The sequence below is a fragment of the Amycolatopsis sp. genome (genome assembly GCF_036008905.1).
Taxonomy (GTDB): Bacteria; Actinomycetota; Actinomycetes; order Mycobacteriales; family Pseudonocardiaceae; genus Amycolatopsis.
Genome location: NZ_DASYMU010000007.1, coordinates 57,672 through 104,282 on the forward strand (window position 1 = coordinate 57,672; position 46,611 = coordinate 104,282).

51 protein-coding genes are annotated in these 46,611 nt (G+C 69.2%); 39 read left to right on the plus strand and 12 right to left on the minus strand.

Going from position 1 to position 46,611, the window contains the following annotated elements; all coding sequences use genetic code 11:
- Positions 1 to 119: 119 nt before the first annotated feature.
- The 5 genes from VGP60_RS00955 to VGP60_RS00975 all read right to left on the minus strand — a co-directional run bounded on the left by VGP60_RS00955 (position 120) and on the right by VGP60_RS00975 (position 4,820).
- The gene (locus VGP60_RS00955) at positions 120 to 1,622 is read right to left on the minus strand and encodes an alpha/beta hydrolase (RefSeq protein ID WP_327545877.1); all 1,503 of its coding nucleotides are present in this window, start codon (positions 1,620 to 1,622) and stop codon (positions 120 to 122) included.
- Positions 1,619 to 2,434, minus strand: a complete 816-nt coding sequence (locus VGP60_RS00960) for a serine hydrolase domain-containing protein (protein ID WP_327545878.1) — start codon at positions 2,432 to 2,434, stop codon at positions 1,619 to 1,621. Before VGP60_RS00960 ends, VGP60_RS00955 begins: the two co-directional genes overlap by 4 nt.
- A 70-nt stretch (positions 2,435 to 2,504) precedes the next feature.
- Positions 2,505 to 2,771 carry an HPr family phosphocarrier protein gene (locus VGP60_RS00965; protein WP_327545879.1) on the minus strand — a complete coding sequence of 89 codons (267 nt, stop codon included), beginning with the start codon at positions 2,769 to 2,771 and terminating at the stop codon, positions 2,505 to 2,507.
- A 28-nt stretch (positions 2,772 to 2,799) separates the two neighbouring features.
- Positions 2,800 to 4,035 (minus strand): PTS transporter subunit EIIC, encoded by a 1,236-nt coding sequence (locus tag VGP60_RS00970; RefSeq protein ID WP_327545880.1) that lies wholly within the window; start codon positions 4,033 to 4,035, stop codon positions 2,800 to 2,802.
- Positions 4,032 to 4,820: a GntR family transcriptional regulator gene (locus VGP60_RS00975; protein ID WP_327545881.1), complete on the minus strand. Its 789-nt coding sequence runs from the start codon at positions 4,818 to 4,820 to the stop codon at positions 4,032 to 4,034. The genes VGP60_RS00970 and VGP60_RS00975 overlap by 4 nt, the downstream gene beginning before the upstream one ends.
- Positions 4,821 to 5,056: 236 nt before the next feature.
- Here VGP60_RS00975 and VGP60_RS00980 point away from each other — a divergent pair, with 236 nt between their 5' ends.
- A complete protein-coding gene (locus tag VGP60_RS00980) occupies positions 5,057 to 5,293 on the plus strand; it encodes a PTS glucose/sucrose transporter subunit IIB (RefSeq protein ID WP_327545882.1) in 237 nt (78 codons plus the stop codon).
- Positions 5,290 to 5,745, plus strand: coding sequence for a PTS glucose transporter subunit IIA (locus tag VGP60_RS00985; RefSeq protein ID WP_327545883.1), 456 nt, complete (start codon positions 5,290 to 5,292; stop codon positions 5,743 to 5,745). The genes VGP60_RS00980 and VGP60_RS00985 overlap by 4 nt, the downstream gene beginning before the upstream one ends.
- Before the next feature lie 80 nt (positions 5,746 to 5,825).
- Here the strand turns inward: VGP60_RS00985 and VGP60_RS00990 are convergent, their stop codons facing one another.
- Positions 5,826 to 6,260, minus strand: a complete 435-nt coding sequence (locus VGP60_RS00990; RefSeq protein ID WP_327545884.1) for a Rieske (2Fe-2S) protein — start codon at positions 6,258 to 6,260, stop codon at positions 5,826 to 5,828.
- A 116-nt stretch (positions 6,261 to 6,376) separates the two neighbouring features.
- Between VGP60_RS00990 and VGP60_RS00995 the strand changes: the two genes are divergently transcribed.
- The 10 genes from VGP60_RS00995 to VGP60_RS01040 all read left to right on the plus strand — a co-directional run bounded on the left by VGP60_RS00995 (position 6,377) and on the right by VGP60_RS01040 (position 14,497).
- Positions 6,377 to 6,754, plus strand: coding sequence for a hypothetical protein (locus tag VGP60_RS00995; RefSeq protein WP_327545885.1), 378 nt, complete (start codon positions 6,377 to 6,379; stop codon positions 6,752 to 6,754).
- Positions 6,755 to 6,765: 11 nt separating this feature from the next.
- On the plus strand, positions 6,766 to 7,308 hold the full coding sequence (locus tag VGP60_RS01000) for a sigma-70 family RNA polymerase sigma factor (protein ID WP_414640262.1): 543 nt from the start codon (positions 6,766 to 6,768) through the stop codon (positions 7,306 to 7,308).
- A complete protein-coding gene (locus VGP60_RS01005; protein WP_327545886.1) occupies positions 7,305 to 7,952 on the plus strand; it encodes a zf-HC2 domain-containing protein in 648 nt (215 codons plus the stop codon). Before VGP60_RS01000 ends, VGP60_RS01005 begins: the two co-directional genes overlap by 4 nt.
- Positions 7,953 to 8,071: 119 nt before the next feature.
- On the plus strand, positions 8,072 to 8,707 hold the full coding sequence (locus tag VGP60_RS01010) for an A24 family peptidase (protein ID WP_327545887.1): 636 nt from the start codon (positions 8,072 to 8,074) through the stop codon (positions 8,705 to 8,707).
- Positions 8,708 to 8,754: 47 nt separating this feature from the next.
- Positions 8,755 to 9,942 carry a chorismate synthase gene (gene aroC / locus VGP60_RS01015; RefSeq protein ID WP_327545888.1) on the plus strand — a complete coding sequence of 396 codons (1,188 nt, stop codon included), beginning with the start codon at positions 8,755 to 8,757 and terminating at the stop codon, positions 9,940 to 9,942.
- On the plus strand, positions 9,939 to 10,463 hold the full coding sequence (locus VGP60_RS01020) for a shikimate kinase (RefSeq protein WP_327545889.1): 525 nt from the start codon (positions 9,939 to 9,941) through the stop codon (positions 10,461 to 10,463). The genes aroC and VGP60_RS01020 overlap by 4 nt, the downstream gene beginning before the upstream one ends.
- On the plus strand, positions 10,460 to 11,569 hold the full coding sequence (gene aroB / locus VGP60_RS01025; RefSeq protein ID WP_327545890.1) for a 3-dehydroquinate synthase: 1,110 nt from the start codon (positions 10,460 to 10,462) through the stop codon (positions 11,567 to 11,569). The genes VGP60_RS01020 and aroB overlap by 4 nt, the downstream gene beginning before the upstream one ends.
- The gene (aroQ, locus tag VGP60_RS01030) at positions 11,566 to 11,997 is read left to right on the plus strand and encodes a type II 3-dehydroquinate dehydratase (RefSeq protein WP_327545891.1); all 432 of its coding nucleotides are present in this window, start codon (positions 11,566 to 11,568) and stop codon (positions 11,995 to 11,997) included. Before aroB ends, aroQ begins: the two co-directional genes overlap by 4 nt.
- Complete coding sequence (locus tag VGP60_RS01035; RefSeq protein WP_327545892.1) at positions 11,994 to 12,914, plus strand: GNAT family N-acetyltransferase; 921 nt, start codon at positions 11,994 to 11,996, stop codon at positions 12,912 to 12,914. The genes aroQ and VGP60_RS01035 overlap by 4 nt, the downstream gene beginning before the upstream one ends.
- A gap of 50 nt (positions 12,915 to 12,964) precedes the next feature.
- Entirely contained in the window at positions 12,965 to 14,497 is a 1,533-nt protein-coding gene (locus VGP60_RS01040) for a beta-xylosidase (protein WP_414640263.1), read from the plus strand.
- Here the strand turns inward: VGP60_RS01040 and VGP60_RS01045 are convergent.
- A complete protein-coding gene (locus VGP60_RS01045) occupies positions 14,467 to 14,934 on the minus strand; it encodes a B-4DMT family transporter (RefSeq protein ID WP_327545893.1) in 468 nt (155 codons plus the stop codon). The two genes, VGP60_RS01040 and VGP60_RS01045, sit on opposite strands and share 31 nt — an antisense overlap.
- 40 nt (positions 14,935 to 14,974) lie before the next feature.
- Between VGP60_RS01045 and VGP60_RS01050 the strand changes: the two genes are divergently transcribed.
- Genes VGP60_RS01050 through nusB form a run of 3 tightly spaced genes read left to right on the plus strand, consistent with a single transcriptional unit; the run spans position 14,975 to position 17,168 of the window.
- Positions 14,975 to 16,072 carry an aminopeptidase P family protein gene (locus VGP60_RS01050; RefSeq protein ID WP_327545894.1) on the plus strand — a complete coding sequence of 366 codons (1,098 nt, stop codon included), beginning with the start codon at positions 14,975 to 14,977 and terminating at the stop codon, positions 16,070 to 16,072.
- A gap of 45 nt (positions 16,073 to 16,117) precedes the next feature.
- Positions 16,118 to 16,681, plus strand: a complete 564-nt coding sequence (gene efp / locus VGP60_RS01055; protein WP_327545895.1) for an elongation factor P — start codon at positions 16,118 to 16,120, stop codon at positions 16,679 to 16,681.
- A gap of 7 nt (positions 16,682 to 16,688) precedes the next feature.
- Complete coding sequence (gene nusB, locus VGP60_RS01060; protein ID WP_327545896.1) at positions 16,689 to 17,168, plus strand: transcription antitermination factor NusB; 480 nt, start codon at positions 16,689 to 16,691, stop codon at positions 17,166 to 17,168.
- 79 nt (positions 17,169 to 17,247) lie between these two features.
- Here nusB and VGP60_RS01065 read toward each other — a convergent pair whose 3' ends face one another.
- Positions 17,248 to 17,736: a transcriptional regulator gene (locus VGP60_RS01065; RefSeq protein ID WP_003096372.1), complete on the minus strand. Its 489-nt coding sequence runs from the start codon at positions 17,734 to 17,736 to the stop codon at positions 17,248 to 17,250.
- A gap of 257 nt (positions 17,737 to 17,993) precedes the next feature.
- Here VGP60_RS01065 and pyrR point away from each other — a divergent pair, with 257 nt between their 5' ends.
- The 13 genes from pyrR to VGP60_RS01130 all read left to right on the plus strand — a co-directional run bounded on the left by pyrR (position 17,994) and on the right by VGP60_RS01130 (position 32,798).
- Positions 17,994 to 18,581 carry a bifunctional pyr operon transcriptional regulator/uracil phosphoribosyltransferase PyrR gene (pyrR, locus tag VGP60_RS01070; RefSeq protein WP_327545897.1) on the plus strand — a complete coding sequence of 196 codons (588 nt, stop codon included), beginning with the start codon at positions 17,994 to 17,996 and terminating at the stop codon, positions 18,579 to 18,581.
- Positions 18,578 to 19,510 (plus strand): aspartate carbamoyltransferase catalytic subunit, encoded by a 933-nt coding sequence (locus tag VGP60_RS01075; protein ID WP_327545898.1) that lies wholly within the window; start codon positions 18,578 to 18,580, stop codon positions 19,508 to 19,510. The genes pyrR and VGP60_RS01075 overlap by 4 nt, the downstream gene beginning before the upstream one ends.
- Positions 19,507 to 20,799, plus strand: coding sequence for a dihydroorotase (locus VGP60_RS01080; protein WP_327545899.1), 1,293 nt, complete (start codon positions 19,507 to 19,509; stop codon positions 20,797 to 20,799). The genes VGP60_RS01075 and VGP60_RS01080 overlap by 4 nt, the downstream gene beginning before the upstream one ends.
- Positions 20,799 to 21,329 (plus strand): transporter, encoded by a 531-nt coding sequence (locus VGP60_RS01085; protein ID WP_327545900.1) that lies wholly within the window; start codon positions 20,799 to 20,801, stop codon positions 21,327 to 21,329. The genes VGP60_RS01080 and VGP60_RS01085 overlap by 1 nt, the downstream gene beginning before the upstream one ends.
- Positions 21,326 to 22,468, plus strand: a complete 1,143-nt coding sequence (gene carA / locus VGP60_RS01090) for a glutamine-hydrolyzing carbamoyl-phosphate synthase small subunit (protein WP_327545901.1) — start codon at positions 21,326 to 21,328, stop codon at positions 22,466 to 22,468. Before VGP60_RS01085 ends, carA begins: the two co-directional genes overlap by 4 nt.
- Complete coding sequence (gene carB / locus VGP60_RS01095; RefSeq protein WP_327545902.1) at positions 22,468 to 25,797, plus strand: carbamoyl-phosphate synthase large subunit; 3,330 nt, start codon at positions 22,468 to 22,470, stop codon at positions 25,795 to 25,797. The genes carA and carB overlap by 1 nt, the downstream gene beginning before the upstream one ends.
- 37 nt (positions 25,798 to 25,834) lie before the next feature.
- Positions 25,835 to 26,683 carry an orotidine-5'-phosphate decarboxylase gene (gene pyrF, locus VGP60_RS01100; RefSeq protein ID WP_327545903.1) on the plus strand — a complete coding sequence of 283 codons (849 nt, stop codon included), beginning with the start codon at positions 25,835 to 25,837 and terminating at the stop codon, positions 26,681 to 26,683.
- 112 nt (positions 26,684 to 26,795) lie between these two features.
- Entirely contained in the window at positions 26,796 to 27,113 is a 318-nt protein-coding gene (gene mihF, locus VGP60_RS01105; protein WP_327545904.1) for an integration host factor, actinobacterial type, read from the plus strand.
- Positions 27,110 to 27,763, plus strand: a complete 654-nt coding sequence (gmk, locus tag VGP60_RS01110; protein ID WP_327545905.1) for a guanylate kinase — start codon at positions 27,110 to 27,112, stop codon at positions 27,761 to 27,763. The genes mihF and gmk overlap by 4 nt, the downstream gene beginning before the upstream one ends.
- Before the next feature lie 82 nt (positions 27,764 to 27,845).
- Positions 27,846 to 28,118, plus strand: a complete 273-nt coding sequence (gene rpoZ / locus VGP60_RS01115; protein ID WP_327545906.1) for a DNA-directed RNA polymerase subunit omega — start codon at positions 27,846 to 27,848, stop codon at positions 28,116 to 28,118.
- Positions 28,111 to 29,331 carry a bifunctional phosphopantothenoylcysteine decarboxylase/phosphopantothenate--cysteine ligase CoaBC gene (gene coaBC, locus VGP60_RS01120; RefSeq protein ID WP_327545907.1) on the plus strand — a complete coding sequence of 407 codons (1,221 nt, stop codon included), beginning with the start codon at positions 28,111 to 28,113 and terminating at the stop codon, positions 29,329 to 29,331. The genes rpoZ and coaBC overlap by 8 nt, the downstream gene beginning before the upstream one ends.
- 79 nt (positions 29,332 to 29,410) lie before the next feature.
- A complete protein-coding gene (metK, locus tag VGP60_RS01125; protein ID WP_327545908.1) occupies positions 29,411 to 30,613 on the plus strand; it encodes a methionine adenosyltransferase in 1,203 nt (400 codons plus the stop codon).
- Between the two features lie 76 nt (positions 30,614 to 30,689).
- Positions 30,690 to 32,798, plus strand: a complete 2,109-nt coding sequence (locus VGP60_RS01130) for a primosomal protein N' (protein ID WP_327545926.1) — start codon at positions 30,690 to 30,692, stop codon at positions 32,796 to 32,798.
- 138 nt (positions 32,799 to 32,936) lie between these two features.
- Here VGP60_RS01130 and VGP60_RS01135 read toward each other — a convergent pair whose 3' ends face one another.
- The gene (locus VGP60_RS01135) at positions 32,937 to 34,169 is read right to left on the minus strand and encodes a hypothetical protein (RefSeq protein WP_327545927.1); all 1,233 of its coding nucleotides are present in this window, start codon (positions 34,167 to 34,169) and stop codon (positions 32,937 to 32,939) included.
- A gap of 139 nt (positions 34,170 to 34,308) precedes the next feature.
- On the opposite strand from VGP60_RS01135, the gene ggt reads away from it, so the two are divergent.
- The 3 genes from ggt to VGP60_RS01150 all read left to right on the plus strand — a co-directional run bounded on the left by ggt (position 34,309) and on the right by VGP60_RS01150 (position 38,600).
- Positions 34,309 to 36,129, plus strand: a complete 1,821-nt coding sequence (gene ggt, locus VGP60_RS01140) for a gamma-glutamyltransferase (protein ID WP_327545909.1) — start codon at positions 34,309 to 34,311, stop codon at positions 36,127 to 36,129.
- Between the two features lie 111 nt (positions 36,130 to 36,240).
- On the plus strand, positions 36,241 to 37,176 hold the full coding sequence (gene fmt, locus VGP60_RS01145) for a methionyl-tRNA formyltransferase (RefSeq protein ID WP_327545910.1): 936 nt from the start codon (positions 36,241 to 36,243) through the stop codon (positions 37,174 to 37,176).
- Positions 37,173 to 38,600 carry an RsmB/NOP family class I SAM-dependent RNA methyltransferase gene (locus tag VGP60_RS01150; RefSeq protein WP_327545911.1) on the plus strand — a complete coding sequence of 476 codons (1,428 nt, stop codon included), beginning with the start codon at positions 37,173 to 37,175 and terminating at the stop codon, positions 38,598 to 38,600. Before fmt ends, VGP60_RS01150 begins: the two co-directional genes overlap by 4 nt.
- A gap of 13 nt (positions 38,601 to 38,613) precedes the next feature.
- On the opposite strand, the gene VGP60_RS01155 is transcribed toward VGP60_RS01150, so the two are convergent.
- The gene (locus tag VGP60_RS01155) at positions 38,614 to 38,790 is read right to left on the minus strand and encodes a DUF397 domain-containing protein (protein ID WP_327545912.1); all 177 of its coding nucleotides are present in this window, start codon (positions 38,788 to 38,790) and stop codon (positions 38,614 to 38,616) included.
- A gap of 4 nt (positions 38,791 to 38,794) precedes the next feature.
- Complete coding sequence (locus VGP60_RS01160; RefSeq protein ID WP_327545913.1) at positions 38,795 to 39,646, minus strand: helix-turn-helix transcriptional regulator; 852 nt, start codon at positions 39,644 to 39,646, stop codon at positions 38,795 to 38,797.
- Positions 39,647 to 39,733: 87 nt separating this feature from the next.
- Here VGP60_RS01160 and VGP60_RS01165 point away from each other — a divergent pair, with 87 nt between their 5' ends.
- The 8 genes from VGP60_RS01165 (at position 39,734) to VGP60_RS01200 (ending at position 45,725) form a co-directional block, all read left to right on the plus strand.
- On the plus strand, positions 39,734 to 40,240 hold the full coding sequence (locus VGP60_RS01165) for a flavoprotein (protein ID WP_414640264.1): 507 nt from the start codon (positions 39,734 to 39,736) through the stop codon (positions 40,238 to 40,240).
- 53 nt (positions 40,241 to 40,293) lie between these two features.
- The gene (locus VGP60_RS01170) at positions 40,294 to 41,010 is read left to right on the plus strand and encodes a serine protease (protein WP_327545915.1); all 717 of its coding nucleotides are present in this window, start codon (positions 40,294 to 40,296) and stop codon (positions 41,008 to 41,010) included.
- A 43-nt stretch (positions 41,011 to 41,053) separates the two neighbouring features.
- Positions 41,054 to 41,725: a ribulose-phosphate 3-epimerase gene (rpe, locus tag VGP60_RS01175; RefSeq protein WP_327545928.1), complete on the plus strand. Its 672-nt coding sequence runs from the start codon at positions 41,054 to 41,056 to the stop codon at positions 41,723 to 41,725.
- A gap of 5 nt (positions 41,726 to 41,730) precedes the next feature.
- Positions 41,731 to 42,750, plus strand: a complete 1,020-nt coding sequence (gene ribD, locus VGP60_RS01180; protein ID WP_327545916.1) for a bifunctional diaminohydroxyphosphoribosylaminopyrimidine deaminase/5-amino-6-(5-phosphoribosylamino)uracil reductase RibD — start codon at positions 41,731 to 41,733, stop codon at positions 42,748 to 42,750.
- A gap of 71 nt (positions 42,751 to 42,821) precedes the next feature.
- Positions 42,822 to 43,451 carry a riboflavin synthase gene (locus VGP60_RS01185; RefSeq protein WP_327545917.1) on the plus strand — a complete coding sequence of 210 codons (630 nt, stop codon included), beginning with the start codon at positions 42,822 to 42,824 and terminating at the stop codon, positions 43,449 to 43,451.
- Between the two features lie 71 nt (positions 43,452 to 43,522).
- Complete coding sequence (locus VGP60_RS01190; protein WP_327545929.1) at positions 43,523 to 44,779, plus strand: bifunctional 3,4-dihydroxy-2-butanone-4-phosphate synthase/GTP cyclohydrolase II; 1,257 nt, start codon at positions 43,523 to 43,525, stop codon at positions 44,777 to 44,779.
- Positions 44,776 to 45,282 carry a 6,7-dimethyl-8-ribityllumazine synthase gene (ribH, locus tag VGP60_RS01195; RefSeq protein ID WP_327545918.1) on the plus strand — a complete coding sequence of 169 codons (507 nt, stop codon included), beginning with the start codon at positions 44,776 to 44,778 and terminating at the stop codon, positions 45,280 to 45,282. Before VGP60_RS01190 ends, ribH begins: the two co-directional genes overlap by 4 nt.
- Positions 45,283 to 45,287: 5 nt before the next feature.
- Positions 45,288 to 45,725: a PH domain-containing protein gene (locus tag VGP60_RS01200; protein WP_327545930.1), complete on the plus strand. Its 438-nt coding sequence runs from the start codon at positions 45,288 to 45,290 to the stop codon at positions 45,723 to 45,725.
- A 33-nt stretch (positions 45,726 to 45,758) separates the two neighbouring features.
- Here the strand turns inward: VGP60_RS01200 and VGP60_RS01205 are convergent, their stop codons facing one another.
- Positions 45,759 to 46,535 carry an exodeoxyribonuclease III gene (locus tag VGP60_RS01205; RefSeq protein WP_327545919.1) on the minus strand — a complete coding sequence of 259 codons (777 nt, stop codon included), beginning with the start codon at positions 46,533 to 46,535 and terminating at the stop codon, positions 45,759 to 45,761.
- Positions 46,536 to 46,611: the final 76 nt, after the last annotated feature.

Genomic DNA, 46,611 nt, shown 5'->3' on the forward strand with positions numbered 1-46,611 from the left:
GCCTCCTTCGCAGCGTCTGACGCCGTGAAGGAGGCCTTCAGTACCTCGGGCGACAAGCTGAGCGGCACTTTCTCACCAAAGTGCGAAGCTTCGCTCCCGGGCGACGCCACATTTGACCTTCATGAAGTGAACGGGAAGGCGTCCGGCGCGCAGGTCGTGCCGGGAGCCGGTGTGGCGAGCGTGGTGAAGTAGCTCGTCATCGCCGCGGAGGCGCACGCGCTGTGCACGTTCAGCGAGGTGTGACCCCAGCCGTCGACGACGAGCAGCGAAGCGTTCCCGAGCTGTTTCGCGGCCGCTTCGGCGTTGTGCAGCGGGGTCGCCGGGTCGTACCTGCTGTTGACGATCAGGATCGGGTTCGCCCGTGGCCTGTTCCACGGCCCGAGGTAGCGATCCTCGTCGCGGGCGGGCCAGCCGAGGCACTGGGCCATGCTGAACACCGCGCCCAGCCCGAAGTACGGCACCCGCTGCGCTTCACTGACAGCGAGTTTGCCGTAGGCCGCCTGATCTTGGGGAATTTCGCTGTCGGCGCACTGCACGGCCAGGAAACCGGCGGAATGCGTCGCGAGGTACGGGTCGAGCACCGGAGTGCCCACCGCGCCCCGGGACGGCCCGGTGAGCGCGTTCAGCGTCTCGCCCAACCGTTTCCACCGGCCGACCTGGTAGAACGCGCTGTCGACGGTCTTGAGCAGCGAAGCCGTGGTGGTGCCACCGATCGGGCCGTGGCTCAGCCGCGCCATGATCTCGGCGAATTTCTGCCCTGGGTCACCTGCCGAGAACGCGCACCGCGGCCCGGCCTTGACGCACTCGTCGAAGAACGAGTCCAGCTCGGCCAGCTGCGCCCCGGCCGTGTCCGCGCGGACGTCCACCGGCGCGTTCTCCTGGCCGGGCGCGCCCGTGGCGTTGGCGACGAGGTCGAGCGTGCCGTCGAGCGTCATGGCGCGGACGTTGCCGGGAAACAGGTTCACGTAGGTGCTGCCGAGGTAGGTCCCGTAGGAGTATCCGAGGAAGTTGAGGCTCTGCTCGCCGACGGACTGCCGCAGCAGATCCATGTCCCGGGCCACGTTCGCCGTCGACACGTGCCCGAGCAACTCGCCGGTGCAGGCTTTCCCGGGAGCCGCGCTCGTCGCGTAGAAGGCCTCACGCTGGTCCGGCCGCAGCGGCGACCCGGACGGGGGCACCGGTCTCGCGGGGCAGGCGATCGGGGAGCTGGCGCCGATGCCCCGCGGATCGAAGCTCACCAGGTCGAACCGCGCGCGCAGCTCTTCGGGGTACTTGGGCCCGAAGTGGACCAGCTCGCCGACGCCGTCGGTGCCGGGGCCGCCGAAGTTGACGAACAACGAGCCTAGCCGCCCGGGATCGGTGGCCGGAAGCTTGATCACGGACAGGCTCAACGGCGACGCGGCCGGCTCGCGATAGCTCAGGGGCACCGCGGCCGTCGCGCACTGGAACGTTTGGTGGCAAGGGTTCCAGCGCAGTTCCGGGACGGCCGCGCCGTTCGTGCCCAGCGCGGCCGGAGCCGCCGGATCGACGGTTTGGGGGACCGGTGGCGCCTGAGCGGGCGTGCTGCAGGCGGCCAGCAGCACGACCCCGAGCAGCGCCGGCCACCGGCGCCGGAGGTTCACTTCGCGAATTCGGCGAGCACGGCGTCGGTGAACGGTGGCCAGACTTCGGCGGCCCACGGCCCGAAGGCGCGGTTCGTCAGCGCGACGCAGGCGAGCCCGGCGACCGGGTCGACCCACAGGAAAGTCCCGGACTGGCCGAAATGCCCGAAGGTTCGCGGGGAACTGTTCGCGCCCGTCCAATGTGGACTCTTGTGGTCGCGGAGTTCGAAGCCGAGGCCCCAGTCGTTCGGTTTCTGGTGGCCGAAGCCCGGAATGACGCCGTTGAGCCCGGGGAACACCACCGAAGTCGCTTCCCGCAGCGTTTCCGGCGCGAGGAGCTTCGGGTCCTGGAGTTCGGTCACGAACGCGATGAGATCGTCCACACTCGACGTCCCACCGGAGGCGGGGGAACCGTCGAGAGTGGTGCTGACCATGCCGAGCGGCTTGAAGAGCGCCTCGGACTGGTACTCGGCGAACGGAATGCCGGAATGCTCGGTGAGCGCGTCGGCCAGCTGCTCGAAACCGGTGTTGGAGTAGAGCCGCCGGGTGCCGGGCGGGGCCACCACCTTGTGCGCGTCGAACGCGAGCCCTGAGGTGTGCGAGAGCAGGTGCCGGATCGTCGAACCCTCGGGCCCGGCGGGCGTGTCCAGCTCGACGACGCCCTCTTCGATCGCGATGAGCGCGGCGTACGCCGTCAGCGGCTTGGTGACCGACGCGAGCGGGAACCCTCGGCGGGTGTCGCCGTGCTGCGCGAGCACGTCACCACCGGAGTTCACCACCGCGGTCACGGCGTTCTCTACGGGCCACTGGTCGATCAAGCGCACGCTGTCCATGGGGCCCAGCGTACGAACGCGGGTTGGGCGGACTCCGGAGAGCCCGCCCAACCCGCGTATCGGTGGTACTTCAGGCGTCGTGATCGGTCGCCACGAGTTCGGCGATCGCGTCGACGGCCGCCTGGGCGCCCTCGCCCTCAGCGGTGATGACCACCTCGTCGCCGAAAGCGGCGCCGAGGGTCATCAGGTTGAGCACACTGCCTGCGGCTACCGGGGCACCGCCGTTCTTGGCGATGCTCACCGCCACCGGCTGCGCGGCGGCCGCCTTGGCGACCAGCGCGGCGGGCCTGGCGTGCAGGCCGACCTTGCTCGCCACGGTGACACGTCGTTCGGGCATCGAGGGTCCTTTCCTTGCCTGATGGGGATTACTTGGCCGCGGTGCGTTCGAGGTCGGCTTCGAGCGAGTCGTCCTCACGGCCCGGCGTACGCAGGTTCCACTTGGCGATGACCCAGCGGAACACCACGTAGTAGATGACCGCGAAGACGAGACCGATCGGGATCAGCAGCCACGCCTTGGTCGCCGCGGGAGCGCTGGAGTTCAGCAGGAAGTCGATCGCACCGGCGGAGAACGAGAACCCGAGGTGGATGTCGAGCGCGTTGACCAGTGCCAGTGAGAGACCGGTCATGACCGCGTGGAACAGGTACAGCGGCCACGCCACGAACATGAACGCGAACTCGATCGGCTCGGTGACACCGGTCAGGAACGAGGTCAGCGCCGCGGCGATCATCACACCGCCGACGACCTTCTTCTGGCTCGGCTTCGCGGTCTGCCAGATGGCCAGCGCGGCCGCGGGCAGGGCGAACATGAAGATCGGGAAGAACCCGGTGGTGAACGAACCCGCGCCGGGGACCGGGGGCTTGGCGAAGAAGTTGGTGATGTCGCCACCGTCGAAGATGAACCACACCGGCACGTTGAGCAGCTGGTGCAGACCGATCGGGATGAGCAACCGGTTCAGGAAGCCGTAGATACCGCCACCGATGATCGGGGCCGCGGTGACCGCGTCGCCGATGTTGTTGATGACGTGGTCGACCTGCTTGAAGACGATGCCGAACAGGACACCGAGGATGAGCATCGCGAACGCGGTGATGATCGGCACGAACCGGCGGCCACCGAAGAAGGCGAGGTAGGGCGGCAGCTTGATGCGGTGGTACTTCTGCCAGAGGAGCGCCGCCACGATGCCGGAGATGACACCGGTCAGCACGCTGTACGGCCACTTGGTCGGCGCCAGCAGCCAACCTTCCTTGAAGCCTTCCATCTCGTTGATCGGGGCGATCGCCTGGATCACCTTGTTGAACACGATCCAGCCGACCACCGCGGCCACGGCCGTCGAACCGTCACTCTTGCGAGCGAATCCGACCGCGATACCGATCGCGAACAGCAGCGGCAGCCAGTCGAACAACCCGCCACCCGCCGCGCCGAGTACGGCAGCGACCTTGTCCCAGCCCAGTCCGTCCTTGCCGAGTAGGTCGTCTTGACCGAGCCGGGCCAGAAGACCTGCTGCGGGCAAAGCGGCGATGGGGAGCATGAGGCTGCGACCGAAGCGCTGAAGCGCTGCGAGCCCTCTGCTCTGGCCCTTCCCCGTCGCTGTGGTGGCGCTCATCGGGTACCTCCATATTGGGGATGATGGCCGAAATCCGGGGAATTCCGGTCCAATTGCATCGTGACCTGGTAGTGATCGCCCCGGTACCAGGAAGTCATGTCCTCCACCGGTTCTCCCTGCGAACTGGAGACCCGGCGGAAGACGAGGAGCGGGCTGCCCGTGCGCATGCCGAGCAGGCGCGCGGTTTCCCGGTCCGCCGATTCGGCCCACACCGTTTGCCAGGCGTGGTCCGGCCGGACGTTGTACGCGTCGGCGAGCTGTGCGTACAAGGACTGTGAAAGGTCGAGTTCGAGCAGCCCCGGCATCTTGCCGGCGTGATACCAGCCACGTTCGACGGCGAGCGGGACGCCGTCGGCGCGGCGCAGGCGCATCAGCCGGTGCGCGGGGGCGCCGTCCTCGATACCCAGCGCGTTGGCGTTGGGCTTCGGGGGGACTTCGGTGGAGGTGCGCAGGACCTCGGTCGTCGGGGTCAGGCCGCGCCGCCGCATGTCGTCGGTGAACGACATCAGGTAGAGCTGCAGTTCCATTCGCCGCGTGGCGGTGAAGGTGCCTTTGCCCCGCACTCTGGAGAGCAGGCCCTCCTCGACGAGCTTGCCGATCGCGGACCGGACCGTCAGCCGTGACACGTGATAGCGGTCGGCGAGCTCACGCTCCGACGGGATCGGGGACCCCGGCGGCAGTTCCTGCTCGACCGCGCGGCGAAGGATTTCCCGCAGCTGGGCGTGTTTCGGGGTAGGGCCTTCGACGACACGGTCGGATGCGGGGATGGGCATGGAGGCACTCATCACCATCACTTCCCTTCGTGCTCGTCCGAGTTCTGCCACTCGCGCCGAGGCGCGAACATTGGTACGTTCCGGTCTAGACCAATGTCTGATGGGGCAGAGTGCTCCCTCGCACGTTGGGGTGTCAACCACCGTTATGCGTTCGTGGCCCAGAATGGCGAGCGCGGACGCCAATCGGCGTAGTACAGAGCTTGGGACGCCCGGGGCACGGGGACATGTTAGGAACAAAGGAGGCCGCGATGGCGGACGACAGGCCGGAAAAAATTCTCGCGGCGCTCGGCGGAGCCGACAACGTGATCGAGATCGAAGGATGCATCACCCGGCTGCGGTGTGAACTCGAAGACGGTTCGATCATCGACGAGCCGGCGCTGAAGAAGGCCGGCGCGATGGGCGTGGTGAAGATGGGTTCGGTGGTGCAGGTGATCATGGGGCCCGAGGCCGACACGATCGCGAGCGACATCCAGGACCTGATGTGAGCCTCGAGATCCTCAGCCCGGTCGACGGCAAGACCGTCGCCATGAGTGACGTGCCGGACCCGGTCTTCGCGCAGGCGATGGTCGGACCCGGTGTGGCCGTTCAGCCTTCGGGCGGACGGCAGAACGCGGTCGCCCCGGTCGACGGCACGGTGGTGACCCTGCATCCGCACGCCTTCGTCATCGCGACGGAGTCCGGGCAGGCGGTGCTGGTGCACCTCGGCATCGACACCGTGCAGCAGAAGGGCGAGGGTTTCACCCTGCACGTGGTCAAGGGTGAGACTGTCCGGGCAGGACAGACGCTCATCGAGTGGGACCCTGACGCCGTCGTCGCCGCGGGCTACTCCGCGATCGTCCCGGTGGTGGCGCTGGACGCGGCCGCCGAGGCGCTTTCCGGCATTTCCACCGGAACGGACATTTCGGCGGGGGATCCCGTATTCAGCTGGCAGAGCTGAAAACGTGCGGCGCTGAAAACGAGAAGGGGCCGCCCGGGACGTTCACTGTCCCGGGCGGCCCCTATTTTCCTGGTGTTGGGTTAACCCGTGACGACCTTGCCGTCGGCGACCTTGACGGCCACGGACGGGAGCGGCGACGTCGCCGGTCCTTTCTTGACCGCGCCGGTGAGCGCGTCGAACTCGGAGCCGTGACACGGGCAGTTCAGGACGGCGCCGGCCGCCTTGACCGTGCAGCCCTGGTGGGTGCAGATCGCGCTGAACGCGGCCGCGGTCGTCTCGGTGGGCCGGGACACGACGATCTCCTGGCCATCGGCGGTCTTGGCGCTCATGGACTCACCGACCGGGATGTCCGCGAGCGTGGCGACGGTGGCGCCCGCGGCCGGGGCAGCGGCGGGGGCAGCGGCCGTCCCGGAGTCGCTGCCACAGGCGGCGAGGGCGACGGTGCCCACAGCCACTCCGGCTACGGCAGCTCCGGTGGTGAGGATGTTGCGGCGGGTGTGTAGTTCGGCAGTCATGTCACAAGACACGAGATGATTCCTCGATCGGTTCAATTCGGCGCGGAAATGAACCAGACAGGCCACTCTTCCGTGTTCCGGGTAAGAGGGTTCACCAGGAGAGCTGAGGAGCGGTTATGGGCGCATGGGTGGTACGGGTACTGGTGGCCTTGGGGTTGCTCGGATCGGCATGGGTGCACTACGACCTGTGGGCCAACGAGGGGTTCAAGGACATCGACGTCGTCGGGCCGTTGTTCCTGGTCAACGCGGTGGCCGGGGTGGTCGTCGCGATCGCGGTACTCGTCTGGCACCACTGGTTCCCGGCGCTGGCCGCGGTCGGGTTCGGGGCCGCCACACTGGGCGCTTACGTGCTTTCGGCGACTGTCGGGTTCTACGGCGTCCAGGAGCAGTTCACCACACAGGCTGAGATCTGGGGCGTGGTGACAGAGGCCGGCTGCATCGTCTTCGGGATCATCCTGATGGCCATGGCGGTGCGGTCACGCAGTCGCGCGTGAGGACGATGCGGATGAAGCTGGTGCCGAAGAAGGTCGGTTCCGGGAAAAAGGGGATCGACGACGACCTGATGCGCGCTCTGCACAACGACCACGCGAGCGCGCTCTGGTCGTTCGCGCTGCACCTCGTCGGCGGCGACCGTTCGCGGGCCGAGGACGTCGTGCAGGAGACGTTGCTGCGCGCGTGGCGTCACCCCAGGGTGCTGGACCAGTCGCAGGGGTCGGCGCGGGCGTGGCTGTTCACCGTCGCGCGCCGGATCGCGATCGACGGCTGGCGGACGGCGTCCTGGCGCACCGAGATCAGCACGGACATGCCACCGGAACGGCCGATCGGGGACGGCACGGACCGGGCAATCCAAGGCTGGGTCGTCGCCGAAGCACTGGGTGAACTCTCCGCCGCGCACCGCGAGGTGCTGCTGCTCTGTTTTTTCCACGGACACTCCGTGGCTGACGCCGCCGCGCGGCTCGGGATCGCCCCCGGGACGGTCAAGTCACGTACCCACTACGCGTTGCGCGCGTTGAAACTCGTACTCGAGGAGAAGGGGGTGACTCAGTGACCCCGCCCGAAACAGACCCGTTCGATACCTTCGATGCCGCTTACGTGCTCGGCGCCTTGTCGCCGGAAGACCGTCAGGCTTATGAGGAACACCTCCTCGGGTGCGACGCGTGCGCGCGCTCGGTCCGGGAGATCGAAGAGATGCCCGCCCTGCTTTCGCAGGTCGGCCCCGAGATGATGGGGGGCGAGCCGCCGCCGTCGAGCCTGCTGAGCACCACGCTGAGCCAGGTCGCGAAGACCCGGCGCCGCCGGACGGCCGCCATGGTCGGCACGGTGGCCGTCGCGGCCGCCGCCTGTATCGCATTGGCCGTGACGATTTCGCTGCCCGCGCCGGAGATGGGGTCACCGGGGTCGACGATGACGGCGCTGGGGAACTTCCCCGTGCAGGCCGACGTCGGGCTCGAGGACGAGGACTGGGGAACCCGTGTCTCGATGAACTGCAGCTACACCGGGGGCCGCAGCAGCGGCAGCTACGTCCTGGTCGCGGTCCGGTACGACGGCTCGATCATGGAACTCGCGACCTGGAGCGCCGTACCCAAGGACACCGCGCGGCTCGTCGTCGCGACCGAACTCAAACGCACCGACATCCAGGCCCTCGAGATCCGGACCCGGTCGGGCATGTCCCTGCTCCGTCTCGATTCCTGAGGTACTTGCAAGCCGGGAAGCCCCGCGAACGGTCATCTCGCACGTTATGACCTGGGGATTCGTGGATTTCCGAGAAACGGTGATTGCGGAGGGTGTGGCGCGCGGCGACGCTGGGTGACGTGGAAATCATCTGGGTGTTCGCGGTGACCGGGCTCGGCGTGGGTCTCGCCGGGCGGGCAGTGCTGCGTGCGGTGGGGGCGCCGGTGCCCGCCGGAGTGTGCGAAGGCCTGTCCGTGCTGCTGTGGGCCGCGGTCGGCTGGTGGTGGGCGGCCGGGGGCGTGCCGAGCTGGTGGCTGCCGGTGCCGCTGGTGGTCACGGCGTTCGCGGTCCCGTTGCTGCTGGCGGATCTCCGCTATCGGCGGCTGCCCGACGTCTTGACGCTGGGGGCTTATCCCGGGTTCGGCGCGGCGGTCGGTGCCGTCGTCGCGTACGGGGGAGCCGAGTTCGCGGTGCGTTCGGGAGTCGGCGCGCTGGTGTTCGGCGGTGTGCATCTGGCCGTGCACCGGCTGCGGCCGGGTTCGCTCGGCGCGGGCGACGTGAAGCTGTCGGGCAGCCTCGGCCTGGTGCTGGGGGCGGTCGGCTGGGCCGCGCTGGTGCTCTGCGCGTTTCTCGCGGCGGTCGTGACCCTGCTGTTCGGGCTCTTCGCGCGCCGCCGGGAACGAGGCTGGCGCACGGCCGTGCCGCACGGGCCAGGGCTGCTCGTGGCGACCTGGCTGATCGTCTTGACTCCGGTCGAAGCCGTGGCCCGGCCGTGACCGGGCCTGTTTGTGACCGCTCATCCCACCGTGGAAGGATCTGTCGGGTGTTGCGTTGGATAACCGCAGGTGAATCCCATGGCCCTGCCCTTGCCGCTGTGCTGGAAGGCATGGTGGCCGGAGTCTCGGTCACCACAGCCGATGTCAACGAGCAGCTGGCGCGCCGGCGTCTCGGCTTCGGCCGGAGCCCGCGTATGGGCTTCGAGACCGACCACATCGAGTTCCTGGGCGGAGTGCGCCACGGGCTCACCCAGGGCGGCCCGGTGGCGGTGCACATCGAGAACGCCGAGTGGCCCAAGTGGGAAAAGGTCATGGCGGCCGACCCGGTCGACCCGGCCGAGCTGGAGAACCTCGCCCGCAACGAGAAGCTGACCCGGCCCCGGCCCGGCCACGCCGACCTCCCCGGCATGCAGAAGTACGGCTTCGACGACGCCCGCCCGGTCCTGGAGCGCGCCTCCGCCCGCGAGACGGCGTCGCGCACGGCATTGGGCACGGTGGCGCGGGCGTACCTGCGGCAGCTGCTGGGGGTCGAGATCATCAGCCACGTGGTGTCCATCGGCGGTGCCGAAGCCCCCGAAGGCCCGTTGCCGCTGGCCTCGGACCTCGCCGCGATCGACGAGAGCCCGGTCCGCGCCTTCGGCGAAAAGGGCACCGAAGTGATGGTCGCCGAGGTCGACGCCGTGCGTAAGGCGGGGGACACCGTCGGCGGCGTGATCGAGGTCATCGCCTACGGCCTCCCGCCGGGCCTCGGTTCCCATGTGCACTGGGACAGGCGCCTGGATTCGCGGCTGGCCGGTGCGCTCATGGGCGTGCAGGCGATGAAGGGGGTCGAGGTCGGCGACGGCTTCACCACGGCCCACCGCTGGGGCACCCAGGCCCATGACGAGATCGACCGCGGTTCCGGTCCGGTCGGCGTGACAAGGCGGTCCAACCGTGCGGGCGGCCTCGAGGGCGGCATCACCAACGGCGAGCCGGTGCGCGTCCGTGTCGCGATGAAGCCGATTTCGACCGTGCCCAAGGCACTGGCCACAGTGGACACCGAGACCGGTGAGGCCGCGGTGGCCATCCACCAGCGTTCCGACGTCTGCGCCGTGCCGCGTGCCGGGGTCGTGCTGGAGTCCGTGGTCGCGCTGATCCTGGCCGACGCCGCGCTGGAGAAGTTCGGCGGGGATTCGCTCGTCGAGAGCAAGCGCAACGCCGACGCCTACCTGAAAGCCCTCGAGGAGCGCTGGTGACGCCGCGTGCGGTGATCGTCGGGCCCCCCGGGTCCGGCAAGAGCACTGTCGGCCAGTTGCTCGCGAAGGAACTCGGCGTCGAGTTCCGTGACGCCGACGAGGACATCGTCGCCCGGGCCGGGAAAGCGATCGCCGACATCTTCACCGAGGACGGCGAGCCCGCTTTCCGCGCGCAGGAAGAACAGGTCGTCGCCGAGGCGCTGGCCGAGCACGAAGGCGTCCTGTCGCTCGGCGGCGGCGCGGTACTCGCCCTTCCCACCCGCGAGCGCCTGAGCGGCGCCGCGGTGGTCTTCCTGAACGTGGGGATGGCCGAAGGGGTGCAGCGCACCGGGTTGTCGACGGCCCGGCCGCTGCTCACCGGCGTGAACCCCCGCGCCACCTACAAGTCCTTGCTGGACGCCCGGCTGCCGGTGTACCGCGAGGTGTCCACTGTGGAGGTCGACACCGACAAGCGGACCCCGGAAGAGGTGGTCGCCGAAATCGTGCGGCTGCTGGCCCAAGAGAACCCAGGAGAGTCATGACCGACCCGGTCCGCATCCAGGTGAAAACCGGCACCCCGTACGAGGTGGTGATCGGTCGCGGGCTGCTCGGTGAGCTCACCGAGGTGCTGGCCGGCGCGTCGAAGGTGGCGTTGATCCACCCGTCGACACTGACGACCACGGCCGAGGCGATCCGTGACGAACTGGTCGCGGCCGGGCTCGACGCGCACCGCGTGGAGATCCCGGACGCCGAGGACGGCAAGGCGCTGACCGTCGCCAGCTTCTGCTGGGAGGTACTCGGCCGGATCGGCCTCGACCGGCAGGGTGTGGTCGTCGGGCTCGGCGGCGGCGCGGTGACGGACCTCGCGGGCTTCGTCGCGGCCACCTGGATGCGGGGCGTGCGCCTGGTCAACGTGCCGACGACACTGCTCGGCATGGTCGACGCGGCCGTCGGCGGCAAGACCGGGATCAACACCGAGGCAGGCAAGAACCTGGTCGGCGTGTTCCACGAACCGGCCGCGGTACTGGTCGACCTGGCGACGCTGGAAACCCTGCCCCCCAACGAACTCGTCGCCGGGATGGCCGAGGTCGTCAAGACCGGGTTCATCGCCGACCCGCGCATCCTGGAGCTGATCGAGCAGGACCCGGCCGCCGCGCTCGACACCCAGGGCGAGGTGCTCGGCGAACTGGTCCGGCGGTCGATCCAGGTGAAGGCCGACGTCGTCGCCGCGGACCTGCGCGAGTCGGATCTGCGCGAGATCCTGAACTACGGGCACACCCTCGCGCACGCGATCGAGCGTCGCGAGCGGTACAAGTGGCGTCACGGCGCGGCTGTCAGCGTCGGCCTCGTGTTCGCCGCCGAGCTGGCCAGGCTCGCCGGGCGGCTGGACGACGCGACGGCCGCGAGGCATGTCGCGGTCCTCGAACTCCTGGGCCTGCCGACGAAGTACGACGCGGACGCGCTGCCGCAGCTGCTGGAGAGCATGCGCGGCGACAAGAAAACCCGCTCCGGCATCCTGCGATTCGTCGTGCTCGACGGGCTGGCCCGGCCGGGCAGGCTGGAAGGCCCGGACCCGGCACTGCTGGCCGCCGCGTACTCGGCCGTCGCCAAGGACGAGCCGACGAGCGGGGGAGGGATCTTCCTGTGAAGGCACTGGTGCTCAACGGCCCGAACCTCGGCCGGCTCGGCAAGCGTGAACCGGGCATCTACGGCGCCACCACCTACGACGACCTGGTGGCGTCGTGCGTCAAGACCGGTGCGGAACTGGGGCTTGAGGTCGAGGTGCGCCAGACCGATCACGAGGGTGAGCTCGTCGGCTGGCTGCACCAGGCCGCCGACGACGGAACCCCGGTCGTGCTGAACGCCGCCGCCTGGACGCATTATTCGGTCGCGGTCCGCGACGCCGCCTCCCAGCTGAAGGCGCCGCTGATCGAGGTGCACATCTCGAACGTCCACAAGCGCGAGGAGTTCCGGCACACGAGCCTGCTCTCCGACATCGCGACGGGCGTGATCGTCGGGCTCGGGGTGGACGGCTACCGTCTCGCGCTGCGCTGGCTGGCGGACAACGCGGAATGAGCGTCCCGGTACTGCGCACGGAAAGGCTGGTGCTGCGGGAAATCGCGCCCACCGACACCGACGCCGTCATCAGGATGTTCGCCGACCCGTGGATGAGCCGGTTCTTCGCCGCCGACCTGGCCGATCCCGTCCAAGCCAAGGCCCTCGTCGACAGGAAGCTCGCCGACGACAGCGCCGAGGGACTGGGGCAGTGGGTGATCGAGCTCGACGGCAAGCTCGTGGGCCTGGCGCATCTCCGCCCGTCGACGCAGCTGCCCGGCGGGCTCGCCGAGATCGGCTACTCCCTCGACCGGGCGCACGGTGGCCAGGGACTCGCGACCGAAGCCGTTACCGCGGTACTCGATCACGGACTGTCCACAATGGCCCTTCCCGCCATATGGGCGTTGATCCACGAGTCCAATGTGGCCAGTCTGAACCTGGCCCAGCGCTTGGGTTTCCTGGATGTGGGCAACGGAGTCCACTATGGAGCCGAACATCGCGTGCAGGTCGTGCTGCCGGGCGCGCACGGCAAGCCGCACCACATCGAACTGTGGGTCCCGGATCTCGCCCGCGCCGAGGAAAGCTTCGGCTGGCTCCTCGGCGCGCTCGGCTGGCACGAGTTCCAGCGCTGGTCGGCCGGCGTCAGCTGGAAGCTGGGGACGGGCTACCTGGTCGTCGAGCAGTCGCCCGCGGTACTGGGTGAGCCCCACGACCGGATGCGCCCGGGGCTGAACCATCTCGCGTTGCACGTCGACACCCGTGAGCACGTCGACGAATTGGCTGCCGAAGCGCTGAAGCACGGCTGGCGGCCGATGTTCGCCGATCGTTATCCCTTCGCCGGGGGCGAAAAGCACTACGCCGCGTATCTGGAAAACGCCGACGGGTTCGAGATCGAACTCGTGGCCGAGCCACAGGGCGACCTGCCAGTCGGTCACTAACGTGAACGCGTTAACCCGAGAGGGTTAATCGCTCGCTACACTCGGCGATCATGCGCACGTTGCCTCCGGGGTTCCGGCGAGCCGCTCGAGGCTTCCTGGCCACCCTTGTCTGCGTCGCGATGCTCGCTGGCTGTAGCGATGGAGGCTCCCAGCCGATGGCCGACGCGGCCGGCGGACGCGGCGGCGGGATCGGCGGAGCCAAGCCGAAAGCGCCTCCCCAAGCCATCAACGTCCCGTTGGCCACGGACGCCGGCCGGGGCAGCCCGGGCGTCGTCGCCGCGGGCGGGGCGGACGCCGTGTACAACTACGGCCCGACGGTGATGGCCGACGGCGGCCGGACCCGGATGTGGTGGTGCAGCCAATACGGCGGCTCGGGCCCGCCCGGCGACGACATCCTCTACGCCGAAGCGCCGACTGCGGACGGCCCGTTCACCGGTCCGGGCGGTGGGATCCCCGCGGCGGTCTTCTCCGGCAACCCCGGGAACTTCGACGGCGTCCACACCTGTGATCCCTCGGTGCTCCGGGTCGGCGAGACCTACTACCTGTACTACACCGGCGCGGCCGGGGACCACGCGCTCGGCAACTCGATCGGCGTCGCGACGAGCCCCGACGGCATCACCTGGACCCGGGCGAACGGCGGACGGCCCATCGTCGACCCCTCGCACGACGTCCACCGGGACAACGTCTACGGCGCCGGCCAGCCCACGGTCGTCTACCTCGACGGCTGGTTCTACCTCATGTTCACCGACACGACCGGCCGCGCCGCGGGTGTGAACGGCGCCGGCCAGTTCCTGCTCCGGTCGAAGGACCCGGTGTTCGCCGGTGGCGTCGAAGCGCTCAGCGACCAGGGCTTCACCGCCGTCCCGACCGCGTCGACCACTCGGACCAGATCGCTGGTCGACGCCTTCAGCGTGGACCTGACGTGGATCGAGGCGCTGCAGGCGTTCGCCATCGCCCACGAGACCACCGACGGCACCACTGTCACCTTCTGGAACCAGGAGTTCACCGCCAGCCCGTACCGGCCGGTGCTGATCCCCGGGCCGTGGCGCGAGGGCCCGGGCCTGGTGCGGCGCCCTGACGGCCACACCCCGCTCTCCGCGGCCGATCCGTGCGGCCGGGTGCCGCTCGACGTCGTCCGCGCGACCGCCATCGGCGGTGCCGCCGCGCCCACGGAACTCCGGCACTTCGGCGTCGACGTGCGGGCCGTCGTCGCGTGCCCCACCCCGGATCGCCTGCTCAGCGTGCTGGACGGCGCCGCGATGCCGTCCCCGGCCCGTACCGTCGACCTCGTCGCGGGCCGCCGTGTCCTGCGTGTCGACCGGCGTTCGGTGGCCGCGCAACTGGCCGGGCAGGTGCTCGACCAGCGGGTGCCCTCGCTGAACACGGTGCCGGTCACCACACGGCTGCAGACGGGCGCGAAGGCGGTCAGCGCGGCGGGACGCGGGGTCGGGTTCGTGCTGGCCGACGGCAAACTGTGGCCGCTGCGGCGCCCGGAGGTGGCGGCGGCGAACGATTCGCCGGTCACCGAGATCAGCCCCCAGCAGTGGGACGCCTACCCGATGGGCTTCCTGCTCGGTCGCTGAGCGGGTTCGGCCTCTTCGTCTTCGTCGTCGGTGAGCGCGGCCTTGCGAGGCGATTCGAGCCTGCCGCCGACGAGCAGCCCCAGCCCGGCCGGGATCAGCACCAGCAGCGCGGTGAAGGCGGCGCCGCCGGTCAGCGCCGGCCAGAGCTCGTTCATGCTCGTCTGGTCCACGAAGATCGCGCGCGCGATGACGTACAGGACGCCGGAGACCGGCCCGGCCACCAGCGCGGCGATGAACCAGGTGCGGCCGCTGTCCTCGCGCCGCAGCCAGCCGTCGAGCGCGCTCCACAGCGCGGCCGCGCCGACCAGCACCGCGATCGCGACGGCTTGGATCACCGTCGCGCCGGTCGGCTGGTAGACCTCGACCTTGGCGACGGTGGTGAAGGCGGCCGCGTGCAGCACGGCCATGATGAGTCCGCGGATCAGCCAGGTGCGCATGCCAGCACGTTATCCCGTCGGGGTCACTAGGGTGGTGGTCGTGCCTGAAACCCACTCTCGCCGCCGAGCCGCCCTACGGGCCCTCCTACAGGAGGCCGAGCTCGAAGCCCTGCTCGTCACCGATCTGCTCAACATCCGCTACCTGACCGGGTTCACCGGCTCGAACGCGGCGCTGCTGGTCCACACCGGCGGCGAGGAGCACACCGTGTTCTGCACGGACGGCCGGTACACCACCCAGTCGGCGGCCGAGGTCCCCGACCTCGAGCGCATCCTCGACCGGTCCAGCGCGCAGGCGCTCGCCGCCCGCGCGAGTGCCGATGCGGGCCGGTATCGCCTCTCCGGTTTCGAGAGCCAGCACGTCAGTGTCGACCAGTTCGACGCGCTGAAGACCCAGTTCGGCGGCGTCGAGCTGCGCCGCGCGCCCGGGCTGGTGGAGGACCTCCGGCTGACCAAGGACGAGCAGGAGATCGACGCGCTCCGGCAGGCCTGCGCGGCCGCGGACCGGGCGCTGGCGGACCTCATCGAGCACGGGGGCCTGCGTCCCGGCCGCACCGAGCTCGAGGTCGCCAGGGATCTCGAGAACAGGATGCTCGAACATGGCTCGACCGGGCGATCCTTCGACTCGATCGTGGCAGCGGGCGCCAACTCGGCCATCCCGCACCACCGGCCGACCTCGGCCGTCCTCGCCGCCGGCGACCTCGTGAAAATGGACTTCGGCGCCACCGCCGACGGCTACCACTCGGATATGACCCGCATGGTCGTGCTCGGCAAGCCCGCGGCCTGGCAGCAGGAGATCTACGACCTGGTCCAGCGCGCCCAGGCGGCGGGCTGCGAGGCCGTGCTGCCGGGGGTCGACGTCGCTGATGTGGACAAAGCCGCCCGCGAGGTGATCGTCGCCGCGGGGCACGGCCCGGAGTTCGCCCACGGCCTCGGGCACGGCGTCGGCCTCGAGGTGCACGAGGCACCGAGTCTCGCCGCGACCGGCGTCGGTACACTATCCGCCGGTATGGCGGTCACCGTCGAACCCGGCGTCTACCTCGCGGGTCGTGGTGGCGTGCGCATCGAGGACACGCTCGTCGTGCGGGACGGTTTTCCCGAGCTCCTCACCCTGAGCACCAAAGAACTCGTGGTCGTCTAGAACCCGGCCGCACCGACGAACTGAACTACAGGAGATCCAGCACTCGTGGCCACCACCAACGACCTCAAGAACGGCCTGGTCCTCAACCTCGACGGCCAGCTCTGGAACGTCATCGCCTTCCAGCACGTGAAGCCGGGCAAGGGCGGCGCGTTCGTCCGCACCACCCTCAAGCACGTGCTGAGCGGCAAGGTGGTCGACAAGACCTTCAACGCCGGCACCAAGGTCGACACCGCGACCGTGGACCGTCGCAACATGACGTACCTCTACAAGGACGTCGACGACTTCGTCTTCATGGACGCCGACACCTACGACCAGATCACCGTGCCGAAGGCGACAGTGGGCGACAACGCCAACTACCTGCTGGAAAACACCGAGGTCCAGGTCGCGATCCACGAGAGCACTCCGCTCTACATCGAGCTCCCGACCTCGGTGGAGCTGATCGTGCAGCACACCGACCCCGGCCTGCAGGGCGACCGCTCGACCGGTGGCACGAAGCCGGCGACGCTCGAGACCGGCGCGGAGATCCAGGTGCCGCTGTTCCTGACCACCGGTGAAAAAGTCAAGGTCGACACACGCGATGGCCGGTACCTCGGCCGCGTTTCGAACTGAGTACCTGGTGCCTTCTTCAGACAAGACCAGCAAGCCGCAGCCGTCGGGCAAACCCCAGCGGGGCGGGCCGATCAGCCGTAGCCAGGCGCGCAAGCGTGCCGTGGAGATCGTCTACGAAGCCGCGCAGCGGGGTGCCGACGCGGTGACGCTGCTCGCGGACCGCGTGGGCTCGGTCGAGGTCGACCCGATCGCGGACTACACGATCACGCTGGTCGAAGGGGTGACAGCCCGCCGCGAAAGCATCGACGAGCTGTTGTCCGAGCACGCGCAGGGCTGGACGATCGACCGTATGCCGCCGGTGGACCTCGCGGTGCTCCGCGTCGGCGTGTGGGAGCTGCTCTGGGCCACCGACGTGCCCGACCCGGTCGCGATCGACGAGGCCGTCGGCATCGCCAAGGAACTGTCCACCGACGACTCCCCGCGGTTCGTCAATGGCGTCCTCGGCCGCATCGGCTCCATCGCCGAACGACTCCGAGCGGTCCTGTAATCCCAGCTCAAGAGGTTAAAGCCGCTCTTTAAAGGGTCCTGTGCAGCCCCGCGTTCAAACCCGCGGGGCTGCTCCGCCTCTAGTCCTCTTTTGAAGGCCGCGCCTCCGGGGGCAGTACGCCCCAGTCGATGAGCTGCTCGGTGAGCTCCCCGGGGGTCATGTCGTAGATGATCGCGAGGGACCGGAGGTCCTCCGTGCGGATCGACAGCACCTTGCCGTTGTAGTCCCCGCGCTGGCTCTGGATCGTCGCGGCGTACCGCGCGAGCGGTCCGACCTTTTCGGCGGGCAGCTGCTGCAGCCGTTCGAGGTTGATCACGATCTTGGTGGCGGGCTCGGCTCCTGATGGGACCCGGCCTTCCGGGAGCAGCTCGACCACGGGTACGCCGTAGAAGTCGGCCAGTTCGGCCAGCTTCTGGACGGTTACGGCGCGATCGCCACGCTCGTAGGAGCCGACCACGACGGCCTTCCAACGGCCGCCGGACTTCTGTTCGACCCCGTGCAGGGACAGTCCCTGCTGCTGGCGGATCCCCCGAAGCTTGGCCCCGAGCGCCTTGGCGTAATCGCCCATGTGGTGGTTCTCCGTTTCCTCGCCCCGACCGGCTTCATGTGACGGTCAGGGGTCTCCTGAGTCGAATACTCAGAGTAATGGTTACGCGTTGTCGTCACCAGGTCAAGCAGATCATTGTGGGACGGCCGTGCGAATCGCCCCACACCACCCGTAAGGGCGAGCGGGTTGTCCTGCTACTCTCGGTGCGATTTCCTCGCTAAGCAGGGAATCGACGTCCTTTAAGGACCCGTCCAGAGAGGCGGGGAAGGAGGTCCACGTTGCCGCCACGTCCACGTGGCGCGACGGAGCCGGCCGGCGAGCGTGAACTGCTCTCCGCCGGGGATGTCGCGCGCACCATAGCTCGAATGGCCCATCAGGTCATCGAAAAGACCGCACTCGGTGCGGGCTCGGCTGCCCCACCCGTGTTACTGGGCATACCCACCAGGGGCACGCCGCTGGCCGTCCGGCTCGCCGGGCGCATCGCCGAGTTCTCCGGTGTGAGACCGCCCACCGGCGCCCTCGACGTCACCCTTTACCGCGACGACCTTCGCCGAAGGCCGACCCGCGCGCTGGAAGAGACCCAGCTGCCGCCCTCCGGGATAGACGATCGCATCGTCATCCTCGTCGACGACGTCCTCTTCTCGGGCCGCACGATCCGCGCCGCGCTCGACGCGCTGCGGGACCACGGCAGGCCGAAGGCGGTCCAGCTGGCCGTCCTGGTCGACCGCGGGCATCGCGAACTCCCCATCCGCGCGGACTACGTGGGCAAGAACGTGCCGACGTCGCGCGCCGAAGAGGTCGCCGTCCTGCTGTCCGAAGTGGACGGAACCGATGCGGTTCTCCTTCGAATGGAGCCACCTCAGTGAAACACCTGCTCGCCACCGACGGGCTGGACCCGGCGTTCGCGACAGCCGTGCTCGACACCGCCGACGAGCTCAAGCACACGTTGCTGGGCCGGGAGGTCCGCAAGCTGCCGACGCTGCGGGGCCGCACGGTGGTCACGCTGTTCTACGAAAACTCCACCCGCACCAGGGTCTCGTTCGAGATCGCCGGCAAGTGGATGAGTGCCGACGTGATCAACGTTTCGGCGTCGAGTTCCTCGGTGAACAAAGGGGAGTCGCTTCGGGACACCGCGCTCACCCTCGCCGCGGCCGGCGCCGACTGCGTGATCGTGCGCCATCCCGCTTCCGGTGCGGCCCAACGGCTTTCGGGCTGGCTGGCCGACGCCGGCACGGTCGTGATCAACGCCGGTGACGGGACCCACGAGCATCCGACGCAGGCACTGCTCGACGCGGCGACGCTGCGGGAGCGGCTCGGTTCGCTGGCGGGGCGCCGGATCGGGATCGTCGGTGACGTCCTGCACAGCCGGGTCGCGCGGTCGAACATCCATCTGCTGGCCGCCCTCGGTGCCGAGGTCGTGCTGGTCGCGCCGCCGACGCTGCTGCCCGCCGGGGTCGAAGCCCTGCCGGTGACCGTCTCGCACGAACTCGACGCCGAGTTGCCCGCGCTCGACGCGGTGATGATGCTGCGGGTGCAGGCCGAGCGGATGACCGGTGGGTTCTTCCCGTCGGCGCGCGAGTACTCGATCGGCTACGGCCTCAGCGAGGCCCGCTTGAAACTGCTGCCCGAGCACGCCGTGGTGCTCCACCCCGGACCGATGCTGCGCGGGATGGAGATCGCCTCGGCGGTCGCCGACTCGCCGGCTTCGGCCATCACCGAACAGGTTCGCAACGGGGTACACGTCCGGATGGCCGTGCTGTACCACCTGCTTGCCGGAGAAGGAGACGCCGCGTGAGTGACCAGGTCCTGATCAAGGGCGCCCGGTTGTACGGCGAAGGCGATCCGGTGGATGTGCTGGTCTCCGACGGCGTCATCGCCCGGATCGGCCCCGGTGAGACGCCCGAGGACGCCGTGGAGCTCGAAGCGCGGGGGCAGGTGCTTCTGCCTGGCTTCGTCGATCTGCACACGCATCTGCGCGAGCCGGGCCGTGAGGACACCGAGACCATCGCGAGCGGGTCCGCCGCGGCCGCGCTCGGCGGGTACACGGCCGTTTTCGCGATGGCCAACACCGATCCGGTCGCCGACAACTCGGTGGTAGTCGATCACGTGTGGCGACGCGGCCGCGAGGTCGGGCTCGTCGACGTGCACCCGGTCGGCGCGGTCACCGTCGGGCTCAAGGGCGAGAAGCTCGCCGAGCTGGGCACGATGGCCAAGTCCGCCGCGAACGTCCGGGTGTTCTCCGACGACGGCGTCTGCGTCGCGGACCCGCTGCTGATGCGGCGGGCGCTGGAGTACTCGACCGCGCTCGACGTCGTCATCGCGCAGCACGCCGAGGAGCCGCGGCTCACCGTCGGCGCGCAGGCCCACGAGGGCGAGCAGTCGGCACGGCTGGGTTACCCCGGCTGGCCGGCGTCGGCGGAGGAGTCCATTGTGGCCCGCGACTGCCTGCTCGCCCTGCACGCCAAGGCCCGCCTGCACATCTGCCACGTCTCCACCGCGGGCACCACCGACGTCCTGCGCTGGGCGAAGGACCGCGGGACGAAGGTCTCGGCCGAGGTCACCCCGCACCACCTGCTGCTGACCGACGAGCGGCTCACCACCTACGACCCCATCAACAAGGTCAACCCGCCGCTGCGCACCCGGGACGACACCGAACGCCTCCGCCAGGCGCTCGCGGACGGCGTCATCGACTGCGTCGCCACCGACCACGCGCCGCACGCCGTGCAGGACAAGGACTGCGAGTGGTCGGCGGCCCGGCCGGGCATGCTCGGCCTGCAGACCGCGCTGTCCATCGTGGTCGAGACCATGGTCCGCACCGGTCTGCTCGACTGGCGCGGTGTGGCGAGGGTCATGAGCGAACGGCCGGCCGAAATCGGTGGCCTGTCCGACCACGGCCGCCCGCTGCTCGAAGGGGAGCCGGCGAACTTGACGCTGGTGGACCCCGATGCGGAGTGGACCGTGCGGGGCCGCGAGCTCGCCAGCATCGCCGCGAATACCCCGTACGAGGGAATGCGGCTGCCCGGCGTGGTGAGCGCCACGCTTTTGCGCGGGCGCATCACGTCCCGGGAAGGGAAAATCGAATAATGGACCGGCTCTTACTCACCCTGGCTATCGTCGTCTTCTTCGCGCTCTGTGTCTGGGGCATGCGACGAGGCTGGCTCCGAAAGGCCCGCTCGCAGAGCGTCCTGGTCCCGCCCTTCCCCGAGGTCCCCGAAGCTCCGGGCGAGCCGGTGCTGCCGGAGACCACCGGCCTCTACGTGAGCACGACCATCGCGGGGGAGTGGCAGAACCGCATCGTCACCCGCGGCGCCGGGCTGCGTTCGGCGGCCACCCTGCGGCTCTACCGAGGCGGTATCGAGGTCGACCGCGCCGGCGCGCCGGGCTTCTGGATCCCCGCGGAGTCGCTGAGCGCGGTGCGCCGCGACAACCACATCGCGGGCAAGGTCCTCGGCGTCGAAGGACTGCTCGTGGTCACCTGGAAGGCCGGGGAAACCTTGCTGGACACCGGATTCCGGGGCGACGTCGACGTCTATCCACAGTGGATCGAGGCGCTCGAAGCCATGATCCCTAACGGTAAAAATCACACCAGCGAGATCAAGGGAGGTGCCCAGTGAGCACAGGCACGGTTGATTCAGGCAAACGGACACCGGCGGCGCTGGTACTCGAGGACGGCCGGGTCTTCCGCGGCGCCGCGTACGGCGCGCAGGGGACTTCGTTCGGCGAGGCGGTTTTCTGCACCGGCATGACCGGCTACCAGGAGACCCTGACCGACCCGTCGTACCACCGCCAGATCGTGGTCCAGACCGCCCCTCAGATCGGCAACACCGGCTGGAACGACGAGGACGACGAGTCCGAGCGCATCTGGGTCTCGGGCTACGTCGTCCGCGACCCGGCCCGCACGCCGTCGAACTGGCGCTCGGTCCGCACCCTCGACGACGAACTGGTCGAGCAGGGCATCGTCGGGATCTCCGAAGTGGACACCCGCATGCTGACCCGCCACCTGCGCGAGCAGGGTGCGATGCGCGCCGGGGTCTTCTCCGGTGACGCACTGCGTGCCGACGATTCGATGCTCGAGGAGGTCCGCGCGAGCCCGCAGATGAAGGGCGCCGACCTCGCCGGTCAGGTCACCACCGCCAAGCCGTACGTCGTCAAGGCCGAGGGTGAGACCCGGTTCCGGGTGGCCGCACTCGACCTCGGCATCAAGTCGAACACACCCCGGATGATGAGCAGGCGCGGCATCGAGGTGCACGTGCTTCCCTTGTCCAGCACCATCGACGAGCTACTGGAGATCGCGCCGGACGGCGTGTTCCTCTCCAACGGCCCCGGCGACCCCGCCACCGCCGACCACGCCACCGAGCTGACGAAAGCCGTGCTGCAGCGGGAGATCCCGCTGTTCGGCATCTGCTTCGGCAACCAGATCCTCGGCCGCGCGCTGGGCCTGAGCACCTACAAGATGCGCTACGGCCACCGCGGTATCAACATCCCGGTCATCGACGTGGCGACCAAGCGGGTGGCGATCACCTCGCAGAACCACGGGTTCGCCCTCGAAGGCGAGCCGGGCCAGCGTTTCGAGTCGCCCTTCGGCGCCGCCCAGATCAGCCACTACTGCCCGAACGACGACACCGTGGAAGGCGTCCGCTGCTCGGACGTCCCGGCGTTCTCGGTGCAGTACCACCCCGAAGCGGCCGCCGGCCCGCACGACGCGGCCCCGCTGTTCGACGAGTTCACGAGCTTGATGGAGAAGGCCAAGTAATGCCTAAACGCACAGACATCCAGCACGTGCTCGTCATCGGCTCCGGCCCGATCGTCATCGGTCAGGCCGCGGAGTTCGACTACTCGGGCACGCAGGCCTGCCGCGTGCTCCGCGAGGAGGGCCTGCGGGTCAGCCTGGTGAACTCGAACCCGGCCACGATCATGACCGACCCGGAGTTCGCCGACGCGACCTACATCGAGCCGGTGACCCCGGACTTCGTCGAGAAGGTCATCGCGGTGGAGCGTCCCGACGCCATCCTCGCGACCCTCGGCGGCCAGACGGCCCTCAACTGCGCTGTCGCGCTGCACGAGCGCGGAGTCCTCGAGAAGTACAACGTCGAGCTGATCGGCGCCGACATCGAGGCCATCCAGCGCGGGGAAGACCGCCAGAAGTTCAAGAACATCGTGGCCGACATCGGCGCGCAGACGCCCCGCAGCGCGGTGTGCAACACGATGGAAGAGGTCCGCGCGACCGTCGCCGACCTCGGGCTCCCCGTGGTCATCCGCCCGTCGTTCACCATGGGCGGGCTCGGGTCCGGCATGGCGCACACCCCCGAGGAGCTCGAGCGGCTCGCGTCGGTCGGCCTCACCGAGAGCCCGGTCACCGAGGTGCTCATCGAGGAGAGCGTGCTCGGCTGGAAGGAGTACGAGCTCGAGCTGATGCGCGACAAGCATGACAACGTCGTGGTCATCTGCTCGATCGAGAACATCGACGCGATGGGCGTGCACACCGGCGACTCGGTCACCGTCGCCCCGGCGATGACGCTGACCGACCGCGAGTTCCAGGTCATGCGTGACGTCGGCATCGACGTGCTGCGCGCGGTCGGCGTCGACACCGGTGGCTGCAACATCCAGTTCGCGATCAACCCGCGCGACGGCCGCATGGTCGTCATCGAGATGAACCCCCGGGTTTCGCGCTCGAGCGCGCTGGCGTCGAAGGCGACCGGCTTCCCGATCGCCAAGATCGCCGCGAAGCTCGCCATCGGCTACACGCTCGACGAGATCACCAACGACATCACCGGCGCCACCCCTGCCGCGTTCGAGCCGACGCTCGACTACGTGGTCGTCAAGGTGCCGCGGTTCGCCTTCGAGAAGTTCCCTGGTGCGGACCCGACGTTGACCACGACGATGAAGAGCGTCGGCGAGGCGATGTCCTTCGGTCGCAGTTTCCCCGAGGCACTCGGCAAGGCGATGCGGTCGATCGACACCAAGGCGACCGGCTTCTGGACCGTGCCGGACCCCGATGGCGTCACTCTCGAGTCCACTTTGGACGCGCTGCGCCGCCCGCACGACGGCCGGCTTTACGTTGTGGAGCGCGCACTCCGGCTCGGTGCGACGATCGACCAGGTGCACGAAGCCAGTGGTATAGACCCTTGGTTCATCGACCAGATCGCGCTGATCGGCGAGGTCGGCGCCGAGGTGCGCGACGCCCCGGTGCTCGACGGCGGGCTCCTGCGCCGCGCCAAACGCACCGGCCTGTCGGACCGGCAGATCGCCGCGCTGCGGCCGGAACTGGCCGGCGAGGACGGTGTCCGCCTGCTGCGTCACCGGCTCGGGGTGCGACCGGTGTTCAAGACCGTCGACACCTGTGCCGCCGAGTTCGCGGCGAACACGCCGTACCACTACTCGGCCTACGAGACCGATCCCGAAGCGCAGTCCGAGGTCGCCGCGCAGCCGGACAAGCCGAAGGTGCTGATCCTCGGCTCCGGGCCCAACCGCATCGGGCAGGGCATCGAGTTCGACTACTCGTGCGTCCACGCCGCGATCGCCTTGCGGGAAGCCGGTTTCGAGGCCGTCATGGTCAACTGCAACCCCGAAACCGTCTCCACCGACTACGACACTTCGGACCGGCTCTACTTCGAGCCACTGTCCTTTGAGGACGTTCTCGAGGTGGTGCACGCCGAGCAGGTCTCCGGCACGGTCGCCGGCGTCATCGTCCAGCTCGGTGGCCAGACGCCGCTGAGCCTGGCGAAGCGCCTCGCCGACGCCGGTGTCCCCGTCGTCGGCACTTCGCCGGACGCGATCAACCTCGCCGAGGATCGCGGCGCCTTCGGTGAGGTCCTCACCCAGGCCGGCCTCCCGGCGCCGAAGTACGGCACCGCGACCTCCTTCGAGGGCGCCAAGCGGATCGCCGACGAGATCGGCTACCCGGTGCTCGTGCGGCCTTCGTACGTGCTCGGCGGGCGCGGCATGGAGATCGTCTACGACGAGGCCACCCTCGCCGGCTACATCGACCGCGCCACCGAGGTCTCCCCGGAGCACCCGGTGCTGGTCGACAGGTTCCTCGACGACGCCATCGAGATCGACGTCGACGCGCTGTTCGACGGCGAAGAGCTCTACCTCGGCGGTGTGATGGAACACATCGAGGAGGCCGGGATCCACTCCGGCGACTCGGCGTGCGCGCTGCCGCCGATCACGCTCGGCCGGACCGACCTCGACGCGGTCCGCCGCTCCACCGAGGCGATCGCGCGCGGTGTGGGCGTCCGGGGGCTCCTCAACGTCCAGTACGCGCTCAAGGACGACGTCCTGTACGTCCTGGAGGCCAACCCGCGGGCGTCGCGGACGGTCCCGTTCGTCTCCAAGGCGACGGCGGTGCCGCTCGCGAAGGCGGCCGCGCTCATCATGACCGGCTCGACCATCAAGGCGCTGCGGACTTCCGGTGTGCTCCCGGCCGAGGGCGACGGCGGCCAGATGCCGGCGGACTCGCCGGTGGCCGTCAAGGAAGCGGTCCTGCCGTTCCACCGGTTCCGCACCCCGGAGGGTCACGGCGTCGATTCCTTACTCAGCCCGGAGATGAAGTCGACCGGTGAAGTCATGGGCGTGGACACCTCCTTCGGGAAGGCGTTCGCCAAATCCCAGGCCGCGGCCTACGGATCCCTGCCGGTCTCCGGCAAGGTGTTCGTCTCGGTCGCCAACCGCGACAAGCGCTCGCTGGCGTTCCCGGTGAAACGGCTCGCGGATCTCGGTTTCGAGATTCTCGCGACGTCCGGGACGGCGGAAGTGCTGCGGCGTAACGGGATTCCCTGCTCGGTAGTGCGCAAGTATTCCGAATCCAACACAGCGGGCAGTCCTCATGAGCCGAACATCGTGGAGCTCATCCTCGCGGGCGAAGTCGACATGGTCATCAACACGCCGTACGGCAACAGCGGCCCGCGCATCGACGGCTACGAAATCCGCACCGCCGCGGTTTCCCGCGACATCCCCTGCATCACCACGATCCAGGGGGCCGGCGCGGCGGTCCACGGCATCGAGGCGCTCATCCGCGGGGACATCGGCGTCAAGTCCCTCCAGGAGCTCCAGGCGGCGCTCAAGGCGAAGACGAAGCCGTGAAAGAAGCCAGGCAAAAGATCGGGTTGGGGGCGGCGAAGTGACCGAAACTTTCGGAAAGAGGCTGGCCGGCGCGGTCGCGGCCCGCGGGCCGCTCTGCGCCGGGATCGACCCCCACCCGGGGCTGCTCAAGGCGTGGAACCTGCCCGTGGATGCCCGCGGACTGGAAAAGTTCGCCCTCACGGCCACCGAGGCCATCGCGGGCGAGGTTTCGGTCGTCAAGCCCCAGTCGGCCTTTTTCGAGGCTTTCGGCGCGGCCGGGGTGGCCGTCCTGGAGCGCGTGGTACGTCTCGCCAAGGAGGCGGGCGCACTGGTGCTGCTGGACGTCAAACGCGGCGACATCGGCTCCACGATGGCGGCCTACACCGCGGCGTACCTGGCCGCAGGTGCGGAACTGGAAGCCGACGCCATCACCGTTTCGCCGTATCTCGGATTCGGCTCATTGGCCCCCGCACTGGAGACGGCGAGCGCGGGCGGCAAGGGCCTTTTCGTGCTCGCGCGGACGTCCAACCCGGAAGCCCAGAGTCTGCAGAACGCCGTACTGGGCAACGGAAAGACCGTCGCGCAGGGAATCGTCGACGCGGCCGCTGAGGTCAACGCTGGCGCCGAACCGTACGGCAGTGTGGGAGTTGTGGTCGGAGCCACGATCGCGGCCGGAGAGCTCGATCTGGGGGCACTGAACGGCCCCGTTCTGGCGCCCGGCTTCGGTGCCCAGGGCGCGACGGCGGCCGATCTGCGCAAGCTGTTCGGACCCGGGCCGAACGGAGTTCTGCCGGCGTCCTCACGCGACATCCTCAAGCACGGACCCGGCGTGGATGCGTTGCGAGCGGCCGTGAAGCGGACTCAGATGTCACTGGTGTCAGTGAACGATCCCCAGGAAAACGGCTAATAGCAGGCCCTTCGATCGACACGGTTCGGCCACCCCCCGCATTGTGGGGGATGGTCGCAGGTGGGTACCGTCTCGTCACCCACCCAGATTTGAAGGACTACCGGAGGAAAACGTGGCACTTCCCCAGCTGACCGACGAACAGCGCGCCGCGGCGCTGGAGAAGGCCGCTGCCGCTCGCCGCATCCGCGCTGAATTGAAGGAGCGGCTGAAGCGGGGCGGTACAACTCTGGTCGACGTGCTGAAGCAGGCCGAAGACAATGAAGTACTCGGCAAGATGAAGGTCTCGGCTCTGCTCGAAGCACTTCCCGGCGTCGGCAAGGTTCGCGCCCAGCAGACGATGGAAAAACTGGAGATCGCCCCCAGCCGCAGGCTTCGCGGCCTCGGCGACAGGCAGCGCAAGGCGCTGCTCGCCGAGTTCAGCGGCGAGTGACCGGCTTCGGTCATGACGGCCCGAAATCGACCTCCGGGTCGACGGGCGTAGACCGCGTTGGTGAGCCGGTTCCGGGGGAATCCCTCCGGAACCGGCTCACTGTCGTATCGGGGCCGTCAGGTGTGGGCAAGTCGAGCGTCGTCGGCGAAATGCGGCGTATGCGGCCGGACATCTACTTCAGCGTCTCGGTGACGACGAGGAAGCCGCGGCCGGGCGAGGTCGATGGGCAGCACTACCACTTCATCGATCGCGACACCTTCGACAAGATGGTCGCCAACGGTGAACTCCTCGAGCACGCCGAGTTCACCGGGAACTGCTACGGCACGCCCCGGGAGCCGGTCGAGGACGCGCTGCGGTCGGGCAAACCGGCCATCCTGGAGATCGAGCTGCAGGGCGCCAGGCAGGTCCGGGCCGCGATGCCCGAGGCCCGGCTGGTGATGTTGATGCCGCCGTCCTGGGAAGAACTGGTCGGCAGGCTCACCGGGCGCGGCACCGAGCACAAGGACGCGGTGGCGGCCAGGCTGGCCGAAGCGGAGCGTGAACTCGCCGCCGCCGGGGAGTTCGACGTCCGGGTGGTCAATGCCGAGGTGAGGGCCGCCGCCGAGGAGTTGCTAGACTTGGTCGTCGGTGAAGACTTCAACATTCGGTGACTCTTTTTGATCGGGCGCTGCACCCAGCGCTGTTCGCCTTCGGGAGAGCACCGGCAACGAGCATGATTCAGGAGCTGTGCGAGTGACTTCGACGCTAGGTGCCTACGGCGAGGAACTAGAAGGCATCACCAACCCGCCGATCGACGACCTGCTCGAGAAGGTCAGCTCCAAGTACGCGCTGGCCATCTACGCGGCCAAGCGGGCGCGTCAGATCAACGACTACTACGCGCAGCTGGGCGAAGGCCTGCTCGAGTACGTCGGCCCGCTCGTCGAGCCGGGCCCGCGCGAGAAGCCGCTGTCCATCGCCCTGCGCGAGATCCACGCCGGTCTGCTCGAGCACACCGAGGGTGAGTAAGTCCCGAGTCGTACTCGGTGTAGGTGGCGGTATCGCCGCCTACAAAGCGTGTGAGGTGCTGCGCGGACTGACCGAATCCGGTCATGACGTCCGTGTGGTCCCCACCGAAGCCGCGCTCAATTTCGTGGGCGCGGCGACCTTCGAGGCGCTGTCCGGCCACCCCGTCCACACCGGGGTGTTCACCGAAGTGCCCGAGGTGCAGCACGTCCGGATCGGCAAGGAAGCCGACCTGGTGCTGATCGTGCCGGCCACGGCGAACCTGCTCGCCAAGGCCGCGCACGGCATCGCCGACGACCTGCTGACCAACACCCTGCTCACCGCGAGGTGCCCGGTCGCGTTCTTCCCGGCGATGCACACCGAGATGTGGGAACATCCCGCCACCAGGCACAACGTCGAGCTGCTGCGTTCGCGCGGCTCCGTGGTCACCGAGCCCGCGGCCGGACGGCTGACGGGCAAGGACACCGGCAAGGGCCGGCTCGCCGATCCGGAAGAGATCGTCGACCTCGCCCGCCTGCTGCTGGCCAGGCCGGACGCGCTTCCGCGGGATCTCGTGGGCAAACGGGTCGTCGTGTCCGCCGGTGGCACGCGTGAGCCGCTGGACCCCGTCCGCTACCTGGGCAACCGGTCTTCCGGCAAACAGGGCTACGCGCTCGCCAGGGTCGCCGCCCAGCGTGGCGCCGAGGTGACGCTGATCGCCGCGCACACCGTCGCGATGCCGGATCCGGCAGGAGTGACCATCGAGCGGGTTTCCACCGCCGAGCAGCTGCGTCAGGCCGTGCACACGGCCGCGAAACCGGCCGACGTCGTGGTCATGGCCGCCGCGGTCGCCGACTTCCGGCCCGCGAACCTGGCCACACACAAGATCAAGAAATCCGACGACCAGCCCGATCCCACGATCACGCTGGACCGCAACGCCGACATCCTGGCCGAGCTGGTCGCGAACCGGGCCCCGGGGCAGCTGATCGTCGGGTTCGCCGCCGAGACCGGGGACGAGCACGGCTCGGTCCTCGACCACGCGAGGGCGAAACTCAGGCGCAAGGGCAGCGATCTGCTCGTCGTCAACGCCGTCGGGGACGGCAAGGCGTTCGAAGTCGAGGACAACAGCGGCTGGCTGCTCGGCGCGGACGGTTCCGAACGCGCTATCCCATTGGGTGCGAAGGTGCAACTCGCGGCCGCCGTTTGGGACGCTGTTGTGGATTTGAGCACGCGATGAGCAGCTTACGAGGGGTAACTCAGTACGCTGTCGAGTACAACTAAGTCTTACCTAACTACTTGAGGGATGTGACGTCGCCGTGCCTACGTCGAACAGCAGGCTATTCACTTCGGAGTCGGTGACCGAGGGCCATCCTGACAAGATCTGCGACGCCATCAGCGACTCGATCCTCGACGGACTGCTGAGCAAGGACCCGCGCAGCCGCGTGGCGGTGGAAACGATGATCACGACCGGCCAGGTGCACGTCGCCGGCGAGGTCACCACCGAGGCGTACGCCGACATCCCGACGATCGTGCGGGACGTCATCCTGCGGATCGGGTACGACTCGTCGGCCAAGGGCTTCGACGGCAACTCGTGCGGCGTGAACGTGTCCATCGGCTCGCAGTCCGCCGACATCGCGCAGGGCGTCGACACGGCGTACGAGTCGCGCGTCGACCTGGACGACGACGAGATCAACCGTCAGGGCGCGGGCGACCAGGGCCTCATGTTCGGCTACGCCTGCTCGGACACCCCCGAGCTGATGCCGCTCCCGATCGCGCTGGCGCACCGCCTTTCGCAGCGCCTCACCAAGGTCCGCAAGGACGGCGTGCTGCCGTACCTGCGCCCGGACGGCAAGACCCAGGTCACCATCGAGTACGCCGGTGACCAGCCGATCCGTCTCGACACCGTGGTCCTGTCCACCCAGCACGCCGACGGTATCGACCTCGAGAAGATGCTCGGTGTCGACGTCCGCGAGCACGTGGTCCTGCCGGAGCTCGAAAAGGTCGGCCTCGACTCGGCCGACATGCGCCTGCTGGTGAACCCGACCGGTCGCTTCGTCATCGGTGGCCCGATGGGTGACGCCGGGCTGACCGGCCGCAAGATCATCGTCGACACCTACGGCGGCATGGCCCGCCACGGTGGCGGCGCGTTCTCCGGCAAGGACCCGTCCAAGGTCGACCGTTCCGCCGCGTACGCGATGCGCTGGGTCGCCAAGAACGTCGTCGCCGCCGGCCTGGCTTCGCGCGTCGAGGTGCAGGTCGCCTACGCGATCGGCAAGGCCGCCCCGGTCGGGCTGTTCGTCGAGACCTTCGGCACCGAGACCGTCGACCCGAGCAAGATCCAGTCGGCCATCCGTGAGGTGTTCGACCTGCGTCCCGCCGCGATCATCCGCGACCTGGACCTGCTGCGCCCGATCTACGCGCCCACCGCGGCCTACGGTCACTTCGGCCGTCCGGAGCTCAACCTGCCGTGGGAGAGCACCGACCGCGCGGACGCCTTGAAGTCCGTTTCGGGGGCGTAGGCATCTGGATGGGGTGTCGTGGCCGTCTGGTAGAGATCACGGTGTGAGCCGCCCGGAAACGACACCCCTGTGGGACATGCCCGAGCCGGTGCGCGTCCAGAGCGAGCCCCGGCGTTCTCAGGTGCCGGGTTCGAAGGTGCCGGGCTCGCAGGTGAAGGCCAAGATCAAGAAGGCGAAATCCGCGGCGGCCGAACGCAGGGGACAGCAGCAGGCCGCCGCGGAGAACTCCGTCGCCAGGGTCGTGGTCGACATCCCGCTCACCCATCTCGACCGCACCTTCGACTACCGGATCCCGGAGAACCTCGACGAGGCCGCCGTGGTCGGCTGCCGGATCCGCGTGCGCTTCGCCGGGCAGCTGGTCGACGGCTACATCCTGGAGCGTGCGAACACCACCGAGCACCAGGGCAAACTCGCGTTCATCGAGCGCGTGACTTCCAGCGAGCCGGTGCTCACCCCGGCGTTGGCCACGCTCTGCCGGGCGGTCGCCGATCGGTATGGCGGCACGCTCGTCGATGTGCTCCGGCTGGCGATCCCGCCGCGTCACGGCAAGGCGGAAAGCGAACCGCCGCGGGACGTCGCCGCGGCACCGCCCGCGCCGGACACCTCCGCCTGGGTGCGCTACCAGAACGGCCCGGCCTTCCTGGAGGCCTTGGCCGCGGAACGGCCCGCGAACGCCGTCTGGCAGGCACTCCCTGGTGAGGACTGGCCTCGACGGCTGGCCGAAGCCGCCGCCGCTGTCGCCGCGACGGGCCGCGGCGCGGTGCTCGTCGTGCCGGATCATCGCGACCTGACCCGCTTGCACGAAGCCTGTGTCGAGCTCATGGGTGCCGAGGCCGTGGTCTCGCTGATCGCCGGTCTCGGCCCGGCGGAGCGCTACCGGCGCTGGCTGGCCGTGGTGCGGGGCGCGGTGCAGGTGGTGGTGGGCACGCGGGCCGCGATGTTCGCGCCCGTCGCCGACCCCGGCCTGTTCGTCGTCTGGGACGACGGCGACGACCTGCACCTCGACCCCCACGCGCCGTACCCGCACGTCCGCGACGTCCTGATGCTGCGCGCGCACGCCGACAAGGGCACGCTGCTCGCGGGCGGTTTCGCGCGGACGGCCGAAGCGCAGCTCCTGATCGAGTCCGGCTGGGCGCGTCCGATCGTCGGTGAACGTGCTGAGCTGCGCGCGTCCGCCCCGCGCGTGACGCCGGTCGGCGAGGACTTCGACGTCGCCCGTGATGAAGCCGCCAAGGCCGCGCGCCTGCCGTCGGTCGCGTTCGAAGCCGCGCGCCAGTCGCTGGCGAACGGGGCTCCGGTGCTGGTCCAAGTCCCGCGCCGCGGGTACGTGCCCGGTCTGGCCTGCGGGAACTGCCGGACTCCGGCGCATTGCCGACGCTGTGCCGGTCCGCTGGCGCTGGCGGGCGGCACGGACGAAGGTGTCCCACGGCCGCCCGGCTGCCGCTGGTGTGGTGTGCCGGACACGAACTTCCGTTGTGCCGCCTGCGGTTCCGTGCGGCTGCGCGCGGTCATCGTCGGGGCGAAGCGGACCGCCGAGGAGCTGGGCCGCGCGTTCCCCGGCGTGCCGGTGCGGACCTCGGGCGCGACCGAAGTACTCGCTTCCGTGCCGGGGAAACCCGCGCTCGTGGTGTGCACTCCCGGCGCCGAGCCGGTGGCTGTCGGCGGCTACGGCGCCGCGCTGCTGCTCGACGGCTGGGCGTTGCTGGGTCGCCAGGACCTGCGAGCGGGGGAGGAGACCCTGCGCCGGTGGATGACGGCCGCCGCGATGGTCCGCCCGGCAGGCGCCGGTGGCCGGGTGATCGTCGGCGCCGAGGCCGGGCTGAGCGTGGTCCAGGCGCTGGTGCGCTGGGACCCGGGCTGGCACGCCGCGACGGAACTGGCCGAGCGCAACGAACTCGGCTTCCCGCCCGCGATGCGGATGGCGAGCATCGAAGGCACCCCCGAAGCCGTCGCCGCCGTCCTGAACGACCTCGCCCTCCCCGACTCCGGTGAAGTCCTGGGCCCGGTTCAATTAGGCGAGGTCGACGAAGACGGCCGCTCCGACCGCGAACGCGCCCTGGTCCGAGTCGTGCGCGGCGAAGGCAAAGCCCTCGCCTCCGCCATCCACGCCGCCAGCGCCCGCCGCGACATGCGCAAAGAACCCGAACCCATCCGAATCCAGCTAGACCCCCTAGACCTCATCTAGCCCCGTCCCCAACCTGCACTCGGGCGTCCCCAACCTGCACTCACCCGCGCACAGACTGCACTCATCCCGAGTGCAATCCATGTACGCGTATGTGCAGTCTGTGCACGCTTAAGGGCCATCCATGTACGCGTGATGTCGTCAGGCGACGGCGGCCTTGACGAGACCGACGGCCTGATCGGCGATCGCCCTCCGACGCGCCTCGAAAGCCGCATCGGTCAGCGCCGCCGGATCTCCGGGAGTCCCTAGCACCGGAGTATGCAGGTGCCCACCCGCAACGTCCGTCGCCCCGAGCCCAAGACGCACACGGTTGCTGCGATACATGGACTCGTTCGACAAATAGTCACCGCCGCCACCGGAAGCCGCCATCTCCCCGGTCTTGGGTTCATCCGTCCGGCAAATCTGCGGCCCGGTACCCGGCTTCGCGCTATCCGACCAAACGCAGAACGACCGGTTGAAGTTCACCGGATAAGTCCCGCTCCCACCGTCGATCATCCGCTGATAAGGCAGCGTCGTCTCGATGAACTGGACATCCGGCTGCGGCCACCCGGCCGCCACCGGCACCTGTCCCCGCACGCCGACGTTGTTGTTGTCCGGCACCCCGCCACGCCAAGCACTCGCCCAGCGCTCGATGTCGAACTGACTCGGCCGCCCCTGGCTGATCGTCACCAGCACATCCGGCTGACGCCCCCGGGCCTTCAACGCGGTCCCGTAAGCCGCCTCGACGATCCCCTGGTCGAAGTACCCCCACACCACCGGGAACGACACCGCCTGCACGATCGCCGGCCCGTTCGCCGTCTTCAGGACCTTCCCGTCCAGCTGCAACGCCGACGCGCCCGCCGGGTTCGAGATCCGCACGCCGGAGCCGTTGAGCTGGAACGGGTCGAACCCGCTGACCAGCACCCGGCGGGTGAGCGACCCGAGCGGGAACTTCACCGAGTCGATGCCCCGCGACCCCTCATCGAACGACTTCAGCAGCCCGGTCCGATCCACGGCGAACCGCGGTGTCCATTGGCGCAACGCCTTGCTCATCTGCAGCCGCGCCCAGTACAGCGGCCGGTCGTCGTAGGTGTCCGACGTGCCGAGATCGGGGCGGCGGCCCTGCGCACGGTCGACGGCGGTCTGCCACAGCCCGTCGCCCGCCGTCGTGGCCAGCCGCTGGGCCCGTCGCGAGGTCGACGTCGAGCACAGCTCTTCGGTGAAGTCGTCGACCAGGGCATCGAACCCGGCCAGCCGTACCAATTCCGGCCCGACGGGGACAGTGCCACCGGGCAAGGGCGCGGTCAAGCGCTGTTCCTCGACAGTCAGCGGGACGGTCGCGTCGAAACAGGACTTCGCGGGTTGGGCCTGCGCGATCGCGGGTAAGCCCAGCATCGGGATCGTGACAAGGAGCGGGACCAGGACTCTGAAAACGCTACGTGTTCTGCTCACCCACAGAGTGTCGCGGGACGGGGCTGTCCGTTCTAGAGCCGGAAGTCTTGATGGCCTGTGTCCGAAGGAGCAGACTCTCGCCATGCCTTCGCACAGAACCAGGCCATGGGGTCGAGTCGCCGCTGTCGCCGTCACGTCCACGCTGCTCGTCTCGGTCGCGGCCGGTACCGCCTCCGCGGCGCCCGCCACACCGAAGTCGCCGATCGCCGTCGGCTATCTCGGCGCCGTGTCGAGCATCGACGCCGACGCGACGGCCATCGGCACGAAGGTGCTCCGCGAAGGCGGCAACGCCGTCGACGCCGCTGTCGCGACAGCCGCCGCGCTCGGCGTCACGGACCCGTTCTCGGCCGGTGTCGGCGGTGGCGGATTCTTCGTCTACTACGACGCCCGCTCCGGCAAGGTCTCCACGCTCGACGGCCGTGAAACAGCGCCGAAGACGGCGAACGAGAACCTGTTCGTCGAGAACGGCGCGGCGATCCCATTCGACCAAGCCGTGACCAGCGGGCTCGGCGTCGGCATTCCCGGCACGCCCGCGACCTGGCAGGACGCGCTGCGGAAGTGGGGCACACAGCCGCTGTCGAAGATCATCAAGCCCGCCGAGAAGCTGGCGAAGAACGGTTTCACCGTGGACAAGACGTTCCACGACCAGATCGCCAACAACGCCGTCCGCTTCGCCGCGTTCCCGTCGACCCGCTCGCTCTACCTGCCCGGTGGCGCGCCGCCCGTGGTCGGCACGAAGTTCGCGAACCCGGACCTCGGCGCGACGTACGACAAGCTCGCCGCCGAGGGCACGTCCGCGCTCTACCGCGGCCCGATCGGCGCCGACATCGCCCGCACCGTCCAGCACCCGCCGGTCGACCCGGCCTCGACGCTGAACGTCCGCCCCGGCAACCTGACCACCGGCGACCTCGCCGCGTACAAGACCATCGAGCGCACGCCGACCCACACGCAGTACCGCGGCCTCGACGTCTACGGCATGCCCGCGCCGTCGTCGGGCGGCCTGACCGTCGGTGAAGCGCTCAACATCCTGGAGAACGTCGACGTCTCCAAGCTCAGCAAGGCCGACTACCTGCACTACTTCATGGAGTCGACCCGGCTCGCCTTCGCCGACCGCAACCGCTGGATCGGCGACCCCGCGTTCGTCGACGTCCCGGCGAAGGAATTGCTCAGCCAGCGCTTCGCCGACACCCGCGCCTGCCTGATCAACCCGGCGAAGGCCGGGACTAGTCCAGTCGCCCCGGCCGATCCGCGCAACCCCGTCCCGTGTGCGGCGGGCACCACCGGCGCGCCTACGCCGTACGAGGGCGAGAACACCACGCACCTCACGACGTCCGACCGCTGGGGCAACGTCGTCGCCTACACGCTGACCATCGAGCAGGAGGGCGGCAGCGGGATCGTCGTCCCCGGCCGCGGTTTCCTGCTCAACAACGAGCTGACCGACTTCTCGTTCACCCCGGTCACGCCGGGCGTGCCGGACCCGAACCTGCCCGGCTCGGGCAAGCGGCCGCGCTCGTCGATGGCGCCGACGATCGTGCTCGAGCACGGCAAGCCGCTGCTCGCGGTCGGTTCGCCGGGTGGTGCGTCGATCATCACCACCGTGCTGCAGGTACTGCTCGGCAGGCTGGACCGCGGGCTGACGCTGCCCCAGGCCATCGCCGCGCCGCGCGTGTCGCAGCGCAACTCGGCTGCCGCCCAGGTCGAGCAGGAGTTCCTGAACCTGCCGGAGACCGCCGCGCTGCGGGCCAAGGGGCAAGGTTTCTCGACGGCGCCGGCCGAAATCGGTGCGGCGACCGGCGTCGAGAAGCTGCGTGACGGACGCTGGCTCGCGGCCGCCGAACCCGTGCGACGCGGTATCGGCTCGGCCCAGGTCGTGCTGCCGGTGCGCTTCCCCTGGGACGAGTAGTCCCTGGGACAAGTAGCCGCGCACGAGGAGCCGGGGGACAGGGCATCTAGACTGGTCGGCGATGTTCGATCACGTTGAGATACCCGTCCCACCGGCTGCCGGGGTGCTGTGATGCGCCTTGTCTTCGCCGGAACCCCGGCCCCGGCCGTGCCCGCGTTGCGCGCGCTGCTCGAATCCGGCCGCCACGAGGTCGTCGCCGTCGTCACCAGGCCCGATGCCCAGGCCGGCCGCGGCCGTCAAGTGGTGCGCTCGCCGGTCGGCGCGCTCGCCGACGAACACGGCATCGAGGTGCTGACGCCGCAGAAGGCCGGGGATCCCGAATTTCTGGCCCGGCTCGCCGAGATCGCCCCCGACGCCTGCCCGGTCGTCGCGTACGGCGCGATGCTGCCACAGTCCGCTTTGGACATTCCGGCGCACGGCTGGGTCAACCTGCACTTCTCGCTCCTGCCCGCCTGGCGCGGTGCCGCGCCGGTCCAGGCCGCGGTGCGCGCGGGTGACGAGATCACCGGCGCGTCGACGTTCCAGATCGTCAAGGCGCTCGACGCCGGGCCGGTTTTCGGCGTGATCACGGAGAAAATCGAAGCCGGGGACACCTCGGGCGAACTGCTGGACAGGCTCGCCGTGTCCGGCGCCGCGCTGTTGGTGTCCACAATGGACGGTATCGAAGACGGCACGCTGCGCGCGGTGCCGCAGCCCGAAGAGGGCGTCAGCTACGCGCCGAAGATCAGCGTCGAGGACGCGCGCATTTCCTTTGCCGCGCCCGCGATCGCGGTCGACAGGCTGGTCCGCGCGGTGACGCCGGAGCCGGGCGCGTGGGCGGAATTCCGGGGCGAGCGTTTGAAGCTGGGTCCGGTCAGTTTTGTCAATGGTGTGGATGAACCCGGCCCGGCGCCGGGTGAACTCGTCGTCGAGAGGCGGCGGGTGCTGGTGGGCACGGCCACGAAACCGGTACTGCTCAGTGATGTGCAGGCGCAGGGCAAGAAGCGGATGGCGGCCACCGATTGGGCGCGGGGAACACGGATCGAGCAAGGGGAAAGCCTGCAGTGAGTATCGACAGGGAACGCAGGCCGTCACGGCCCGATCGGGGTCGCCCCGGTCAGCGCAAGGATGGGCCGACGCGGCCGCCGGTAGTGGATCCGGCTCGCCGTGTCGCCCTCGACGTGCTGCGTGCCGTCCGTGAGCGCGACGCGTACGCCAACCTCGTGTTGCCGGAGTTGTTGCGCGAGCGCCGGATCACCGGCCGCGACGCCGCACTCGCCACCGAACTGACGTACGGCGCCTGTCGCGCGCAAGGACTTCTCGACGCGATCCTCGCGGCCAACCTCGACCGCGAGGTCAGCAAGGTCGACGCCGTCGTGCTCGACGGTCTTCGCCTTGGCGCGTACCAGTTACTGCGCACTCGGATCCCACCCCACGCCGCCGTGACGTCCACAGTGGACCTCGTGCGTGAGGACGCCGGTTCGCATATCGCCGGTTTCGTCAACGCCGTGCTGCGCGGAGTGTCCGAAAAGGACGAAGAGACCTGGCTCAACGAGCTCGCGCCCGACGAGGTGAAGGACCCGATCGGCAGCTTCGCGCTGCGCACCGCGCACCCGCGCTGGATCGCCCGGTCGTTCGCGGAAGCGTTGGGGGACAAGGGCGACGACCTGAAGGCCGCGCTCGAAGCCGATGACACGCGCCCCGAGGTCCACCTCATCGCGCGCCCGGGTGAGATCAGCGCCGACGAGCTCGCCGCGATCACCGGCGGTGAAGTCGCGCCGTACTCGCCGTACGGCGTGCACCTGCCCGCGGGCACCGGTGACATCACCGGCCTGGAGCCGATCCAGCAGAAGATGGCCGCCGTGCAGGACGAAGGCAGCCAGCTCTGCGCGATCGCCGCCACGAAGGCGCCGCTGACCGGCCGCGACACCCGCTGGCTCGACCTCTGCGCCGGCCCCGGCGGCAAGGCGGCCCTGATGGGCTCGCTCGCCGCGATGTCGGGCGCGACCGTCGACGCCGTCGAGATCGCGCCACACCGCGCGGGCCTGGTCAAGGGCTCGACCGAAGGCCTGCCGGTCACCGTGCACATCGCCGACGGCCGGGAATCCGGCCTGGAGCCGGGCTTCGACCGGGTTCTGGTCGACGCCCCGTGCAGCGGCCTCGGCGCGCTGCGCCGGCGCCCCGAAGCCCGCTGGCGCCGTCAGCCGTCGGACGTCGCCGAGCTCACGAAACTGCAGGGACAGTTGATCGCCGCGGCGATCGAGCTCGTGCGTCCCGGCGGCATCGTGACCTACGTCGTCTGCTCGCCGCACCTCGCGGAAACCGAAGGCGTCATCGGCGAAGAAGCCCGTCGCGCCAAGGCTGAAATCCTCGACGCGCGGGAGTTCTTCCCCGGCGTCCCGATGCTCGGCGACGGCCCGTACGTGCAGCTCTGGCCGCACCGCCACGGCACCGACGCCATGTTCTGCGCCATCCTCCGCAAGCCGGAGTGACCTGCTGGGGGCGCTAGTCGCGCAAGCTCGCGACTAGCGCTGCCCAAGCGGGGGCGGGGAACGTCAGGTGACCCGCGTCGGGGGCCTTCGAGTCGCGAACAGCGAGTTGAGGGGCGAAAGCGACTTCTACGCATGTGCTGGTCTCGCCGGTGCCGCTGTAGCTGCTCTTGATCCACTCGAAGGCCATCATCGGCTTACTCCTCCATACGGTCGTACTCACTCGCCAGTTGGCTGAGCCATTGCCTTGAGTCTGCCTCAGTCAGGGCGTTTTGTTCCAGCTGTGCACCAAGTAAGAAGTGTGCTTCCACTCCCGCCCGATCATCGATGAAGAAACCTGCTGCGTAGGTGTCCACATACACCGTGGCGGGGTGGTCCGTGAACTCCAGGATGTTGAACGAGTTGTCCAGCATTCGCATCGCGTGAGCTGATTCGGGCACCACTCGGATGCAGCAGTGCCGCAGATTGCTCGACAGCACCAAGTGCACGATCTGCTCATGCATCACCCGCGCACCGCCGATCATCGACCTCAGTGCGCGTTCATGGATGAAGAACGTGCAGTGTGGTGGATTTCTCCGATCCAGCACTTTTTGCCGATCCATTCTCGCCTTGACGAGGAGGTCGATCCGTTCTTGATTGTGTCCGGACCATTCGAAAGCTGCTCGCAGATAAGTCTCAGTTTGCTGCAGTCCTGGGATCATTCCGGGCTCGAAGTTGAGGATCGATTCGGCCAGATTCTCTTGGATGATCACGGATTTCAGCGGGTCCGCGAGGTGGTCGAAGTAGGGGCGAACCCAGTAGAGATCGTCCGTGGTGGCGGCAATCTTCAGCAGTCGCCTCTGCTCCTGCAGGCTCGCGCCGCAGGAGCCCAGGAAGACCGCGACATCCGTCACCGGCAGCGGCCGGACCCCGGTCTCCAGCCGGGAGATATTGCTCGGCGCCCACTCAAGACGTCGCCCCAGCTCATGCCCGCTCATGTTGCGGCGCTTACGCAGAACTCTCAATTCACTGCCCAATTCGCGCCTGCGCGCGGTCGATTCTTCAGCCATGACTGGACCCTAAGACCGCTGCATCGGCCAGTGGCCTAGGCCACGCGGTGATTCACCTCAATGGATCGCGCGGTACGACTTCGCACCATGTCCTATCGTCGCCCAGTGACCAAAGTTCTCGGCTTGGTCGCCAGCTCCTGTGGCGGTCTGGACACCAGGTTCGTGACCGACCTGGCGGCCCCAGCCGTCGAACGCGGCTGGCGGCTCGCCATCACCCTCACGCCCACCGCGGCCCGTTGGCTCCACGAGACCGGCAAACTCGCCGACCTCCAAGCCCTGACGGACCTCTCCGTCCGCAGCACCTCGCGCCTCCCCGGCCAGCCCCGCCCGCACCCCGACCCCGAGGTCTTCCTCTTCGCCCCCGCGTCGGCGAACTCGGTCGCAAAACTCGCACTGGGCATCGCCGACAACCAGGCCCTGACCGTCCTCGGCGACGTCCTCGGCTCCGCGACCATCGTCGTCGGCTACCAGGTCCTCGACTCGCGCTTCGCGCATCCGGCCTGGCAAGGTCACCTCGACACCCTGAAATCCGCGGGCGTCCAGTGCCACCGCCTCCAAGACACCTGGACCGACGCCCTCGACCTCCTGCCGTAACTCGACCGGGGGACTTGCGTTGCGGCCGTGCACCGCCAGTGCTCCTCTGGACCATGATCATTCGCCGGTTCGCGGTGGTAGCGGTGGTGCTGGTCGCGGCTCTGGGGAACGTGTCCGCGGCGCAGGCGGTGGTCGGTGGCCGGGTCGCGGACGTCGATGAGTTCCCGTTCGCGCTGAGCCTGCAGCGCAGCGGCTGGGCCGGGTGGTCGCACACCTGCGGCGCGGTGCTGCTCAAGGAGTCCACCGCTGTCACGGCCGCGCCCTGCGTCGAAGGACATCCCGCGAGCCTGCGGATCCGGTACGGCAGCCTGATCCGCGACGAGGGCGAAATCGTGGCCATCACGTCGATCGAGCGTCACGACGACCTCGCGCTCCTGACGCTCGCCTCGCCGCTTCCCGTCGCCCCTGTTGCCCTCGCGGACGTCGACCCGGAACCGGGAACCATCGCCGAAGTCGTCGGCTGGGGCGAGACCACCGAGGGCGGCGACCCCGCCGACCTCCTGCGCGTCGCCGAAGTCCCGATCGTCGGCTGCGGCGCCGCCCTCTGCGCCGGCGCGGAAGGCGTCGGTGCGTGCGCCGGCGACCACGGCGGCCCCCTCTTGCTCGACGGTGCCCTCATCGGCGTCCTGCTCACCCACGGCTGCGGCCGCCCAGACGCCCCCGACCTCTATGCCCGCCCCCGCCGAAACGCCGTGAAGGCCACGTTGAGGGACTCTGAGTCCCTCAACGTGGCCTTCACGGCCTCGCCGCAGAGGGAGCAGGGCGGGTGACGTGGCACACCTCCTACACTCAGTAACCGTGGCCCACCGACCTCTGATCGCCCCGAGCATCCTGTCTGCCGACTTCGCCCGTCTCGGCGAGGAAATCCGCGCTGTCGCGGGTGAGGGCGACGCCCGCGCCGACTGGGTGCACGTCGACGTCATGGACGCGCATTTCGTCCCGAACCTGACGCTGGGCCTGCCGGTCGTCGAGTCGCTCATCAAGTCGACCGACGTGCCGATCGACTGCCATCTGATGATCGACGACCCGGATCGCTGGGCCGTCGGGTACGCCGAAGCGGGCGCGTACAACGTCACGGTGCACGTCGAGGCCGCGAGGGATCCGATCAAGATCGCCAAGGACCTGCGTGCGGCCGGCGCCAAGGCCGGGCTGTCGGTCAAGCCGAACACCCCGCTCAGCGACTACCTCGACGTCCTCAAGCACTACGACACGTTGCTCGTCATGTCGGTCGAACCGGGCTTCGGCGGTCAGTCGTTCATCGTCGACGTCCTCGAAAAGGTCCGCACCGCACGACGCCTGGTCGACACCGGCCACTTGAAACTCGTGGTCGAGATCGACGGCGGGATCAACGCCTCGACGATCGAGCAGGCCGCCGAAGCCGGCGTCGACTGCTTCGTCGCCGGGTCCGCGGTCTACGGCGCGGGCGATCCCGGCAAGGCCGTCGCCGCGCTTCGCGCCCAGGCCGCCGCAGCGGCAGCTCGCTGACCGACGTGGACCACGCGGGGGCGATGCGGCGGGCGATTTCGCTGAGCGAGGCCGCGCGGGGGACCACGAGCCCGAACCCGTCGGTCGGCGCGGTCATCCTCGACGAACACGGCGAGGTCGTCGGCGAAGGCGCCACCCAGCCGCCGGGCGGCCCGCACGCCGAGGTCATGGCCTTGCGGCAGGCGGGGGAGCGCGCCCGTGGCGGCATCGCGTTCGTGACGCTGGAGCCGTGCGCGCACCACGGCCGGACGCCGCCCTGCGCCGACGCGCTGGTCAAGGCCGGTCTCGCGGGCGTGCGCTACGCCGTCTCCGACCCGAACCCGGTCGCCTCGGGCGGCGGGGAGATCCTGCGCGCCGCGGGGATCGACGCCCAGCCGGGACTGCTCGTGGGCGAGGTCGAACACGGCCCGCTGCGCGCGTGGCTGCATTTCACCCGGACCGGACGTCCGCACGTGACCTGGAAGTACGCGTCCACGCTGGACGGCAGGGTGGCCGCCGCCGACGGCACGAGCAAGTGGATCTCCTCGCCGGAATCGCGGGCCGAAGTGCACTCGATTCGCGAAGGCCTCGACGCGATCATGGTCGGAACCGGGACGGTGCTCGCCGACGATCCCGCGCTGACGGCCCGGCTGGCCGACGGCACGCTCGCCGAGCGCCAGCCGCTGCGCGTCGTGGTGGGTACCGGCGAAATTCCGGCGACCGCGCGGGTGTTGGATGGCAGTGCGGAGACGGTGCGGATTCGGTCCCACGATCCGGACGAGGTGCTCGCGCTGCTCGCCGGTCGCGGGATAGTCGATGTGCTGCTGGAAGGCGGTCCACGGCTGGCGGGTGCCTTCGTCGAAGCCCACCGGGTGGACAGGATCCTGGCGTACCTCGCCCCCGCGCTGCTGGGTTCCGGCCCGATGGCGCTCGGAGACACGGGAGTGTCGACCATCACCGAGATACACCGCTGGTCGGTCGAAGGGGTCAGCATGAGCGGAGACGACGTGCGGATCTCGGCAGTGCCACTGTCGACGACGACGTGAGACCGGAGTTCAGCGTTCAAGGCGCAGTGTTCAAGGCACAGTGTTCGATGCAAACATGTGGAGGCAAGGCAGTGTTCACCGGCATAGTCGAGGAACTGGGCGAGGTCACCGCTGTCGAGCAGGTGCCCAACGCCGCGAGGTTGTCGGTGCACGGCCCGCTGGTCACCAGCGACGCGAAGCACGGCGACTCGATCGCGGTGAGCGGCGTCTGCCTCACGGTGGTGGACGTCTCCGGTTCGGAGTTCACCGTCGACGTCGTGCACGAGACGCTGCAGCGCTCCAGCCTCGCGAAGGTCAACGTCGGCGACAAGGTCAACCTCGAGCGCGCGACGGCCGTCGGGGACAGGCTCGGCGGGCACATCATGCAGGGCCACGTCGACGGGACCGGCGTGTACCTCTCGCGCGACCCGCAGGGGCTGACGCGGTTCGCACTTCCGGCCGCACTGGCTCGTTATGTGGTGGAAAAAGGTTCGATCGCGATCGACGGCGTGTCGCTGACGGTCGCCTCGATCACCGAGGACCAGTTCGCGATCGCGCTGATCCCGACCACTTTGGAGCTGACCACGCTGGGCCGCAACGAGCCCGGTGATCTGGTCAACCTCGAGGTGGACGTGGTGGCGAAGTACGTCGAGAAGCTGGCGATGCCGCACCTGACCGGTTCGGCGCACAATGTTGTGAGTGGCACTGAGGAGCAGGCGTGAGCGAGTCGAAGACAACGGCCGAGGCCGACAACTGGGCGGCGTCGTGTGGCGCCAAGGTCGACGCCTCGGTCATCGACCGGGCGATCGCGGACATCGCGGCGGGCCGCCCGGTCGTCGTGGTCGACGACGAGGACCGGGAAAACGAAGGCGACCTGATCTTCGCCGCCGAGAAGGCGACGCCTGAGCTGCTGGCCTTCATGGTCCGCTACACCTCGGGCTACGTGTGCGTCTCGCTGACGGAGGCCGAGGCCGACAGGCTCGACCTGCCGCCGATGTACCACACGAACCAGGACGCGCGCGGCACCGCGTACACCGTCACGGTCGACGCCGCCGAGGGCATCTCCACCGGCATCTCCGCGGCGGACAGGGCGCACACGATCCGCGTGCTCGCCGACCCGAAGTCCCAGGCCAGCGACCTGCGCCGGCCGGGACACGTCGTCCCGCTGCGGGCCAAGGAAGGCGGCGTCCTGCGCCGTCCCGGGCACACCGAAGCCGCTGTCGACCTGGCACGGCTCGCCGGGCTGCACCCCGCCGGTGTCCTCTGCGAGATCGTGTCGCAGAAGGACGAAGGCGACATGGCGCGCCGCGACGAGCTCGAGGTCTTCGCCGCCGACCACGATCTCCGGATCATCACCATCGCCGACCTCATCGCCTACATCCGGCGCACCGAGCGGCAGGTCGAGCGGGTCGCCGAGGCGCGGATCCCGCTGGCGCAGGGCACCTTCCGCGCGGTCGGCTACGACAGTCTCTTGGACGGTATCGAGCACCTCGCGTTCGTCTACGGCGAGATCGGCGACGGCGAGGACGTCCTGGTGCGGGTGCACTCGGAATGCCTGACCGGGGACGTGTTCGGCTCGCTGCGCTGCGACTGCGGCCCGCAGCTCGACGCGGCGCTCACGGCCGTCGCCGAAGAGGGCCGCGGCGTGGTGCTCTACATGCGCGGTCACGAAGGCCGCGGCATCGGCCTGCTCCACAAGCTGCAGGCCTACCAGCTGCAGGACACCGGCGCCGACACCGTGGACGCGAACCTCGCGCTCGGCATGCCCGCGGACGCCCGCGACTACGGCACCGGCGCGCAGATCCTCTGCGACCTCGGCATCCACTCGATGCGCCTGCTCACGAACAACCCGGCCAAGCGCGTCGGGCTCGAGGGCTACGGCCTGCGCGTGACCGGCCGTGTCTCGCTGCCGATCTCGCCGAACCCGGAGAACCTGCGGTACCTGCGGACCAAACGCGACCGCATGGGCCACGACCTCTCGCAGCTGGAGCAGTACGAGAACGGCGTGGCCGAGGCGGACGAGTCGAAGAACGGTGGAGGCACGCTGTGAGCGGCGAAGGACGCCCTGAAGTCCAGCTCGACCTGAGCGATTGCGCAAGCCTCCGGCTGGCGATCGTGGTCACCCGCTGGCACCCGAAGATCACCGACAGCCTGCTGGATCGGGCATTGGTGGCCGCGCGCGAGGCGAAGCTCGAAGAGGACCCGACGGTCGTCCGGGTCGCGGGTGCGATCGAACTGCCCGTCGTGGTCCAGGCGCTGGCCCGCAACCATGACGCTGTGGTCGCCCTCGGCGTGGTGATCCGCGGTGGGACCCCGCATTTCGAGTACGTCTGTGACGCCGTGACGGCCGGGCTCACCCGCGTGGCGCTCGACGAGTCGAAGCCCGTCGGCAACGGCGTGCTCACCTGCGACACCGAGCAGCAGGCGCTGGACCGGGCCGGGCTGCCGGGGTCCAAAGAGGACAAAGGACATGAGGCTACGGTCGCCGCGTTGGACACGGCCCACGTGCTGCGCAGCCTGCGTCAGCCGTGGACCGAGCGGGGTTTCGTGTGAGCACGATGACCGAAGAGACGTTGGTGATCCGCCCGCGCCGGGCGGCGTGGATGTCCGGGGTGCTGGCGGTGTTCCTGGTGGTGGTGTTCGCCGTCGTCGGGATCCTGCTGCGCAACTCCAAGACCGGTGCGATCTTCCAGCTGTCCGACCAGATCGCGATGATCGGCGTCGGGATCCTGCTGGCCGGGGCGACGCTGCTGTTCGCGATGCCGCGTGTCCGGGCGGACGCCGAGGGCATCGAGGTGCGCAACGTGCTGCTCACCCGCCGGTTCGCCTGGGGTGACGTGCTTTCGGTGACGTTCCCGGACGGCGCCTCCTGGGCGCGGCTCGAGCTTCCCGACGACGAGTACTACTCCGTCATGGCCGTCCAGGCCGTGGACCGCCAGCGCGCCGTCGAGGCCGTCCGCGCGCTTCGCCGCCTGCACCAGCAAGCCTGGACCTGACGCCCCGGGGAAGTGTCGACACTTTCCCCGGGCTCAGGTGAGGTCGACGACGACGGGCGCGTGGTCCGAGCCGCCCTTGCCCTTGCGCTCTTCTCGGTCCACATAGGAATCCGCGACCGCGCCCGCGAACTTTTCGTTGCCGTACACCAGGTCGATGCGCATCCCGTTGTTCTTCGGGAACGCGAGCTGCCGGTAGTCCCAGTAGGTGAACGGGACGTCGTAGCGCAGCGCGCGCGGCACGACGTCGACGAGCCCGGCGTCCCGCAGAGTCGCGAGTGCCTTGCGCTCGGGCTCGGTGACGTGGGTGGACTCGGTGAACAGCGAGATGTCCCAGACGTCGGCGTCGGTCGGCGCGATGTTGAAATCGCCGAGTACCGCGAACGGCCGGTCCGCGGCGGTCTCCGCGATCACGGTGCCCCGCAACGCTTCCAGCCACTCCAGCTTGTACGCGTAGTGCGCGTGGCCGACTTCGCGGCCGTTCGGCACATACACCGACCAGATCCGGACGCCACCGCACGTCGCGCCGATCGCGCGCGGCTCGGCGGCGTCCTCGTACCTCGGCTCGTCGAGCAGTCCGCGGGTCACGTCCTCGATGCCGATCTTCGACAGGATCGCGACGCCGTTCCAGCGCCCCAGCCCGTACGCGGCGACCTCGTAGCCGAGCGCCTGAACCTCGTCGTAGGGGAACTTCTCCGTGGTGCACTTGAGTTCCTGCAGGCAGAGCACGTCCGGCTTCGCGGATTCGAGCCAGGCGAGCAGCCGGGGCAGCCGGGCGCCGACGGAGTTCACGTTCCAGGTGGCGATACGCATCCCCCGAGGATGGCACAGGCCTCCGACAGGACCGCGGTCGTGAGTGCGTAACAGTGTTAGAACACTGTTGCGCACT

Excerpts from the sequence above, each read along its gene's own strand:
- VGP60_RS00960 (WP_327545878.1), bottom strand. The coding sequence starts at position 2,434 with ATGGACAGCGTGCGCTTGATCGACCAGTGGCCCGTAGAGAACGCCGTG.
- VGP60_RS00965 (WP_327545879.1), bottom strand. The coding sequence starts at position 2,771 with ATGCCCGAACGACGTGTCACCGTGGCGAGCAAGGTCGGCCTGCACGCC.
- VGP60_RS00970 (WP_327545880.1), bottom strand. The coding sequence starts at position 4,035 with ATGAGCGCCACCACAGCGACGGGGAAGGGCCAGAGCAGAGGGCTCGCA.
- VGP60_RS00975 (WP_327545881.1), bottom strand. The coding sequence starts at position 4,820 with ATGAGTGCCTCCATGCCCATCCCCGCATCCGACCGTGTCGTCGAAGGC.
- VGP60_RS00980 (WP_327545882.1), top strand. The coding sequence starts at position 5,057 with ATGGCGGACGACAGGCCGGAAAAAATTCTCGCGGCGCTCGGCGGAGCC.
- VGP60_RS00990 (WP_327545884.1), bottom strand. The coding sequence starts at position 6,260 with ATGACTGCCGAACTACACACCCGCCGCAACATCCTCACCACCGGAGCT.
- VGP60_RS00995 (WP_327545885.1), top strand. The coding sequence starts at position 6,377 with ATGGGCGCATGGGTGGTACGGGTACTGGTGGCCTTGGGGTTGCTCGGA.
- VGP60_RS01000 (WP_414640262.1), top strand. The coding sequence starts at position 6,766 with ATGAAGCTGGTGCCGAAGAAGGTCGGTTCCGGGAAAAAGGGGATCGAC.
- aroB (WP_327545890.1), top strand. The coding sequence starts at position 10,460 with ATGACCGACCCGGTCCGCATCCAGGTGAAAACCGGCACCCCGTACGAG.
- VGP60_RS01035 (WP_327545892.1), top strand. The coding sequence starts at position 11,994 with ATGAGCGTCCCGGTACTGCGCACGGAAAGGCTGGTGCTGCGGGAAATC.
- VGP60_RS01040 (WP_414640263.1), top strand. The coding sequence starts at position 12,965 with ATGCGCACGTTGCCTCCGGGGTTCCGGCGAGCCGCTCGAGGCTTCCTG.
- VGP60_RS01045 (WP_327545893.1), bottom strand. The coding sequence starts at position 14,934 with ATGCGCACCTGGCTGATCCGCGGACTCATCATGGCCGTGCTGCACGCG.
- VGP60_RS01065 (WP_003096372.1), bottom strand. The coding sequence starts at position 17,736 with ATGGGCGATTACGCCAAGGCGCTCGGGGCCAAGCTTCGGGGGATCCGC.
- VGP60_RS01085 (WP_327545900.1), top strand. The coding sequence starts at position 20,799 with ATGGACCGGCTCTTACTCACCCTGGCTATCGTCGTCTTCTTCGCGCTC.
- carB (WP_327545902.1), top strand. The coding sequence starts at position 22,468 with ATGCCTAAACGCACAGACATCCAGCACGTGCTCGTCATCGGCTCCGGC.
- VGP60_RS01130 (WP_327545926.1), top strand. The coding sequence starts at position 30,690 with ATGCCCGAGCCGGTGCGCGTCCAGAGCGAGCCCCGGCGTTCTCAGGTG.
- VGP60_RS01135 (WP_327545927.1), bottom strand. The coding sequence starts at position 34,169 with ATGCTGGGCTTACCCGCGATCGCGCAGGCCCAACCCGCGAAGTCCTGT.
- ggt (WP_327545909.1), top strand. The coding sequence starts at position 34,309 with ATGCCTTCGCACAGAACCAGGCCATGGGGTCGAGTCGCCGCTGTCGCC.
- fmt (WP_327545910.1), top strand. The coding sequence starts at position 36,241 with ATGCGCCTTGTCTTCGCCGGAACCCCGGCCCCGGCCGTGCCCGCGTTG.
- VGP60_RS01155 (WP_327545912.1), bottom strand. The coding sequence starts at position 38,790 with ATGATGGCCTTCGAGTGGATCAAGAGCAGCTACAGCGGCACCGGCGAG.
- VGP60_RS01160 (WP_327545913.1), bottom strand. The coding sequence starts at position 39,646 with ATGGCTGAAGAATCGACCGCGCGCAGGCGCGAATTGGGCAGTGAATTG.
- VGP60_RS01165 (WP_414640264.1), top strand. The coding sequence starts at position 39,734 with ATGTCCTATCGTCGCCCAGTGACCAAAGTTCTCGGCTTGGTCGCCAGC.
- VGP60_RS01170 (WP_327545915.1), top strand. The coding sequence starts at position 40,294 with ATGATCATTCGCCGGTTCGCGGTGGTAGCGGTGGTGCTGGTCGCGGCT.
- VGP60_RS01200 (WP_327545930.1), top strand. The coding sequence starts at position 45,288 with ATGACCGAAGAGACGTTGGTGATCCGCCCGCGCCGGGCGGCGTGGATG.
- VGP60_RS01205 (WP_327545919.1), bottom strand. The coding sequence starts at position 46,535 with ATGCGTATCGCCACCTGGAACGTGAACTCCGTCGGCGCCCGGCTGCCC.